The organism is Streptacidiphilus sp. MAP12-20 (assembly GCF_041262525.1).
In the GTDB taxonomy this organism is placed as follows: Bacteria; Actinomycetota; Actinomycetes; order Streptomycetales; family Streptomycetaceae; genus Streptacidiphilus.
Map to the genome: position 1 here is coordinate 1 of NZ_JBGCCK010000025.1, position 55559 is coordinate 55559.

50 protein-coding genes and 1 tRNA gene (1 of these 51 running past the window's edge) are annotated in these 55559 nt (G+C 71.3%); 23 read left to right on the plus strand and 28 right to left on the minus strand.

Annotation, left to right across the window (positions count from 1 at the left end; translation table 11 throughout):
• Positions 1-152 precede the first annotated feature (152 nt).
• Entirely contained in the window at positions 153-1217 is a 1065-nt protein-coding gene (locus tag ABIA32_RS27610; RefSeq protein WP_370101033.1) for an IS110 family transposase, read from the plus strand.
• A 72-nt stretch (positions 1218-1289) separates the two neighbouring features.
• Here the strand turns inward: ABIA32_RS27610 and ABIA32_RS27615 are convergent, their stop codons facing one another.
• Together ABIA32_RS27615 and ABIA32_RS27620 are read right to left on the minus strand one after the other, a co-directional pair.
• Positions 1290-1835: a hypothetical protein gene (locus ABIA32_RS27615; protein WP_370101036.1), complete on the minus strand. Its 546-nt coding sequence runs from the start codon at positions 1833-1835 to the stop codon at positions 1290-1292.
• Positions 1836-1914: 79 nt separating this feature from the next.
• Positions 1915-2781, minus strand: a complete 867-nt coding sequence (locus tag ABIA32_RS27620; protein ID WP_370101039.1) for a serine protease — start codon at positions 2779-2781, stop codon at positions 1915-1917.
• A 156-nt stretch (positions 2782-2937) separates the two neighbouring features.
• Between ABIA32_RS27620 and ABIA32_RS27625 the strand changes: the two genes are divergently transcribed.
• A complete protein-coding gene (locus ABIA32_RS27625) occupies positions 2938-3741 on the plus strand; it encodes a sulfite exporter TauE/SafE family protein (protein ID WP_370101041.1) in 804 nt (267 codons plus the stop codon).
• Between the two features lie 21 nt (positions 3742-3762).
• On the opposite strand, the gene ABIA32_RS27630 is transcribed toward ABIA32_RS27625, so the two are convergent.
• Positions 3763-4230, minus strand: coding sequence for a winged helix-turn-helix transcriptional regulator (locus tag ABIA32_RS27630; protein WP_370101044.1), 468 nt, complete (start codon positions 4228-4230; stop codon positions 3763-3765).
• A gap of 119 nt (positions 4231-4349) precedes the next feature.
• On the opposite strand from ABIA32_RS27630, the gene ABIA32_RS27635 reads away from it, so the two are divergent.
• Positions 4350-5543 (plus strand): acetyl-CoA C-acyltransferase, encoded by a 1194-nt coding sequence (locus ABIA32_RS27635; protein WP_370101047.1) that lies wholly within the window; start codon positions 4350-4352, stop codon positions 5541-5543.
• 100 nt (positions 5544-5643) lie between these two features.
• Here ABIA32_RS27635 and ABIA32_RS27640 read toward each other — a convergent pair whose 3' ends face one another.
• Positions 5644-7869 (minus strand): germacradienol/geosmin synthase, encoded by a 2226-nt coding sequence (locus ABIA32_RS27640; RefSeq protein WP_370101050.1) that lies wholly within the window; start codon positions 7867-7869, stop codon positions 5644-5646.
• 162 nt (positions 7870-8031) lie between these two features.
• On the opposite strand from ABIA32_RS27640, the gene ABIA32_RS27645 reads away from it, so the two are divergent.
• A complete protein-coding gene (locus tag ABIA32_RS27645) occupies positions 8032-9216 on the plus strand; it encodes an ROK family protein (protein WP_370101053.1) in 1185 nt (394 codons plus the stop codon).
• Positions 9217-9346: 130 nt separating this feature from the next.
• Here ABIA32_RS27645 and gltX read toward each other — a convergent pair whose 3' ends face one another.
• The 3 genes from gltX to ABIA32_RS27660 form a co-directional block, all read right to left on the minus strand.
• A complete protein-coding gene (gene gltX, locus ABIA32_RS27650) occupies positions 9347-10705 on the minus strand; it encodes a glutamate--tRNA ligase (protein ID WP_370101284.1) in 1359 nt (452 codons plus the stop codon).
• Between the two features lie 295 nt (positions 10706-11000).
• Positions 11001-12005, minus strand: a complete 1005-nt coding sequence (locus ABIA32_RS27655) for an alkaline phosphatase family protein (RefSeq protein WP_370101055.1) — start codon at positions 12003-12005, stop codon at positions 11001-11003.
• Positions 11900-13579: a bifunctional YncE family protein/alkaline phosphatase family protein gene (locus ABIA32_RS27660; protein ID WP_370101058.1), complete on the minus strand. Its 1680-nt coding sequence runs from the start codon at positions 13577-13579 to the stop codon at positions 11900-11902. The genes ABIA32_RS27655 and ABIA32_RS27660 overlap by 106 nt, the downstream gene beginning before the upstream one ends.
• Before the next feature lie 196 nt (positions 13580-13775).
• Between ABIA32_RS27660 and ABIA32_RS27665 the strand changes: the two genes are divergently transcribed.
• Positions 13776-14330 carry a hypothetical protein gene (locus ABIA32_RS27665; RefSeq protein WP_370101061.1) on the plus strand — a complete coding sequence of 185 codons (555 nt, stop codon included), beginning with the start codon at positions 13776-13778 and terminating at the stop codon, positions 14328-14330.
• 69 nt (positions 14331-14399) lie between these two features.
• Positions 14400-14948 carry a hypothetical protein gene (locus ABIA32_RS27670; RefSeq protein ID WP_370101064.1) on the plus strand — a complete coding sequence of 183 codons (549 nt, stop codon included), beginning with the start codon at positions 14400-14402 and terminating at the stop codon, positions 14946-14948.
• 21 nt (positions 14949-14969) lie between these two features.
• Here the strand turns inward: ABIA32_RS27670 and ABIA32_RS27675 are convergent, their stop codons facing one another.
• The gene (locus ABIA32_RS27675) at positions 14970-16169 is read right to left on the minus strand and encodes an alpha/beta hydrolase (RefSeq protein WP_370101066.1); all 1200 of its coding nucleotides are present in this window, start codon (positions 16167-16169) and stop codon (positions 14970-14972) included.
• Positions 16170-16632: 463 nt separating this feature from the next.
• On the opposite strand from ABIA32_RS27675, the gene ABIA32_RS27680 reads away from it, so the two are divergent.
• Entirely contained in the window at positions 16633-17979 is a 1347-nt protein-coding gene (locus ABIA32_RS27680) for an MFS transporter (RefSeq protein WP_370101069.1), read from the plus strand.
• A gap of 88 nt (positions 17980-18067) precedes the next feature.
• On the plus strand, positions 18068-18490 hold the full coding sequence (locus tag ABIA32_RS27685; protein ID WP_370101071.1) for a nuclear transport factor 2 family protein: 423 nt from the start codon (positions 18068-18070) through the stop codon (positions 18488-18490).
• A gap of 175 nt (positions 18491-18665) precedes the next feature.
• On the opposite strand, the gene ABIA32_RS27690 is transcribed toward ABIA32_RS27685, so the two are convergent.
• Positions 18666-19337, minus strand: a complete 672-nt coding sequence (locus ABIA32_RS27690) for an enoyl-CoA hydratase-related protein (protein WP_370101074.1) — start codon at positions 19335-19337, stop codon at positions 18666-18668.
• A gap of 64 nt (positions 19338-19401) precedes the next feature.
• Between ABIA32_RS27690 and ABIA32_RS27695 the strand changes: the two genes are divergently transcribed.
• Positions 19402-20376 carry a glutaminase gene (locus ABIA32_RS27695; protein ID WP_370101077.1) on the plus strand — a complete coding sequence of 325 codons (975 nt, stop codon included), beginning with the start codon at positions 19402-19404 and terminating at the stop codon, positions 20374-20376.
• Between the two features lie 19 nt (positions 20377-20395).
• On the opposite strand, the gene ABIA32_RS27700 is transcribed toward ABIA32_RS27695, so the two are convergent.
• Complete coding sequence (locus tag ABIA32_RS27700) at positions 20396-20872, minus strand: hypothetical protein (protein WP_370101080.1); 477 nt, start codon at positions 20870-20872, stop codon at positions 20396-20398.
• 92 nt (positions 20873-20964) lie between these two features.
• Positions 20965-22719 (minus strand): pyruvate dehydrogenase, encoded by a 1755-nt coding sequence (locus tag ABIA32_RS27705; RefSeq protein ID WP_370101082.1) that lies wholly within the window; start codon positions 22717-22719, stop codon positions 20965-20967.
• Between the two features lie 169 nt (positions 22720-22888).
• Here ABIA32_RS27705 and ABIA32_RS27710 point away from each other — a divergent pair, with 169 nt between their 5' ends.
• A complete protein-coding gene (locus tag ABIA32_RS27710; RefSeq protein ID WP_370101085.1) occupies positions 22889-23647 on the plus strand; it encodes a methyltransferase domain-containing protein in 759 nt (252 codons plus the stop codon).
• Between the two features lie 78 nt (positions 23648-23725).
• Here the strand turns inward: ABIA32_RS27710 and ABIA32_RS27715 are convergent, their stop codons facing one another.
• Positions 23726-24253: a BTAD domain-containing putative transcriptional regulator gene (locus tag ABIA32_RS27715; protein ID WP_370101088.1), complete on the minus strand. Its 528-nt coding sequence runs from the start codon at positions 24251-24253 to the stop codon at positions 23726-23728.
• 313 nt (positions 24254-24566) lie between these two features.
• Between ABIA32_RS27715 and ABIA32_RS27720 the strand changes: the two genes are divergently transcribed.
• Both ABIA32_RS27720 and ABIA32_RS27725 read left to right on the plus strand, forming a co-directional pair.
• The gene (locus tag ABIA32_RS27720; protein ID WP_370101091.1) at positions 24567-27596 is read left to right on the plus strand and encodes a BTAD domain-containing putative transcriptional regulator; all 3030 of its coding nucleotides are present in this window, start codon (positions 24567-24569) and stop codon (positions 27594-27596) included.
• Positions 27597-27645: 49 nt separating this feature from the next.
• Positions 27646-27822, plus strand: coding sequence for a hypothetical protein (locus ABIA32_RS27725; RefSeq protein WP_370101094.1), 177 nt, complete (start codon positions 27646-27648; stop codon positions 27820-27822).
• A gap of 242 nt (positions 27823-28064) precedes the next feature.
• Here the strand turns inward: ABIA32_RS27725 and ABIA32_RS27730 are convergent, their stop codons facing one another.
• Complete coding sequence (locus ABIA32_RS27730; protein WP_370101096.1) at positions 28065-29366, minus strand: RNA polymerase sigma factor; 1302 nt, start codon at positions 29364-29366, stop codon at positions 28065-28067.
• On the minus strand, positions 29363-29698 hold the full coding sequence (locus ABIA32_RS27735) for a YciI family protein (RefSeq protein ID WP_370101099.1): 336 nt from the start codon (positions 29696-29698) through the stop codon (positions 29363-29365). Before ABIA32_RS27735 ends, ABIA32_RS27730 begins: the two co-directional genes overlap by 4 nt.
• A 185-nt stretch (positions 29699-29883) precedes the next feature.
• Here ABIA32_RS27735 and ABIA32_RS27740 point away from each other — a divergent pair, with 185 nt between their 5' ends.
• Positions 29884-31305, plus strand: coding sequence for an ATP-binding protein (locus ABIA32_RS27740; protein ID WP_370101102.1), 1422 nt, complete (start codon positions 29884-29886; stop codon positions 31303-31305).
• Between the two features lie 357 nt (positions 31306-31662).
• Here the strand turns inward: ABIA32_RS27740 and ABIA32_RS27745 are convergent.
• Positions 31663-31736: transfer RNA gene (locus ABIA32_RS27745), tRNA-Pro, on the minus strand.
• A gap of 209 nt (positions 31737-31945) precedes the next feature.
• Between ABIA32_RS27745 and ABIA32_RS27750 the strand changes: the two genes are divergently transcribed.
• The gene (locus ABIA32_RS27750; RefSeq protein ID WP_370101105.1) at positions 31946-33973 is read left to right on the plus strand and encodes a transglycosylase domain-containing protein; all 2028 of its coding nucleotides are present in this window, start codon (positions 31946-31948) and stop codon (positions 33971-33973) included.
• 7 nt (positions 33974-33980) lie between these two features.
• Here the strand turns inward: ABIA32_RS27750 and ABIA32_RS27755 are convergent, their stop codons facing one another.
• The 3 genes from ABIA32_RS27755 to ABIA32_RS27765 form a co-directional block, all read right to left on the minus strand.
• Positions 33981-35414, minus strand: a complete 1434-nt coding sequence (locus ABIA32_RS27755; RefSeq protein WP_370101108.1) for a hypothetical protein — start codon at positions 35412-35414, stop codon at positions 33981-33983.
• A gap of 127 nt (positions 35415-35541) precedes the next feature.
• Positions 35542-36327 carry a TIGR03943 family protein gene (locus ABIA32_RS27760; RefSeq protein WP_370101110.1) on the minus strand — a complete coding sequence of 262 codons (786 nt, stop codon included), beginning with the start codon at positions 36325-36327 and terminating at the stop codon, positions 35542-35544.
• A complete protein-coding gene (locus ABIA32_RS27765; protein ID WP_370101286.1) occupies positions 36327-37271 on the minus strand; it encodes a permease in 945 nt (314 codons plus the stop codon). Before ABIA32_RS27765 ends, ABIA32_RS27760 begins: the two co-directional genes overlap by 1 nt.
• Before the next feature lie 673 nt (positions 37272-37944).
• Between ABIA32_RS27765 and ABIA32_RS27770 the strand changes: the two genes are divergently transcribed.
• On the plus strand, positions 37945-38985 hold the full coding sequence (locus ABIA32_RS27770) for a LysR substrate-binding domain-containing protein (RefSeq protein WP_370101113.1): 1041 nt from the start codon (positions 37945-37947) through the stop codon (positions 38983-38985).
• Here ABIA32_RS27770 and ABIA32_RS27775 read toward each other — a convergent pair.
• Positions 38963-39922, minus strand: a complete 960-nt coding sequence (locus tag ABIA32_RS27775; protein WP_370101116.1) for a metallophosphoesterase — start codon at positions 39920-39922, stop codon at positions 38963-38965. The two genes, ABIA32_RS27770 and ABIA32_RS27775, sit on opposite strands and share 23 nt — an antisense overlap.
• Before the next feature lie 154 nt (positions 39923-40076).
• On the opposite strand from ABIA32_RS27775, the gene ABIA32_RS27780 reads away from it, so the two are divergent.
• Positions 40077-40544 carry a GatB/YqeY domain-containing protein gene (locus ABIA32_RS27780; RefSeq protein ID WP_370101119.1) on the plus strand — a complete coding sequence of 156 codons (468 nt, stop codon included), beginning with the start codon at positions 40077-40079 and terminating at the stop codon, positions 40542-40544.
• A gap of 145 nt (positions 40545-40689) precedes the next feature.
• Here the strand turns inward: ABIA32_RS27780 and ABIA32_RS27785 are convergent, their stop codons facing one another.
• Positions 40690-42951 carry a transglycosylase domain-containing protein gene (locus tag ABIA32_RS27785; RefSeq protein ID WP_370101122.1) on the minus strand — a complete coding sequence of 754 codons (2262 nt, stop codon included), beginning with the start codon at positions 42949-42951 and terminating at the stop codon, positions 40690-40692.
• Positions 42952-43350: 399 nt separating this feature from the next.
• Between ABIA32_RS27785 and ABIA32_RS27790 the strand changes: the two genes are divergently transcribed.
• Positions 43351-43671: a WhiB family transcriptional regulator gene (locus ABIA32_RS27790; RefSeq protein ID WP_370101125.1), complete on the plus strand. Its 321-nt coding sequence runs from the start codon at positions 43351-43353 to the stop codon at positions 43669-43671.
• Positions 43672-43842: 171 nt separating this feature from the next.
• On the opposite strand, the gene ABIA32_RS27795 is transcribed toward ABIA32_RS27790, so the two are convergent.
• Both ABIA32_RS27795 and ABIA32_RS27800 read right to left on the minus strand, forming a co-directional pair.
• A complete protein-coding gene (locus ABIA32_RS27795) occupies positions 43843-44946 on the minus strand; it encodes an ArsA family ATPase (protein WP_370101289.1) in 1104 nt (367 codons plus the stop codon).
• Positions 44947-45008: 62 nt separating this feature from the next.
• Positions 45009-46040, minus strand: coding sequence for an ArsA-related P-loop ATPase (locus ABIA32_RS27800; protein WP_370101128.1), 1032 nt, complete (start codon positions 46038-46040; stop codon positions 45009-45011).
• Positions 46041-46138: 98 nt separating this feature from the next.
• Here ABIA32_RS27800 and ABIA32_RS27805 point away from each other — a divergent pair, with 98 nt between their 5' ends.
• Genes ABIA32_RS27805 through ABIA32_RS27820 form a run of 4 tightly spaced genes read left to right on the plus strand, consistent with a single transcriptional unit; the run spans position 46139 to position 48490 of the window.
• Positions 46139-46294: a DUF4177 domain-containing protein gene (locus ABIA32_RS27805; RefSeq protein WP_157596993.1), complete on the plus strand. Its 156-nt coding sequence runs from the start codon at positions 46139-46141 to the stop codon at positions 46292-46294.
• A gap of 5 nt (positions 46295-46299) precedes the next feature.
• Positions 46300-46764, plus strand: coding sequence for a RidA family protein (locus tag ABIA32_RS27810; RefSeq protein WP_370101131.1), 465 nt, complete (start codon positions 46300-46302; stop codon positions 46762-46764).
• Positions 46765-46820: 56 nt separating this feature from the next.
• Positions 46821-47672, plus strand: coding sequence for an NUDIX hydrolase (locus ABIA32_RS27815; RefSeq protein WP_370101134.1), 852 nt, complete (start codon positions 46821-46823; stop codon positions 47670-47672).
• A complete protein-coding gene (locus ABIA32_RS27820) occupies positions 47669-48490 on the plus strand; it encodes an MBL fold metallo-hydrolase (protein ID WP_370101137.1) in 822 nt (273 codons plus the stop codon). Before ABIA32_RS27815 ends, ABIA32_RS27820 begins: the two co-directional genes overlap by 4 nt.
• A 110-nt stretch (positions 48491-48600) precedes the next feature.
• On the opposite strand, the gene ABIA32_RS27825 is transcribed toward ABIA32_RS27820, so the two are convergent.
• From ABIA32_RS27825 to ABIA32_RS27845, 5 genes are all read right to left on the minus strand, one after another.
• On the minus strand, positions 48601-49275 hold the full coding sequence (locus ABIA32_RS27825; RefSeq protein ID WP_370101140.1) for a Crp/Fnr family transcriptional regulator: 675 nt from the start codon (positions 49273-49275) through the stop codon (positions 48601-48603).
• 150 nt (positions 49276-49425) lie between these two features.
• Positions 49426-51027 carry an LCP family protein gene (locus ABIA32_RS27830; RefSeq protein WP_370101143.1) on the minus strand — a complete coding sequence of 534 codons (1602 nt, stop codon included), beginning with the start codon at positions 51025-51027 and terminating at the stop codon, positions 49426-49428.
• Positions 51020-51586 (minus strand): DUF6542 domain-containing protein, encoded by a 567-nt coding sequence (locus tag ABIA32_RS27835; protein WP_370101146.1) that lies wholly within the window; start codon positions 51584-51586, stop codon positions 51020-51022. Before ABIA32_RS27835 ends, ABIA32_RS27830 begins: the two co-directional genes overlap by 8 nt.
• A 187-nt stretch (positions 51587-51773) precedes the next feature.
• Positions 51774-52397, minus strand: coding sequence for an NUDIX domain-containing protein (locus ABIA32_RS27840; protein WP_370101149.1), 624 nt, complete (start codon positions 52395-52397; stop codon positions 51774-51776).
• A 98-nt stretch (positions 52398-52495) separates the two neighbouring features.
• Complete coding sequence (locus ABIA32_RS27845; protein WP_370101151.1) at positions 52496-53770, minus strand: hypothetical protein; 1275 nt, start codon at positions 53768-53770, stop codon at positions 52496-52498.
• Positions 53771-53897: 127 nt separating this feature from the next.
• On the opposite strand from ABIA32_RS27845, the gene ABIA32_RS27850 reads away from it, so the two are divergent.
• Together ABIA32_RS27850 and ABIA32_RS27855 are read left to right on the plus strand one after the other, a co-directional pair.
• Positions 53898-54638, plus strand: coding sequence for a COG4280 domain-containing protein (locus ABIA32_RS27850; protein WP_370101154.1), 741 nt, complete (start codon positions 53898-53900; stop codon positions 54636-54638).
• A complete protein-coding gene (locus ABIA32_RS27855) occupies positions 54635-54835 on the plus strand; it encodes a hypothetical protein (RefSeq protein WP_370101156.1) in 201 nt (66 codons plus the stop codon). The genes ABIA32_RS27850 and ABIA32_RS27855 overlap by 4 nt, the downstream gene beginning before the upstream one ends.
• Before the next feature lie 334 nt (positions 54836-55169).
• Here ABIA32_RS27855 and ABIA32_RS27860 read toward each other — a convergent pair whose 3' ends face one another.
• Positions 55170-55559, minus strand: the final stretch of a protein-coding gene (locus ABIA32_RS27860) for a PLP-dependent aminotransferase family protein (protein WP_370101159.1). Its footprint extends 1017 nt past the window's final position; 390 of the gene's 1407 nt are visible here — the last part of the coding sequence; the start codon falls outside the window, past its right edge — the gene reads right to left on this strand; it ends in the stop codon at positions 55170-55172.

Consider the following 55559-nt stretch of genomic DNA (forward strand, 5'->3'; position numbering starts at 1 on the left):
GACACCCTGGACGCTACGGCTGCAGACCGAGCGCCTGGACTCGATTCAACAAGTCAGGAGCCCGGCCAAAGGTCCCGTCACTGTCTTGTCCTGCTACCCGACCGGCGCGTGCCATCCCTCACGCGTCGCACGGAAGGACAGCAGCAACCAGCATGGCAGACGAGATAGCGGTGGTCGGCGGCGTGGACACACACACCGACTTCCACCAGGCCGCCGTGATCGACTCCATCGGCCGGCACCTGGCCACCGAGGCATTCCCCACCACAGCCGACGGCTACCAGAGGCTGCTGGACTGGCTGGTCTCGCACGGCGACCTGATGGCCGTCGGCGTCGAGGGAACCGGCGCCTACGGTTCCGAACTCGCCCGGTTCCTACGGGCAAACCAGGTCACCGTGGTCGAGGTCGACCGCCCCGACCGCAAGGCCCGCCGCGCCAACGGCAAGTCCGACCCCGTCGACGCCTACGCCGCCGCGACCGCCGTCCTGTCCGGCCGCGCAGCTGGCACACCCAAAACCCGCGACGGCATCGTCGAAGCCATCCGCTCCCTGCGCGTGGTCCGCCGATCCGCCATCAAGTCCCGCACCCAGACCATCAACCAGATCCGCACCCTCATCGTCACCGCACCCGGCGAAGTCCGCGAGAAGCTGCGCGGCCTGCCTACCGCCGAGCTGATCAGGACCCTGGCCCGCTCCCGGCCCTCCGGCGAAGCCGCCGACCCGACCCAAGCAGTCAAAACCGCCCTGCGGCGCCTCGCCCGCCGCTACCAGTACCTCACCGAAGAGATCACGGACGCCGACGCCGAGCTCAAGCCCCTCGTCGCCCAGGCCGCCCCGGAGCTCGTCGCGCTGCCGGGCGTCGGTACCGAGACCGCAGCCCAGTTCCTCATCACCGCCGGCGACAACCCCGAGCGCCTCAAGTCCGAAGCCTCCTTCGCCCACCTGTGCGCGGCGGCCCCGATCCCCGCCAGCTCGGGCCGCACCAACCGTCACCGCCTCAACCGCGGCGGCGACCGCCAAGCCAACAACGCGCTGCACACGATCGCCCTGGTCCGCATGCGCTACGACGACCGGACCAAGGACTACGTCGCCCGACGAGTCTCCCAGGGCATGTCCAAGAAGGACATCCTCCGCTGCCTCAAACGCTTCATCGCCCGCGAGGTCTACAAGCACCTCACCCGCCCATCAACCACACCGAAACCGCTCCTCCAGACCGCTTGACGATCTATAGGAGCTTCGGTCTACTCGACCCAGGGCCTGCCCGCCTTCGGGTAGGCCCTGGCTAGGCCTGGGCTAGGCGTCCAGCTCCGCCTGGAGCGTGGCGAGGTGAGCCGTGGCGGCGTCGTCGTGGGGGAGGAACTCGACGATGCCGAGGAAGCGGAAGAGCACCTGGGAGTCCGTCACCGCGTACTCGTAGTCGGCGAAGCCGACCACCGCGCCGGTCGTGCCACGGACGGTGCCCCGGTCCAGGACCTTGCGGCGCGCCTGCGGGCGCGCGAGGTAGGGGCAGACCATCGACGCGTAGAGCATGCAGGCGCGGTGGCCGGGGCCCTCCCAGGTTGGCGCCATGTTGCGGTAGGGGCGGGAGGCCGCCAGTGCCTCCCCGATCGCCTCGGCCTCCGCTGCCCCGACGACCCGCCACACGGGTCCGGCGGGCATCACGTCCGCGCAGACCGAGCAGCGCCGATTCTTGGCGCAGTCCGCACTCTTCTCGTAGTCGGTGAGCGCGAAGCGCGGCTCGCCGTCCTCGAAGGGCGTGATCGCGGGCACCGGGTAGCCACGGGTGTCCTGGGGACGGGCGGCTATCTGCGGGGGCTTCGGCACGGCATCGAATCGCACCCTAGAACTATGCAGGCCCGCGTGCCCTGCTGACCAGCCTGGCCGGCCTCGCCGGCCTCGCCGGCCTGGCCGGACCGGTTCAGCCGGCGAGTGCCTCCGCGTAGAGGCTCGCGGCGGCTGAGCCGAAGACGATGCTGTAGGAGGTGTCGGCGCTGTCGCCGCCCTGCTGGTAGCCGCCGATCACGCCGATGATGCTGCCGGAGTCGGCGCCCGGGTCGTAGCTCGCGACCCAGGCCGTGCCGCTGGTGCCGTCGGTGAAGGCCGTGCAGTCGACGACGAGCTGGGTGCCGGAGTAGGCGGAGGCCACACCGGTGCAGGTGATCGGCTCGTCGGTCTGCCCGGGATAGCCGGTGAGCTGGACCGTCGCGGCGGTGGTGCCCGCCGTCGACAGGGTGTAGCCGCCGCCGACGGCGGACTCCAGGCTCCGGCCGCCCTGCGGGGCGACGAGCGCGAAGGCGACGTCGTTGTCCTGGTCGCCGTCGGCGGTCCAGGAGGAGTCCTCGAGCACCTGGGTGATCTGCCAGACACCGTTCGGCGCGGTCCCGTCGCGGTAGCCGGGCACGAAGACCGCGCCGCTGCCGCTGCCGGAGGAGAGGCAGTGCGCGGCGGTGACGATCACGTCCCCGGCGGGGCTGTCGACGACGCTGGCGGTGCAGTGGTGGTTGCCGGAGCTGACGGTGTCGGAGGAGAAGATCGCGCCGACCTTCGCCGTCTGCTGCGCGGCGGCGAGCACCTGCGACTGGCCGGTGGTCGTGACGGGGAGGCTGCCGGTCCCGGCCGCCACAGCGGCGGTGGTGACCGTAGCGGCTGATGCCGACGCCGACGCCGACGCCGACGCCGACGCGCTCGGGTTCCCGGTGAAGCTCAGGCTGACGCCGGCCAGCAGCAGTGCGCTCGCCAGCAGCGCGCCGCCGCGCCGCCCTGCTCCGCTGCGTGCCGCGACCATCCGGAAGGTCCCTTCTCCTGTTTCAGGTACTGAGATTTCCCCGCCCTGCTGAGACCTCCGTGGGAGCCGGATGGGAGCTTGATGAGAAGCTCGCCCCAGGGGAAGGACCGGTACCGCCTCCGGGCGGACAGGATCGCTGAACAAGGGGACGGAACGATGAGCGGAGTGGCGATGACGGCCGCTGCCGGGCTGGCCGGTGCTTCCGGCTGGACCCAGCTGTGGGTCTCGCTGGCCGGCGTGGGGGCCGGCATGATCAATGCGGTGGTCGGGTCGGGGACCCTGATCACCTTTCCGGTGCTGCTGGCCGCCGGACTGCCGCCGGTCACGGCGAACGTGTCGAACACGCTGGGCCTGGTGCCGGGCGCGGTCAGCGGCGCCATCGGCTACCGGCGCGAGCTCGCGGGCCTCGGCCCGCTGCTGCTCCGGGTCGGGACGGCCGGGCTCGCGGGCGGGCTGACCGGCGCGGTGCTGTTGCTGGCGCTGCCGGCGAAGGCCTTCGAGGCGGCCGTCCCGGTGCTGATCGCGGGCGCGCTGGCGCTGGTGCTGCTGCAGCCGGTGCTGGCCAAGCGCCTCGCAGCCCGCGCGGCGGACCGGCCGCGGCCCGCGCACGGCGGCTGGGCGCTGTTGATCGGCGTCTACCTGTGCGGGATCTACGGCGGCTACTTCGGCGCTGCGCAGGGCGTGCTGCTGCTCGGGCTGATGGGCGTGCTGCTGGAGCTGCCGCTCCAGCGGATCAACGGCGTCAAGAACGTGCTGGCCCTGCTGGTCAACGGGATCGCGGCGGTGTTTTTCGTCATCGACGGCCCGATCGACTGGCGGGCGGCGCTGTTGGTCGCGGCCGGCTCGGTGATCGGTGGGCAGCTGGGCGCGCTGGTCGGGCGCAGACTGCCGCCGCAGGCGCTGCGCGGTGTGATCGTCGCCGTCGGCCTGATCGCGATCGGACGCGTGGTGCTGGGCTGAGCGGGCGGGCCGGGCGGGGTGTCAGTCCTCGACCGGCCCGGCGAGGGACCAGCCAGGGACCTGGTAGCGCGCGGTCACCTCGCCCCGGCGCAGCCGTTCGCCGCAGGCGCGGCAGCAGACCACCGGGTCCACGTCCGCGCCGCAGTTGTGCTCCCAGACGAGCGGCGGGGTTTCCGCGAGGTGGCGGTCGCCCCACTCCTTCAGCATCATCAGGACCGGCTGGAGGTCACGTCCGGCCGGTGTCGGTCGGTACTCGTAGCGGGGCGGGCGCTCCTGGTAGAGGACCTTCTCCAGGAGCCCGGCCTCGACCAGCCGGCGCAGCCGCGCGGTCAGGATGTCGCGCGGGGCGCCGACGTTGCGGGCGATGGCGTCGAAGCGCTGCACGCCGAAGAGGGCCTCGCGGAGCACCAGCAGGGCGTACTTCTCGCCCACCACACCGAGGGTGTCGGCGATGGAGCAGGGGCGGGGCTCGAGCTTGCGCGAGGTCATGGGGGAAGCCTACGCGCCGTGGGGTTTGATTTTCCAACTCTCAGATCTATAGTGAGTTCAGATTTCCTACTCACTAGTAGGAATCGCCGGCATTGGCTTGTCTCAGGGAGGAGATCGCCATGAGGGACGCAGTGATCGTCGAGGCCGTCCGCACGCCCATCGGGAAGGGGAAGCCCGGTGGAGCGCTGTCCGGGGTACACCCCGTCGAACTGCTCGCGCACACGCTGCGCATGCTGGTCCAGCGCAGCGGGGTGGATCCGGCGCTGGTGGACGACGTGATCGGCGGCACCGTCGACCAGGTCGGCGAGCAGGCCATGAACACCACCCGGTACGCGTTGCTCTCGGCCGGTTTCCCCGAGTCCGTGCCGGCCACGACGGTCGACCGCCAGTGCGGCTCCTCCCAGCAGGCGGTGCACTTCGCCGCGCAGGGGGTCATCGCGGGCGCCTACGACCTCGTCATCGCCTGCGGCGTCGAGTCGATGAGCCGCGTGCCGATGTGGAGCAACGTCCCGCCGGGCGTCGACCCCTTCGGGCCGGGCGTCGCCGCCCGCTACCCGGAGGGCCTGGTCCCGCAGGGCATCAGTGCGGAGCTGATCGCGGCGAAGTGGAAGCTCGACCGCGAGGCGATGGACGCCTTCGCGGCCGACTCCCACCGGAAGGCCGCCCGCGCATGGGAGTCCGGCCTATTCGACGCCGAGGTCGCCCCGGTCACCACCCCGGACGGCGCGCTTGTGACGCGGGACGAGAGCGTCCGCCCGAGCACGACGGCGGAGATCCTCGCCGGCCTGCGCCCGGCCTTCGCCGACGAGGGCTTCGGTCGCCGATTCCCCGAGATCGACTGGTCGGTGACGGCGGGCAACAGCAGCCCGACGAACGACGGCGCTTCCGCGGTGCTCATCACCAGCAGTGAGACGGCGGCGAAGCTGGGCCTGCGACCGCTGGCCCGCCTGCACAGCTTCGCGGTCACCGGCTCCGACCCGCTGCTGATGCTGACCGGCGTCATTCCGGCGACGGAGCGGGTGCTGCGTCGGGCCGGGCTCGCCCTGGACGACATCGACCTCTTCGAGGTGAACGAGGCCTTCGCGAGCGTGGTGCTGGCCTGGCTGGCGGAGACCGGAGCGGACCCGGCGAAGCTCAACGTGCACGGCGGAGCGATCGCCCTGGGCCACCCGCTCGGCGCGAGCGGCACGCGGCTGATGACGACGCTCGTGCACGCGATGCGGGAACGCGGCGCGCGCTTTGCGCTGCAGACGATGTGCGAGGCGGGCGGTCTGGCCAACGCGACGATCCTGGAACGCATCGACCACGACTGACCGTGGTTGAGCTGGGCTGCTTGCCAACTGACAAGATCGCCAGATGTTTCACGTGAAACACTTGGCGATCTTGTTGGTTGGGTCCTGCCCGTCAGACCCGTCAGACCTGGACGTGCGCCGAGGATGCGCCGAGCCCGACCGGCCCGAGCGGGATCGCGCGGCTCAGCGCGCTCAACTGCCCACCCCCGAAACGGGCCAGGAGCTCCTCCTCCGGGTAGCGGCGGGTGTCCGCGTGCCAGCGGACGATGCCCGCGATCCAGTTCTCCAGATCCCGCAGATACCCGGCCACGCCGTTCCGCTCCTCGCCGTCCAACTGCAAGTCGTCGCAGACGACCGGGAGTTCCTGCGCCACCAGGTGCTGGAACTCGCGCAGTCGCGATTCCATCAGGTCGGTCGTGATGCGGACCGCAGCCGGGTAGTCGCAGTCGAAGAAGTTCTGCACCACGAGGACGGCGTTGTGCACCTCGCCCTCGAACTCGATCTCCTTCTGGTACGAGTACAGGTCGTTGAGCAGGCAGCAGTAGTCGCTCGCCGCGTTCTCGATCGCGCGGACCGTGCCGCTCTCGAAGAACGCGGGCGGCACCTCGCCGTGGCGGGCGAAGCGACTGAGCGCCATCGTCAGCGGGGAGCCGAAGGTCTCCCTGCGCATCTCGACGTAGTCGACCGGGTCAGGAATCCGGTGCAGGAGTTGGTTGTCGAGCTCCCAGAGCCAGCTCGCCAGCATCCGGTCCACCGCCTCCCGCACGCCGAGCCGCTCCGTCGGCGTCATCCGGCTGGTGGTGCGCCGCCACAGGTCGGCCAGGCCGCGTTCCACCGGAGTGGTCGGCTGCCCCGGAGTGTCGGAGCCCGCGTCGACCGGCATCAGTGCGCGCAGGCGCTCGTTGGCGAGTTTGGCGGCGAGGGGGTTGCCCGAACGTCCGAAGACGAGCGGGTAGTAGTCGTCGGCGTAGGTGCCCCAGGCCAGCCACTCGGAGGCGAGTTCGACGCCGCCCTCGGCGCCGTCGGGGAAGATGCCCGCGGCGCAGAGCGGGAAGTCGGCAGACGCCAGCTGTTGCTCGGTCCAGACGCCCTCGCTGTAGAAGCCCATCTCGCCGCACCACGTGACGGTCCGCGCGCGGGCCGCGTCGAGGTAGGGGCTGAGCCGCAGCGGGAACGGCGATGCCACCGCCGGCACCTGCGAGGGCCCCACCTTCTGGTGCGGCACGTGCGTGAAGTTCCGGATCCGCTTCAGGCCGAGGCGGTTGGTGAGGCTCTTGATGTCGGCCGCCGAGAGCCCCAGCCCGCGGGGGCCGGGCAGCCAGGGGCCCGGACCGCCGTCGAGGGCGCCCTCGTTCATGTAGCGGGAGGAGCGAAGGTGCCACTCGTGCCCGCCCGACTGCCAGTCCTGCAGGCCCTTCGCGTAGGAGAGCACGGCCGCGCACTCGGCCGGGTCCAGACCCTGCTCGACGAAGAGCGCGGGCAGTTCGGTGAGCGTGGTGTGCTCGAACTGCTGCAGCCGAGAGGTGAGCAGGTCGTTGACGGCGTCGGCGGCGTCCTGGGTCGCGCAGCCGAGGAAGGTCTCCAGCACCAGCACGCCGTTGCTGAGCTCGCCCTCGTCCTCGACCTCGCGCTGATAGGAGAAGAGGTCGTTACGCAGGTGCACGGCGTCGGAGAAGGCGTCGCGCAGCACCCGCAGCGGACGGCTGGCGGCCACCCTGTCCGGCACCTCGGCCCGCGCGGCGAACTCCACCAGCCCGGCGGACCAGGGCGCGCCGCCGACCTTGCGCCGCATCTCGATGTACTCGACGGGGTTGGCGATCCGCCCGGCGTGGATGTTGGACAACTCCCAGAGCGACTCGTTCAGCAGGTTCCTGGTGCTCTCCGCGAAGCGCGTCCGCCAGCCGGGCGAGAGCTGCGGCACGGTCCGCCGCCACAGATCGGCGAGCCCGGCCTCGACGGGGTTGACCGGCTCGGGCATGGGCGCGGCGGGGTCGAGCGGCATGAAGGCGGGGAGTCGGTCGAGGTAGGCCTTGGCGCCTGCACGGTCCTGGGTGCGCTTGAACAGTTCCAGGAAGTGGTCGTCGAAGAAGAAGACCCAGACGTACCAGTCGGTGACGGTGTCCAGGTCCTCGGCCGAGGCGTCGGGGTGGGTGTACGAGCAGAGCAGCGCGTAGTCGTGCGCGTCCAGGTCCCGCTCGTCCCAGACCCCGGAGCCTTCCAGCATGCCCATCGAGCGTGCCCACTCCTTGGTGTGGGCGCGGGCCCGCTCCAGGTGCGGACTGATGCGGGCGGGGTACGGCACGTAGAACTCGGGCAGGACGAAGGGCTGTTGCGTGGCAGCGGTCACGCGCTGGGACTACCCCTGCGCTGATCGGGCTATCCCGGGACGGAAGTAGTCATATCGTCATCCTGTGCGTTGCCGCACGGGGCTGGGCACTCGCCACCAAAGTTAAGTAGTTTTACTTTGCTGGTGGCCGGTCGTGGCGGGCGAGGAACGGAAACGGGGCGCATGGACGAGCAACCCTGGAGCAGGCAGCGCCTGCGCAGCAACAACGAGTGGCTGTTGCTGGAACGGCTGCGCGCCGCCGGCCCCGCGTCGCGCGCGCAGCTGGCGCGGGACAGTGGGCTCTCCAAGCCGACCGTCTCCTCCGCGCTCGCCGCGCTGGAGCAGGCGGGCCTGGTCCGTGAGGCCGGGCTGCTCGCGCCCGAGCGCGGCCGGGTCGCCGTGCTGTACGAGCCGGATCCGACGGCGGGCTACGTCCTGGGCGTCGACATCGGCCGGGCCCGGCTCCGGACCGCCGTCGCCGACCTGTCCGGGCGGGTCGTCGCCCGCGTCGACGTGCCGAACCGGGGACGCAGCGCGACGTCCGTCGCGGACGCGGCGATCGCGGCCGCGGAAGAGACCGTCGCGGAGGCGGGCATCGGCCGAGCCGACGTGGTTCAGGGGGTCGTCGGCGCGCCCGGCGTCTTCGACCCGGACACCGGCCGCGTCCGCTACGCCGTCAACCTGCCGGGCTGGGGCCGCCCGGGCCTCTTCGAGCGGATGCACGAGCGGTTGGACATCGCGCTCTCCCTCCACAACGACGCCAACCTCGCGGCGCTGGGTGAATACGCCTTCGGCGCGGGCACGGGCAGCCGTCTCTTCGTCTATGTGCTGATCGGCACCGGCCTGGGCATGGGCGTCGTCGCCGACGGCAAGCTCTTCGCCGGCGCGCACGGCGCGGCGGGCGAGATCGGCTTCCTCCCGCTCCTTGACGCGTCCGCGCTGGAGGGGGACGGCACGGCGCCGCGCCGCGGCATGCTGGAGGACGCGGTCTCCGCGGACGCGGTCGTCCGCGCGGCGCGCGACTTCGGCATGCGCGGTCCGCTGACCGCGAAGCGGGTCTTCGACGAGGCCCGCCGAGGCGAGGAGGCGGCGGTGGCGGCGGTCCGCCAGGAGGGCCAGCGGCTGGCCCTTGTGGTGGCCTCGGTGTCAGCGGTCCTGGACCCGGACCTGGTGGTCCTGGGCGGCGGCGTCGGGCACAGTGCGGATCTGCTGCTGGCGACGGTGACCGAGACGCTGCACCGGCTGACGCCGTTGCGGCCGCGGGTGGCGGCGAGTGCGCTGGGCGAGGACGCGGTGCTGCTGGGTGCGATCGCGACGGCGCTCCGCGGCGCGAGACCTGCGGTGTTCGAACGACGAGCTGTCATGTAGCAGCGGGGGGAGGTTGCACTATCGGGGGCGCGGGGAACTGCGCGAGAACCACCCTGTGCGGATGGCCCTGCGCGTTCGGCGACTCACGACTTGAGTGGCTTGTCGCGCAGTTCCTCGCGCCCCTGTGGTGTTACAGCTTGGCGATCGCGGCATCCAGGCGGGCCAGGACCTTGTCGCGGCCCAGCACCTCGAGGGACTCGAACAGCGGGAGGCCCACCGTGCGGCCGGTGATCGCCACGCGGACCGGCGCCTGTGCCTTGCCCAGCTTCAGGCCGTGCTGCTCGCCGACCGCAAGCAGCGTCTCCTTCAGCGGCTCCGCCGCCCACTCCGCCGTCTCGAACGCCGTCCGCGCGTCGCGGAGGATGTCCGCCGCGCCCGGCTTCATCGCCTTGGACCAGGAGGCCTCGTCCTCCACCGGCTGGTCGAGGAAGAGGAAGTCCACGTTCGCCGTGATCTCCGACAGCACCGCGAGCCGCGTCTGGGCCAGCGGCGCGACCGTGTCGAACAGCGCCTGGTCGAACCGCTCCGGGGACCAGTTCGCGTACGGGGCCGTCAGGTACGGCGCGCAGGCCGCGACGAACTGCTCCGGGCTCAGGGCGCGGATGTACTCGCCGTTGAAGGCCGTCAGCTTCTTGATGTCGAAGAAGGCCGGCGAGGTGTTGACGTCCTCGATACGGAAGCGGCGCTCCAGCTCCTCGAAGGGCAGGATCTCCTCGTCGTCGCCGGGGGCCCAGCCCAGCAGCATGAGGTAGTTGACCATGGCGTCCGGCAGGAAGCCCTCGGTCAGGTAGTCCTCCAGGGCGACCTTGTCACGGCGCTTGGAGAGCTTCTGCCGCTTCTCGTTGACGATCACCGACAGGTGCGCCCAGACCGGGGGGGTCGCGCCCAGCGCCTCCCACAGCAGCTGCTGCTTCGGGGTGTTGGACAGGTGCTCCTCGCCGCGGATGACCTCGGTGATCTTCTCGTCCAGGTCGTCCACGACGTTCGCCAGCAGGAAGACCGGGGAGCCGTCGCCGCGCGCGATGACGAAGTCCTCGATCGCCTTGTTGGGGAAGGCCGTGTCGCCGCGGACCACGTCCTTGACGACCGTCTCGCCCTCGTCCGGCGTGCGGAAGCGCAGGGCGCGGCCCTCGGCGTACGCCAGGCCACGCTCGCGGCAGAAGCCGTCGTAGCCGAGCTGCTCCGAGCCCGTGCGAGCGGCCAGCTGCTCGCGGGTGCAGTCGCAGTAGTACGCCCGGCCGGCGTCCCGCAGCTGCGCGGCCGCCTCGCGGTGGCGGTCAGCCTGCTGCGACTGGAAGTACGGACCCTCGAACGCCGGGTCGTCCTTGCTGATCCCGATCGCCGCGAGCGCGTTGATGATGCCGTCGATCCACTCGGGCTTGTTGCGCGCCGCGTCGGTGTCCTCGATGCGCAACACGAAGACGCCGCCGGACTGTCGCGCCACGGCCCAGTTGTACAGAGCGGAGCGGGCGCCGCCGACGTGGAACATGCCGGTGGGCGAAGGGGCGAAGCGGACACGGACCGGGGTAGCTGCAGACATGCGCCCAGCCTATCGGCCCGCCGAGCCGTCAGCCTTCGCCTTCTGCGTCCGGCAGGCCGCGCCGCAGGTGCTCGACGTGGCCGATTCGCTGTTGCCCAGCTGTGACACGCGGGGATCGACGGTGATTCATGATCGCCATAGGGTTCGGGCACGGAGCTCGCAGCCGAACACCGCGCGGGAGCTCATGGGAGCCCCGACACAGGCGGGCCGCTGTGGCGGCGCAGCGGGCTCAGCGGCCCGAACCTTAGCCGTCGGTGCCCGCCGGTCCGCTGCTGCCCGGCGCAACCGCCGTGCCGCCCGGGGCGGTGGGCATCGGGACGTTCAGGCCCTTGATGCTGGCCCAGATCTCCCAGTCCGCCACGCCCTCGTCCAACTGGTCCTCGCGGCCGAGGCTCTCTCCCGCCGCGCGGGAGGCGAGCGGGCCGGTGGCCGCGTTGACCTGGCCGAGGATCGCGTCCGAGGGCTTGACCGCCGTGTAGGGGGCGAGGTTCGGGCGGTCGGAGAAGGACGCGGACATCGGCGTGGCCAGCGCGTCGAACTGGGTCATCGGCTGGAGGCCGGTGATCAGCTCCATGGTGCGCAGCATCGAGACCGTGGAGTAGAAGGTCGAGTCGAGCTTGCCGGTCTGCGTGTAGGGGCTGATCACCTGGGCGATGGTGCGGTGCGCGTCGACGTGGTCCGGGCCGGCCTGGGCGTCGTCCTCGACGACGAAGATCGCCGTGGAGGCCCAGTCCTTGGAGTGCGAGACCGTGTCGACCAGGCGGCCGAGCGCGTAGTCGTTGTCGGCGACGTAGGCCCGCGGGCTCGGCATGCCGGGTGCGGTGGTCGCGGTGTGGTCGTTGGGCAGGCGCAGGAAGGTCATCGCGGGCAGGGTGCCCGCCGCTTCGTAGGCGTTGAACTCGTGCTGCCACTCGTCGATGCGCGGCGTGCAGCTCATCCGGGCCGGGAAGGTGCCGCTGGAGTCGGGGCACTTCAGGTCCCAGCCGTAGAAGTTCGGGTCGCTGTTGGCGACCAGGCGCGGGTCGGCCGCGCCGAAGCTGGAGGCGTTGAAGACGTTGTCCGACTCGTAGAAGCCGTAGTTGCGGAAGGAGACGTTGCGGTCGGCCAGCCGGTCCCAGATGTACGAGTCCAGCGGGTCCCTGTTCATCGCGGCCGCGAGGTTGCCGCCCTCGTAGTCGTACGGGTGGCTGCGGCCGGAGTAGTTGCCGACCCAGGTCTGCTCGACGTAGGGGTTGGCGTTCGCGCCCACCGACCAGTTCCAGCCTGCGCGCTGACCTCGGCGTTGGCGTAGAAGTTGTCGAGGGTGACGAACTTCGACTGCAGCGCCCGCGCGTTGGGTGCGGACTCGTCGCCGAAGAGGTTGAGCGCCGCGGCGCCGTCGCCCTTGCCCAGGCTGCCGAACTCCTGGTCGAAGGTGCGGTTCTCCTTGACGACGTAGATCACGTGCTTGATCGGTGAGCTCTCGCCGACGCGCGTCGGGATCGGGTTGTCGGCGGACCGGGCCGTGCTGCGGACCTTGTCGCGCTCGTCGAAGCCGTCGTTGGCGACGACCGTCCGCGACCAGTGGGCGAGCTGGTCCGCATCGGGGGTGGCCACGGTGGAGAGGCTGCCGATGATCATCGTGCCGACGTACTGGTCCAGCCAGCCGGGGGTGCCGTGCAGGGCGGCGTCGGTGTAGGGGTCGGGGCCGTTCGGGTTCGGGCCCGCGCCCAGGCCCTTGGCGTTGACGACGTAGAGCCGGCGGCCGTCGGGCGAGGGGGTGACCGACGTCGGGTACCAGGCGGTCGGGATCATGCCCAGGGTGCGCCCGCTGGCCGTGCTGAGCACCACGACGTCGTTGTTGCCCGAGTTGGCGACGTAGAGCCGGCGGCCGTCGGGGGAGAGCGAGACCCCGTCCGGGTTCGAGCCGATGGGCGCGCCCCGGTAGGGCGCCAGGTCGAAGCTGTGCGAGGGCGCGGCCGCGCCCGCCCGGACGACGCTGATCGAGTCGCTCTCGCTGTTCGCGACGTAGAGCGTGCCGCTGCGCGGGTCGACGGTGAGGCGGTTGGGGTGGGTGCCGACCGTCACGGTGCGAGCGACGACGGGCGCCGCGCCGGTGAGGTCGAGGACGGTGACGGTGTTCGCGCCCTGGTTGCTGACGTACGCGGTGCGGCCGTCGGGGGAGAGCGCGACGCCGTAGGGGTTGTGTCCGACGGCGACGGTCGCCGTGACGGCGCCGGTGGTCAGGTCCACGACCGAGGCGGCGTCAGCGAGTTGGTCGGCGACGACGAGCCGTCCGCCGTCCGGGGTGACGGCGAGGCCGGCCGGGTACATCGTCACCTTCTGGCCCGCCGGATTGGTGGTCGGCAGGACGATCGGCGCGCCCTCGGTCACGGTGTCCGCCGCGTCGACGGCGTAGACGTGGACGGTCCCGTGACCGCCCGCGCTCGCGTACGCGTGCCGCCCGTCGGGGCTGAACGCCACGCCCCCGTAGACGCCGTCCGGCGTCTGGTAGTCGAACTGCTGCACCACCTTGCCGGTGGCGGTGGCGACGACCTGCAGCGACTCCTTGGGCGCGTCCCCGGCGTTCAGCACCAGCAGCAGGCGCCCGTCCGGGCTGAGCGCGGACGCGGTGGGCAGGGAGCCCAGCGCGGTCTGCGCGCCGACCGGGGAGACCCGCCACCCGGCGGGCGTCACGGCGGTGCCGTCGCCCTGCGGTCCGGCCTGGCGGTGACCCGCTGTTCCGTAGGCGGTGCCTGCGCCGACAGCGAGGGCGGTGACGATGGCTGCGGCGATCCTGGTGCGTCGGGTGAGGGTGGGCATACGCGTGCGCAGGGGCTTCATGGGCTGCCGTCCCGTCTCTGATCGGTTGACCGGTTCGTGCCGTGAGGTTGGTGCCATGAGCGAGCGAAGACCTGTGGGGACGCTATGCGGGGCGGATGGCAGGCCCGGGGCAAGGGATTTGACATAGTGCCAACAACGGGTGAGCGGTACGTGGCGCGACACGGAACCGAGGGGCGGCTCGCGGCGTCGAAGGGCCATGACGATCCAGCGGTGGCGGCGTGGGTGCGGGGGTGGGCGTGGTCGTGGGCTCGCGTTGGCGGGAGCGGCGGGCGCGCTGGCGGCGCTGGTCGTGGTGGGGATGCCGACGAGCGCGGCGGCGTCGTGCGCTGCGGCGAGCCCGAGCCCCTCGCCCTTCCGGTTCGTGGGCATGGTGATGGCGATCGAGGACGGTGGCCGGGTGGCCCTCGTCTCGCACCAGGGCGTCAGCGGGCTGGTCGAGGTGGACGGCTCACCGGCGGCGCGCACGCAGTCGCACACGAGCGTGGATCGGACCTATGTCCTTTACGCCACCTACGAGTTCGATCCCTACAACGCCACCGCCCCCTACCACGACGACATCTGCACCGCGACCCGCATGATCGGGCCGCCGAAGGCGACCGGCGGCATGCCGATGCCGACGGCGACGTCGCAGTCCGGTCCGCCGTGGGGGTGGATCGGCGGTGGGATCGGGGTCGGCGCGGTGGTGCTGGTCGGCGGGACGGCCTTCACGCTCCGACGACGGCAGCACCAGCGGCAGGCCGGGCCGGCGTAGGGGGAACCGGGTCGGCGCCGACCACGTCCAAGCGACGCGGGGGAACGTGCGGGTGTCCCGGGAGGTCCGATGAGGCGGCAGCGGCGTGGAGTCGTGTGGCTGGTCGGGGCTGTCGCGCTCGCCGGGGCGATCGGCGGCTGCGGTCACGGGGGTGCGCAGCCGCCGATCGGCACCTCTGCCGGTCCGTCCGGCTCCCCGCAGTCCTCCGCGGGCACGCCAGGTCCGAGGCAGACGCAGCCGCCTGCCCGGTCGTCGACGTCGACGCCGACTTCGCTGCCCACACTCATCCCGACGCCCCCGGGCGCGTCGACCCACTGCCTGACCGGCGGCGCCCGCCTCGTCGTGCCGACCGGGGACAACCCGCTTCGCACGACCTGCGTACGCGTTGGCGCCACCGTCCGGGTGAGTCTGACCGCCCGGACCGGAAGTGCGTGGGGTCAAGTGGCCAGTTCCGCGCCGGGCGTGGTGCAGATCGAGGGCGTCCACCCGCTGCCGCCGGGCTCCGAGCTGCTGGTCGCCCGTGCGGTCGCGCCGGGCACGGCGGTGCTGCGGGCGGTGGAGACCGCTGCGGACGGGACGCAGTCGCCCTGGGAGCTGACCGTCACCGTCGTCCCGTAAGTCGTCGCGTGATCCGGCGCGCTACGGCGAGGGCGTCGGCCCGGTCAGTTGGTCGCTGATCCACTCGATCGGGCCGTTTCCCATCGCCGGGACGTACGTGTACGCGTTGTGCCGCCCGCCCGTGATCACGTTGACGGTCGTGTGGATCGGACCCTTGTTGCCGAAGGCCGTGATGAAGTTCTTGATCGCGGAGATCTCCGTGTTGCCCTCGCGGGTCCCGTACTGGAACGCGAGGTAGACGTCCGGGCCCTTCTGGGCGATGAGCTGCTTGGCCAGCAGCAGCGGGTTGTTCTCCTGCTGCTCCTTCTCGTGGCCCTTCCAGAACGGCGAGTCGGGCACGATGTCCGGACCGGAGGCGATCACGGCCTTGAACCGGTCCGGGTACTTGAGCACGGCCTTGAGCCCGGCGAAGCCGCCGCTGGAGGAGCCCATGAAGCCCCAGCCGTCGCGCGTCTTGATCGTCCGGAAGTTCTGCCGCATCAGATCCGGCACGTCGTCCGTCAGCCAGGTGCCCATCTTCGGCTGGCCGGGGATGTCGCTGCCGTCCCAGTAGTGGGCGTGGTCGTCGGGGCCGGGGTTGAGCACCGGCATGGCGAGCAGGAAGGGCTTGCTCTTGCCCTGCTGGTACCAGTTGCTGATGCTCTGCTGCAGCTTGAGCCCAGGGTCCTTCCAGTAGTTGTCGTTGTAGCCGGGACCGCCGGGCAGCGCGATCAGCACGGGGAAGCCGCTCTTCGCGAACTTCGGGTCGCTGTACGCCTTGGGGGCCCAGACCCAGACCTTGCCGGTGTAGCCGGACTTCGGCCCGGTCAGGGTGACCACGGCCACGTGGGTGCCGTCGTCGAGGGTGTGCTCGATCTTCCACGGGGCGATCGGGCCGGTCGGCAGCTGGGTCTTCGAGTCGGCCAGGACCGGCTTGCCGTCGCCGCCGTTCTTTCCGCCCGCGCCGCCGCCACCTGCGGGGGGCGTGTCGAAGGTGATCGGCTCGCCGCGCTGGCTGAACGGCGGGATCTCGTAGTGCTGCATCACCGGGATGCCGACCCCGACCAGGACGCCCACGCACGCCAGCGCCGAGGTCCACAGGACTGCCCGACGCCGCCACCACCGTCCGCGCTGCCGCACCGGACGGCTGCCGCCCGCTGCGGTTTCCACGTGCAGTTGTTCCGTCGGCTCGGGCTGCTTCTGCTGCTCGTCCTGCTCCGGCGGGGTGGACTGGTGGGTCATCGGGCTGCTCCGGCTGGTTCGGCCCCGGCGGCGGGCCGGACGGGTGCGTGCTGGCTCAGTGATCGGAGTGATCAGTGTGATCACAGTGATCGGATTCGCGCCTGTTACGACGACTCAGACAGCTACGCCACAGTAATCGGTTCCAAGATGTTCTATTTTTCCGTTCGGATATGCGATGCCCCCTTTGTCCAAGGTGCGTACGCCCTGGTCAGAGTGGGCCCCGAGCCGTCGCTCCGTCAGATCGCAACCCCGTCCGGGAGCTGGCGGACCGGTTCCGCGTCCGGATGAGTGGCCTACGTCGTTCGAGTGACTTCGGTCACGTCGGCCTACCCCTCCAGGGTCGGGTTGCGGCCGAGGTTGCTCGGCGTAAATATCTTGACATCGAGAGAGATGCTGGACAGGCTGCTCTGGATATCTTGATGTCGAGATACGGGCGGCGAGCCGTCGGGGGCGGGGAGTGGACATGCGGGCGGCGGGCGAGGCCGGGCTCTGGGGGCAGTTGCGGAATCCGCCCGGCGGACGCGATGCGCGGACGATGCTGCTGGCGCAGTTCGTGGACCGGACGGGGACTGGCGTCTGGGCCGCGACGGCGGTGCTCTACTTCACCTTCGTGGCCCGGCTGGACGCGGGGCGGATCGGGCTGCTGCTGGGCGCGGCCGGTGTCGCCGGGATCGCCGGCTCGCCGCTGGCCGGCTGGCTCGCGGGCCGCTACCCGGCGCGGACGCTGCTGATCGGGAGTCACCTGTTGCGCCTGGCCGTGCTCGGCCTGATGCTCGCGAGCCAGGCGGTCGCCGTGCTGCTGCCGGTCGTCGCCGTCACCGCGCTCGGCGAGCGCGGCGCGAAGATGCTGGAGATGCTCTTCGCCACCCGCGTCGCGGGCGAGCGGCGGTCCGGCTACCAGGCGCTCTCGCGGACGGCGGCCAACGCCGGCTACGCCCTCGGCGCGGGGATCGCCGCGCTCGGGCTGGCGGTGGGAACGACGTCCGCCTACCAGGCGCTGGTGCTGGCCAACGGCGTCTCGTTCCTGGTCGCCGCGGCGCTGGTCTGGCGGACGAAGGAGCCTGGGGTCGGCCCGGCGGTGCAGGTGCCTGCGCAAGCGGCGCAGGGCTCCGCGGACCGGGCCGCCACGCGCCCCGCCGGTCCCTGGCGGGACCGCGGCTACCTGCTCTTCGTGCTGCTCGACATCCCGATGTGCCTGGACGACTCCGTGCTCAACGTCGGCCTGCCGCTCTGGCTGGTCGGTCACACCACGGCGTCGCACGCGATGGTCCCGGCCTTTCTCGCCGTCAACACCGTGCTGGTCGTGGTCCTCCAACTGCGCGTCTCCGCCGCTGCGGAGGGTCCGCGCCGGGCGGTGCGGGCGGTGCTCTGGTACGGCGTCGCGCTGCTGCTGACCTGTGCGATCCTGGCCGCGTCCGGCGGCGGCGGGGCGGTCCTGGCCTCGGTGGCGCTGCTGGCGGCAGCCGTGCTGGTGACGGTCGCGGAACTGCTGCGCTCGGTCAGCTCCTGGGAGCTGTCCGTCTCGCTCGCCCCGGAACACGCCCGCGCCGCGTATCTCGGCGTGGCGGGGATGTCGCAGTCCGTCCAGAAGTCGGCGGGTCCGCCGCTGCTCACCGGCGTGGTGATGGCGGCCGGGCCGCTCGGCTGGCTGGCCATGGGCGCGGGGGTGGCGTCGCTCTCGATCCTGCAGAACCGCGCGTGCGCGCGGCGGTTGGCGGCGATGCCGTCCGCTGCTGTCGTGCGGTCCGTGCCTGAGCTTGCGCACACGCCGTCGCTCGACGCGGCGAGCGGCCATGCCGGTTCGGCATAAGTCCAGGGAAAACAGGTCTTTCCCTCCGGGGCAGGGGGCCGCCTACGGTCGATCCAGACCACCCGAAAGCCCTGATGGAGGAGCGGACATGAGCCTCACCCAGCAGACCGTCACCGAGGCGAGCAAGGCCGTCATCCGCGAGTACCTCGCGGCCATCTCGCTCGGCCCTGCGGGCAGGATCGAACCCTTCTTCGCCGAGGACGCGACCTGGACCCTCCACGGCGAGCTGCCCATCTCGGGAGTCTGGCGCGGTCGCCGGGCCATCCTCGAGGAGTTCATGCCGACCGCCTTCGCGCGGGTGGACGTCGCCTCGCTCAAGCTGGAGGTCGTCGACATGATCGCCGAGGGCGAGCGGGTCGTCCTGGAGTGGACCTCCCAGGCCGACGTCCAGGGCGGCCTCCGCTACGACCAGCACTGCCTCGGTGTCTTCACCGTGCGCGACGGCCGGATCGTCTCCGTCCGCGAGTACTTCGACACCGAGCACGCGCGCCACACCCTCTTCGCCGCGTGAACGGCCGGGCCCGGCCGCAGCGGTGGGCCTGTCCAGGGGGCACCGCGTGGCCGGAGGCGGGAGCCTGGCGATGCCAACGGCCTCCGGCCGGGACGTACCGCCTGCGCCGGGCGCCGCGGGCTGATCCGCAGAGATCCTCCCCCAGCTTCCGGCCAGTGGTGTCCCTGGACGGGCCTTAGCCCAGCGGGACGTCCTTCTCGTGGAGCGCTTCGAGCGCCGTCGCGTACATCCGCTCCTTGATCGTCCCGATCGTCGGGCCCGCCTTCGCCGCGTGCGGGCGGGCCAGCTCGATCGCCGCCTGGCGCAGCCCGGCCTCGTCCGCCGTCGCGTCGACCACTCCGGCGGCGAGCGCGTCGACGCCGCCGTAGCGGCGCGCGGTGACCATCGCCGCGTGCGCGGTCTGCGGTGCGAGCCGGGACTGGATCAGCGCCGACATGCCCGTGGTGAAGGGGATGTTGATCTCCGCCTCCGGCAGGCACCAGAAGCCCCGGTCGGCGCGCATCACCCGGAAGTCGTGGGCCAACGAGAGCATCGCCCCGGCGGCGAAGGTGTGGCCCTGCAGCGCCGCGACCGTCACGACCGGCAGCGTCAGCACCCGGGCCAGCAGGGACTGGACGCTCTCGACGTAGGCGGTGGCCTGGTCGCCGTGGGCGAAGAGCCAGTCGAGGTCGAGGCCGTTGGAGAAGAACTTGCCGGTGGCGGCCGTGACCAGGGCCTTCGGGCCCTCTGCCGCCTCGACCTCGTCCAGCAGGACGTTGACGGCGGCGAGCCAGTCGGGGTGGAAGCGGTTCTCGGTGTCGCCGATGTCGAGAACGAAGACCTCGGCGTCGCGGGTGAGTGTGGGCATGGGCTGCTACTCCTTTGCTACCGGATGGTAACTATGCCGCATGTCATAGCCACAGGGAAGGGGCATGCCTCCGCTGCCCCCCGCGCGGGTGCGGTCCGGTCTCCGCGAGAATGACCGCGTGGACCTGGACTACCAGCAGCTTCTCGACGCCTCCCTGGCCGCCGCCCGCCGCACCGCGGGGGTGGGCAGGGTCGCCGACTACATCCCCGCGCTCGCCCGCGAGGACCCGGACGCGTTCGGGATGGCGCTGGCCACCGTCGAGGGGGAGGTCTTCGGCGTCGGCGACTGGCAGCGGCCGTTCTCGATCCAGAGCATCTCCAAACTGCTGACGCTGACCCTGGTGCTGGCTGCGGGCGGCTACGAGGTCTGGCAGCGGGTCGGCCGCGAGCCCTCGGGCAACCCGTTCAACTCGCTGGTGCAGCTGGAGACCGAACACGGCATCCCGCGCAACCCGTTCATCAACGCGGGCGCCATCGTGATGACCGACCACCTGCACAGCCTCACCGACGGTCACGCGGCCGACGCGGTCCGCGCGTTCCTGCGGGCGGAGGCGGGCAACCCGTCGCTGCGGACCGACCCCGAGGTCGCCGCGTCGGAGGCCGAGCACGGCCACCGCAACGCCGCGCTGGCCCACTTCATCGCCAGCCACGGCAATCTCGTCAACCCGGTGGAGACGGTCCTCGCCGAGTACTACGCCCACTGTGCGATCGAGGCCTCCTGCGCGGACCTCGCCCGGGTCGGCCTCGTCCTGGCTCGCCACGGCCTGCGCGCCGACGGCTCCCGCCTGCTCTCGCGCAGCGAGGCGAAGCGCATCAACGCCATCCTGCTGACCTGCGGGACCTACGACGCGGCCGGCGAGTTCGCCTACCGCGTCGGACTTCCCGGCAAGAGCGGCGTCGGCGGCGGCATCCTCGCCGTCCTCCCCGGCCGCGCGGCCATCTGCGCCTGGAGCCCCGGCCTCGACCCGGCGGGCAACTCCGTCGCCGCGGTCGCGGCGCTGGACGCCTTCACGACGCTGTCCGGCCTGTCGGTCTTCTGACGGCTCCTCGGCCGCCGCGTCAACGGTCGCCGGTGGTGCCGTCCGGCAACGAGTCGGCGAGGTAGGCGGCGAGATCGGGACGCTCGGGCGCGAAGACGTGGCGGACCCACGCGTTGCGCTCGTGCACGATCGGAGGCAGCTCGTAGACGCAGCCGACCAGCGGCAGGTCCAACTTCATGAAGTGGGTCGGATCCAGATCCGGACATCCGAGCGCCGGCTGCCCCGCACTCGCGCAGCCCAACCAGAGTGCGTTGCCCCAGTACCAGCTGTAGACGTTCAGATAGGCCGCGCCGTCCCCTCCCCGGTGGAGGACGGCGAAGCCACCCGGCGGGGTGTCGTCGGGCGGTGCCAGCAGGCTGGGCAGGATGGCGTGGGCGGCCCGTTCGATCTCCGGCTCGATCGGCTCCGGATAGGGCGTGACGTGGTACCGCTTGATGAAGCGGCCGCCGAGCTCGATCGGCTCGAGGGCCGTCAGTCGCTTCTCTGCGAAGGTCATGGCCGCACCGTAGAACGGGTCCACTGACGTCTTGTGTCAGTGGACCTGACGCCGTCCGAGGCTGAACCTGGCAGCGCCGCCTTCGAGGGCCGCTACGGCCTCGGGATGTTGCGCAGGTTGCTGCGGGCCAGGTCGATCATCTTGCCGACGCCGCCGTTCAACACCGTGCGTCCGGCCGCGAGGGCGAAGCCCTTCAGCTGGGCGGCGGTGATCGTCGGCGGCAGGGAGAGCGCGTTGGCGTCCGTGACGACGTCGACGAGGGCCGGGCCGGGGGCCGCCAGGGCCTCCGTCAGCGCGGCGCGCAGCTGCGTCGGATCGGTGACCCGGATGCACCGGATGCCGCAGGCGTTGGCGATCGCCGCGTAATTGATGTCGCCGTTGTCGATCTCGTACTCCGGGTAGCCGCTGACCATCATCTCCAGCTTGATCATGCCGAGCGCGCCGTTGTTGAAGACCACTGTCTTCACCGGCATCCGTGACCCGTACTTCGCCACCGTCAGCAGCTCGCCCATCAGCATGCCGAGCCCGCCGTCCCCAGCCATCGCCACCACCTGCCGTCCGGGCAGCGCCAGTTGCGCGCCCATCGCGTGCGGAAGCGCGTTGGCCATCGAGCCGTGCAGGAAGGAGCCGATCACGCGGCGGCGTCCGTTGGGGGTGAGGTAGCGGGCGGCCCAGACGTTGTTCATCCCGGTGTCGACGGTGAAGACCGCGTCGTCCGCCGCCACCTCGTCCAGGATCGAGGCGACGTACTCGGGGTGGATGGGGGTGTGGTGCTCGATGTTCTTCGTGTACGCGCCGACGACCTGGTCCAGCGCGGCGCAGTGCTTGCGCAGCATGTCGTCCAGGAAAGCCCGGTCCTGACGCGGCTTCAGCAGCGGCTGCACCGCGCGCAGCGTCGCCCCCACGTCACCGTGGACGGCCAGGTCGAGGGGGGTCCGCCGGCCCAGCCGGGTGGCGTCGTGGTCGACCTGGATCGTGTTGCGGCCCGGCAGGAAGCTGTCGTAGGGGAAGTCGGTCCCCAGTAGCAGGACCAGGTCCGCCTCGTGCAGCGCCTCGTGGCAGGCGCCGTAGCCGAGCAGCCCGCTCATGCCCACGTCGTAGGGGTTGTCGAACTGGATCCACTCCTTGCCGCGCAGCGAGTGCCCGACCGGGGCCTGGACCGTCGCCGCCAGCCGCATCACGTCCTCGTGCGCGCCGCGCACCCCCGCGCCCGCGAAGATCGCTGTCCGCGTCGAGCCGTTGATCGCCTCGGCCAGCGCCTCCACCTGCCGCTGCGGCGGGACGGGGGTCGCCCACTCGCGCAGGAACGCGCTCTCACCGGTCGGGTGGGCGACCGGCAGCGCTGCCACGTCCCCGGGGAAGGAGACGACGGAGACCCCGCCGCCGCCGAGCGCGTGCTGGATCGCGGTGCGCAGCACGCGCGGCAGCTGTGCCGGGGTGCTGATCATCTCGCAGTAGCCGGAGCAGTCGACGAAGACCCGCTCGGGGTGGGTTTCTTGAAAGAAGCCCGTGCCGATCTGCGCCGAGGGGATGTGCGAGGCCAGGCCCAGCACCGGCAGCCCGGAGCGGTGCGCGTCGTAGAGGCCCTGGATCAGGTGCGTGTTCCCCGGGCCGCAGGAGCCCGCGCAGACGGCGAGCCGCCCGGTCATCTCCGCCTCGGCGGCGGCCGCGAACGCCCCGGCCTCCTCGTTGCGGACGTGGATCCACTCAATAGCGCCGTTGCTGCGCCGGATCGCGTCCACGACGGGGTTGAGGCTGTCGCCGACCACCCCGTAGATCCGCATGACGCCGGCCTGGCGCAGCACGGTGATCATCTGCTCCGCGACGCTTCGATCTGCTGCCGCCATCGGCCCGCTCTCCTTCGGTTCGGTTCTGTTCCCCGTCGACCCTCTGGAAGATCCTCTCCCGGCGCCGCCCCGCCCGCATCGATTCCTGCGCGCTGAGGACACCCGTGCCGATTCTCGTTCGCGCAGAAATCCATCGCGCCGCGCGTCGCGCTCCGGAGATACTCCGAACATGACGCGATCGTTCGAAGAGCTGGTGGCCGAGGCCGACAGCGTGTCCGTGGCAGGCTGGGACTTCTCGTGGCTCGACGGCCGGGCCACGGAGGAGCGCCCGTCCTGGGGCTACCAGCGTTTGCTCGGCGCTCGGCTCGCCTCGGCGGGCGCCGCCCTGGACATCCAGACCGGCGGCGGCGAGGTGCTGGCCGGGGCGACGACCGCGTTCCCCGCGACGATGGTCGCGACGGAGTCCTGGCCGCCGAACGTCGCCAAGGCGACCGCGCTGCTTCACCCGCGCGGCGTAGTGCTCGTCGCAGACCCGGACGAACCGCCGCTGCCCTTCGGCGACGAGGCCTTCGACCTGGTCAGTTCCCGCCACCCGGCCTCGATCTGGTGGGGCGAGATCGCGCGCGTCCTGCGCGGCGGCGGCACGTACTTCGCCCAGCACGTCGGCCCGGCGACGTCCTGGGAGCTCGTCGAGTACTTCCTCGGCCCGCAACCGGACGCCCGCAACGGCCGCCACCCGGACCGGGAGACGGCGGAGGCCCGCGCCGCCGGTCTGGAGGTGGCGGATGTGCGGATGGAACGGCTGCGGATGGAGTTCTACGACATCGGCGCGGTCGTCTACTTCCTGCGCAAGGTGCTGTGGACGGTCCCCGGCTTCACCGTCGACCAGTACCGTGACCGGCTGCGCGAGTTGCACACGCAGATCGAGTCGGACGGCGCCTTCGTCGCCCACTCCACGCGCACGCTGATCGAGGCCCGCAAGCTGTGACCGGTTCCGCTGTTCCCGGGCGGCTCCCCTGAGCGCCCCCCCGAGCGCCCCGGGGAGCCTGTCCCGGATTCCGTCCGATCAGCGCCGGAGCAGGCGCAGTCGACGGAGCATGACGGTCGCGTCCTGGTGCAGATCCCAGAGCCGGGCTCGTTCCCACTCCGCGAACGGGCCGGGCACGCCCTGCAGCGGGACGCCACGCCAGCGCGCCAGGGCGTTGTCCAGCAGCAGCTCGGCGGCGGCGGGATCGAGCCCGGCAAGGACCTGCGCGTCGCCGACAGCGTGCTCGAAGGCGATGGCGTCCACCTGGGTCGGCGTGATCAGCAGCCGGTAGCCGACGCCGGTGGCGTGCAGCGGAGCGCCGTCGCGGTCGCCCTCACGGAGGAAGAGGCGACGCGCCCGGGAGGCATGGAGATGGAGCTCCTCCTCGGCGAGCTCGACCTCCTCCTCGACCACCGCACCGGCGATCCCCTCGATGAGCTCCGTGACGGAGACCTCCTGACCGGCCCGGAGCGCGAGCATCGCCAGCAGCGCCTGCTGAACCGGCGTCCCGGGAAGCAGCGGGCAGCCATCGGCCCACGCCCGGACCGGGCCCAGCAGTGAGATCACCGGGCCGCGCCGGACGGCTCCCTCGGCCCGCCGCGGGGCCGCCGGTCGCAGCCCTGACTCGGTCCTGGGGCGCGGGATTGCAAGGATCCTGCTCGTCATGGTCCTGTTCGCTCTGGCTCGTCGGTGATCGGCGGGACGGTTCGCCGTCCCTGGGGCCTGCCGCGAAGCAGCCTCGCAGGGCCCGATGCACAACGGATCAACGCCGACGAGCCGGTACGAATCGGCCGTGACGACAGACCCTGGTGCTACCCTCCGTTCCGCAGTACGGGGAGCAAGCGTCACCGGGAGACGCGCGGATGACCGGGGGACTCGCATGTCCGAGTCGAGAGGTTCGGCGGGCCAGGAGCTGCAATTCGCCCTGCTCGGCGAGGTCGTGGTCCGACGCGGCGGAGCGCCGCTGAATCCTGGGTCGCCGCAGCAACGGGCCGTACTGGTCCGGCTGCTGCTCGCCGGGGGGAGGGCGGTTCCGGCGCAGGAACTGGTCGACGCGATCTGGGGCGAGGAGTCACCCGCACGCGCGGTCGGCACCGTCCGCACCTACGTCTCCCGCCTGCGGACCCTGCTGACGCCCGACGCGGCAGGACGGGAGCGCGCGGACCGCGCGGATCGTGTGGATCGTGTGGACCGGGCGGGACTCCTGGTCTCCGTGGGCGACGGCTACGCGCTGAGGATCCCGCAGCACATCACGGACGTCGGCGAGTTCGAGCGCCTGGCGGAGGCGGGCGCGTCCGCGCGCGCGGACGGGGACGCGCGGCGCGGTGCGGCGTTGCTGACCGAGGCGCTGTCCCTCTGGGGCGGCGAGCCGCTGGCCGGTGTGCCGGGACCGTACGCGGAGCGGGAGCGCGACCGTCTCGCCCAGGCGCGGCTGACCGCGCTGGAGGCCTTGGCCGGCGCGGAGTCGGACGCCGGGAACGACGCTCAGGTGCTGGCGCTGCTCGTCCCGTTCGTCGCCGAGTACCCGCTGCGGGAGCGGGCACGTGCCGCGCTGATGCTGGCCCTCTACCGCAGCGGTCGCCAGGCGGAGGCGCTCGCGCTTTTCGACGCGGGCCGGCGGCTGCTGATCCAGGAGCTCGGCATCGAGCCCGGCCCCGAACTCGCGGACCTGCACCGGCGCATCCTCGCGGGCGACCCCGGCCTCCTCGCGGTCACTGCGCCGGCGACCGAGCCGGAACCTGAGCCGATACCGGCCCAACTGCCTGGCGACACCCTAGACTTCACCGGCCGCGACAGCCTGGTGGACACCATCGGCCACTCACTGTCCACGGCGGGTGATCGCGCCGCCGTCACCGTGCACGGGCTCTCCGGCATCGGCGGCGTCGGCAAGACCACGCTGGCGGTCCATATCGCCCACCGGGCCCGCGCCGCGTTCCCGGACGGCCAGCTCTACGCCGACCTCAGCGGCACGTCCCCGACACCCGCCGACCCGGCGGCCCTGCTCGGCGACTTCCTGCTCGCCCTCGGCGTCCCGGCGGCCCAGCTCCCGGACGCGACGGCGCAGCGCGCCGCACTCCTCCGCTCCCGGCTGGCCGACCGTCGGGTGCTGATCGTGCTCGACAACGCGCGGGACGCGGCGCAGGTCCTCCCGCTGATCCCCGGTACGGCGGGCAGCGCGGTCCTGGTCACCAGCCGGGCCCGGCTGGTGGGCATCCCCGGCGCGCTGCTGACGGAGCTGAGCGCACTCGACGAGCTGGAGGCGCTGGAACTCCTCGCCGCCGTCGCCGGATTCGCCCGCGTGGCGGCGGAGGGTCAGGCCGCGACGGAACTCGTCGCCGCCTGCGCGCGACTCCCGCTCGCCGTACGGATCGTGGCCTCCCGCCTCGCCACCCGGCCGCGCTGGACGGTGGCCTCGCTACTGGACCGTCTCCGCGACGAGCAGCGCCGCCTCACCGAACTCCGGGTCGGGGATCTCGCGGTGGAATCCACCTTCGAGCTGGGCTACCGCCTGCTCAGCGAACGCCAGGCCTGGGCGTTCCGGCTGCTGTCCGTCCCGGACGTGTCGTGGTTCTCCCTGTCCGCTGCCGCCGCCGTCCTGGACCTCCCGTCGGACGAGGCCGAACCGCTGGCGGAATCCCTGGTCGACGCCGGCCTCCTGGAGGCGGAGGCCGCGGGTCGCTACCGCTACCACGACCTGGTCCGCGTCTTCGCCCGCGTCCGCGCCCGCGAGACGGAACCCGAGCGCACCCGCTCCGGCGCGGTGCTGCGGCTGCTGGAGCAGCAGTTGGAGTACGTCTGCGCGGCCTGGCGCGCGGCCAACGAACAGGCCCCGTTGAGCTGGCGCCTCCACCCGGTCGGGCCGGGGGCGCGCGAGGAGACCGGCTTCGGCAACGGGGCACTGGAGTGGGTCGCCCTGCGGAACGAGAGAACGGTCCTCCACGAACTCGCCCAACAGACACTCCGCGTGGAGCCGAACCAGGGCATGCGCCCGCTGGTGGACCTGCTGCTCGCCTGGGTCTGGCTCTTCGAGGACGAGTCCGCGGGCCCGGGGTTGCGTGAGATCCTGCCCGCGGCGATGGCGGCGGCCTCCCACGCGGACGACCCGCGCGCCCTGTCGCGACTCCGCTACCTGACCGGACTGCGCCACTCGCTCGCGGGTCGGGTCGCGGAGGCGGAGGCGGAGTTCCGCGCCGCGCTCCTCCTGCTGCCGACGGACGAGAGCCTGGCCATCCGCTACACGCTCGTGGCCGAGCTGGCCGTGAACCTGAACGCGGCCGGGCGGGCCGAGGAGGCGTTGGAGCACCTCCGACTGGCCCGGTACCTGGCAGCCGAGCTCGGCAACCGGGCCGACGAGGCCCGCCTCCTCGGCAACATCGCGCGCGGTGAGCTCACCGCAGGGCGGCCGGAGCGCGCTCGACAGGCTGCCGAGGAGGGGCTCGAGACTGCGCTGAACTCCGGCAGCCGCCGATCGGAGGCGGACGCCCGGTACCAACTGGGCATCGTGCTCGGCAGTTCGGGTGAGGTCGCGACGGCCGTCGCGCACTTCGCCGAGGCCCTGGCGCTCTACCGTGCCCAACAGCGGGTCAGCCTCGAGGCGTTGGTGCTCGCCCGGTTGGCGCACTGCCGGATCGACATGGGAGAGGCGCTGCCGGCGCGGCGGCTCGCCGCGATGGCACTCGAACTGCTCGACGCCTCCGAGCTGCACTACCACCTGTCCCTCGCGCGTTGGGCGATGGGACGGTCCCTGCTCGCGCTGGGAGAGCCGCGTGAGGCGGGTGAATTCCTGGCCTCCGCCCGGGAAGGGTTCCAGAGGCTGGGCGCGCCGGAAGCGGCCGAGGTACGGGCGGCGCAGCGCGCTGCCGACGGTGTTGATTGGATGTTGATCCGGAGTCGTGAAGATATGACCTGACCGAGCGTGTCTCGGCAGGCAGCGCTTCAAGTACAGCGAGAGGAACGTTATGAGCACGCCCGAGCAGGCCGAGCCGTCCGAGCAGTTCGAGATCACCCGTGCAGCCGAGGTGACGGATGTCGCCCAGGAAACCGAAGCCGTGGTCGCCGACCCGTCCACGGACCCGATCGCGCCCCCGCGTAAGCCGGGCACGGTCAGCCCCAACGAGGTCCGCACCCAGCCCTGAGCCGATCCGACTGGTGGACGCCCGCCTCCTTGTGAGCGGGCGTCAAGCAACCGGCACAGCGTCAGAGCAGAGTGTCAGGGCACAGCCTCAGAGCACAGCCTCAGGGCACAGCCTCAGAGCCGCACGACGACCGCGCGATCGCCGCAGAGCCGGCGCATCTCGTCCTCGTCCGAGGTGAAGATCGTGCCCCGGCCGTGTCGGCGCAGGACCACAGCAGCGAGCACCGCGTCGACCGGGGGGCTCTACCTCTCTTCGGCCGCCGTCACCGCCTCGGCCCGAGCCAGCAGCGTGCGGCGCTCGGACTCGCTGTGGGTGCGGTCCGCCGCTTCGCGGAAGAGCGCGGCGGCGCGGCGGTGGTCGCCGGTGCGGGCGGTGAGGTCGGCCTCGACCGCGACGGTGAGCGGGTAGTCGTCCAGCGTGCCGCCGCTGCCCCCGGAGCGGGCGAGGGCCAGCAGCGCGAGACCGGATTCCGGCCCGTGGGCGAAGCCGTGGGCCACGGCGCGGTTCAGTTCCACCACCGGGCTCGGCTGGACGCGGGCGAGCTGGTCGTAGAGGTCCGCGATCCGGCGCCAGTCCGTGTCGGCCATGGCCGGCGCGACGGCATGGCAGGCGGCGATCCGGGCCTGCAACAGGTACGGGCCGAGGTGGTGCCGCAGGGCGGAGAGGAGGCTGGTGGCCTCGTCGATGGCCGCATCGTCCCAGCGGGAACGGTCCTGGTCCTCGAGGCTGACCAGATGACCGTCCTCGTCGCGGCGGGTGTCGCGCCGCGAGTGCTGAAGCAGGAAGAGGGCGAGCAGCGCCGAGGTCTCCGGCTGGTCGGGCATCAGCCCGGTCAGCAGTCGGGCGAGGCGGATCGCCTCCTCGGCGAACGCGGGTTCGCCGTCGGCGTTGTAGCCGTTGGTGAAGAGCAGGTAGAGCACGGCGAGCACGCCCGGCAGTCGCTCGGTGAGGGCCGCGCCACTGGGCACCCGGTAGGGGATGCGGGCCTGGGCGATCTTCGTCTTGGCCCGGGTCAGCCGCCGGGTCATGGTGGACTCGCTGACCAGGAACGCCCGCGCGATGTCTGTCGTCGGCACCGCGCAGATCGTCCGCAGCGTGAGCGCGACCTGGGCGTCGAGCGCCAACGCCGGGTGGCAGCAGGTGAAGAGGAGCCGTAGCCGGTCGTCGGCCACCTCACCGGATTCCCGCGCCGACTCCCACGCCGACTCCTCGGTGGCGGCGGTCAGCGCGAGCACGGCCAGTTCGCGCAGCTTGCGGCGCTCGACCGTCGCCCGCCGCAGGGCGTCCAGCGCCCGGTTGCGCGCCACCGTCATGAGCCAGCCGCCCGGGTTCGCGGGCACGCCGTCGAGCGGCCAGCGCCCGAGCGCCTGCGCGAGGGCCTCCTGCGCGCAGTCCTCGGCCAGCGTCCAGTCTCCGGTGATCCGGATCAGCGCCGCGACGATCCGCGGATAGCCCTCCGCGGCGGCCGCAGCCGCCGCGGCCGTGGCGGAGGGGTCCCCCGTCACGGCCGCGGCGGTGCCGGTCAGGTGAGCCGGGTCGCTCACTGCTCGAAGTCAGCCAGCGGACGGATCTCGATGCGCCCGCCCCGAGCCATCGGGTGGGTCCGGGCGACCTCGATCGCCTCGTCCAGATCGGCGCACTCGATCAGGTCGAAGCCCACGATGACCTCCTTGGTCTCCGCGAAAGGACCATCGGAGATCAGCAGCTCCCCGCTGCGCACCCGCACCGTCGTCGCCGCTGCCTTGGGCGCCAGCGCCATCCCTTGCAGCCGCTGCCCGGTGGCATCGGTCTTGGACACCCACTCGTCGATGTCGGGCACGTTCTCGGTGTCGGTGTCCCGCTCGGGGTCGGTGCAGACGAACATCAGGTACTTCATGGCTATTGCCTCCTCGTCTCTGTGTGCACCCTAGTGACGAACGGGCGAGGCGCATCCGGACAGCGCGGGGAAATTGATTACCCCATGCGGCCGACCTGCGTTCGAGATACTCTCTCCAGAGATAGTTTCTTTAGAGCTACTATCATGCCAGGGGTCATGCTCAGTCAGTGATGGGATCTCGCGCCATGCCACGCTTCATCGGTCGGGACAGGGAGCTGCGCACCCTGCAAAACGCACTCAGTGAGGTCAAGCGATCCGTCGGCGCCGCGCAGGCGGGCCGATGTCTGCTGATGCGCGGCCGTCGCCGAGTCGGGAAGTCCACCCTCGTTGAGGAGTTTCTTCGCCGGGCAGCGGTTCCCCATCTGTTCTTCACCGCCGGCGGCGGGACCGCCGAGGACGAGTTGGCTGAGTTGCTCGACAACGTTGCCACTTCCACGCTGCCGGGTCGTTCTCTCTTCGGCGAGGAGGCGCCGAGCCAATGGAACGCTGCTTTCCGGCTGCTGGCGGAGATCCTGCCCAACGATGCACCGAGCGTGGTGGTGATCGACGAGGTGCCCTATCTCATGGAGCGCATCGATGCCTTCGAGGGCATGCTCCAGCGGGCCTGGGATCGGCTGCTCAGCCGAAAGCCCGTGCTGCTTCTGCTGGTCGGCTCGGATCTGTCGATGATGGAGGCGCTCAACAGTTATGAGCGACCGTTCCACCAGCGTGGGCAGGAGATGGTTGTCGGCCCGCTGAACCCGGCCGACATCAGCGAAATGCTCAACCTGGAGCCCGCTGCCGCCTTCGACGCTGCGCTGATCACAGGTGGGCTGCCGTTGATCTGCCGGGAGTGGGAAGCCGGGGCCTCCATGTGGGACTTCCTCGGCACGGCGCTGGAAAACCCGATTTCCGCCCTGCTGGTCTCCGCCGAGCGGTCACTTGCCGCGGAGTTTCCTCCTCAGGCCATGGGCAGGGAGGTGCTGCGGGCAATCGGTGCCGGGGAACGGACATTCACCAACATCGCCCGAGCCGCTGGAGGTATCGCTCACAGTACCCTCAGCAGGGCGGCGGACCTGCTCATCGACAAGCGCGTCGTGGCAGCCGAACTCCCACTCTCGCTGCACCCCTCGAGGGAGCGCCGGTACCGGGTGGCGGACCCGTACCTGCGCTTTTGGCTGGCGTTCCTCGATCCACATATGGCGGAGATCGAACGGATGCGTGGAGACCTGACCCTGGCACGGATAAGGGATCAGTGGACCAGTTGGCGCGGACGCGCCGTCGAGCCGCTGATCCGTGAGTCCCTCGCCCGGGTCCTGTCTGACGGCGAATTGCCTGCGTCCCCCGCGCTTGGGGCCTACTGGACCCGCGGCAACGATATCGAGATTGATCTCGTTGGCGCCGACCGTGAGCCGGTGGCCAAGGAGTTGCGGTTCCTGGGGTCGATCAAATGGCTGGAGACATCCGCATTCGACGCCCACGATCTGGCAGCGCTACAGAAGCACCGAGCCGCACTCACAGATGACCCGATTCCGCTCGTCGCGGTGTCCCGAAGCGGCGTCAACTGCCCTGGACTGCAGGCAACCTATGGACCCGAGGAGTTGCTCAACGCTTGGCGGCACCGCTGAGTCGCCTGGAACACGCACGGGCCCCACCCGTCCGTCCGCCCCGACGACCAGCGCGCAGGACGCCGTCCGCCTCGCCGCCACCCACCCCGCCACGGAGGTCTTCGCCCGGATCTCCTCGACCTGCGGCCGCACCCCCAGCGAACTCGCCGCCGCATGGGTCCGCCATGGGTGTCCTAGGACGACCGTCCCTGGACGGATGAACTCGCCCCGCTGTCATACACGCTTGCGAGTCACCCATGACCGGGAGCGAATGAGACCAGAACTGAGACCATCCAGGCCGGCCGAGCCCGGCAGGGCAACGGCAGAGGGCCCGTCCGCGATCAAGCGGACGGGCCCTCTGGCCTTGTGTTACTACCGTCGGGGTGGCGGGATTTGAACCCACGGCCTCTTCGTCCCGAACGAAGCGCGCTACCAAGCTGCGCTACACCCCGGTGCAACGAGCATTACTCTAGCGGACCTCACCCCGATCGACGAAATCCGATTCCGCAGGCAGGTGCGGGTGCGGCCCGCGGGTCGTGTTGGGCGGGAGTGCCGGGCGCGGCCGGGGGAGGTGGGCGGAGGTGAGGGGGAGGGCTGCGGGGCACAGGTGGGAGAGCTAGGGTGCCCATCGGGGTTTGGGCGAGGCGCGGGGTGAGTGGGCATGGACGTGCGCGTGGGTGCGGGGCGGGTCCGGGAGGGGTTGCGGACCGTGGCCCGGTTGCTGCGGAGGGCTGGCGCGCGGCTGGCCTGGCAGTACCCGAGGCGAGGCCGGACCGGGTGGCGCCGGTGGGTGCTGTCGTGGCGGCAGTGGCTCGGGCTGCTGGCGTATGCCCTGATCGGGCTGGTGGGGGTCACCGGTATCGCGTACGCGATGACGGACGTGCCGACGAACCTCAACACCTTCGCCACCCAGCAGGACAACGTCTTCTACTGGTCCGACGGCACCGAGATGGCCCGGACCGGGCCCGTCGACCGGCAGGCCGTGCCGCTCTCGCAGGTTCCGGTCCCCGTCCAGTGGGACGTGCTCGCCGCCGAGAACGAGACCTTCTACACCGACGACGGGGTCTCGCCGCGCGGCATTCTCCGGGCCGGGTACGAAATGATCAAGGGCCAGGACACGCAGGGCGGCTCGACGATCACCCAGCAGTACGTGAAGAACGTCTACCTCAATCAGGCGCAGACGCTCAGTCGCAAGATCACTGAGATGTTCATCGCGACCAAACTGGACTCCAAGCTCAGCAAGCAGCAGATCCTCGACGGCTACCTCAACACCAGCTGGTTCGGTCGCGGCACCTACGGGATCGAGCGCGCTGCCCGCGCCTACTACGGCGTCGACGTGTCGCAGCTCAACGTGAGCCAGGGGGCGTTCCTGGCGACCCTGCTCAAGGGCGCCGGACTCTACGACCCGGCGATCAGCGCCGACAACCGGCAGCGTGCCGTCACGCGGTGGAACTGGATCCTCGACCGGATGGTCGTGATCCATCAGCTCACGCCCGCGCAGCGCGCGCGGTACAAGGTGTTCCCGGACCCGATCCAGCCGCGCCTTCAGGGTGGGCTGACCGGCCAGACCGGCTATCTCGTGGATCTCGCCACCCAGTACGTCTCGGCGCACTCCGCCGCGGACGCGCGCCGCTTCGACCTGGGCGGCTTCCAGATCTACACGACCTTCGAGAAGCCGCGCGTCAAAGCCCTCGCCGCAGCGGTGAAGGGCGCGTCCAAGGGGCTCGACCCGGCCAAGCGCGCCGCCGACGCCCACGTCGCCTTCGGGGCGGCGACCGTCGCCGCCGACGGGCGGATCCTGGCGGTCTACGGTGGCCCGGACTACCTGCAGCAGGGCTTCGACAACGCGAATACGTCCACCGTGCCGGTGGGGACGGCCTTCACGCCGCTCGTCTACGCAGCGGGGCTCAGCCAAGGCGTGCAGCTGCAGCACGGCGGGCCGCGCACGCCCGTCACGGCACAGACGCAATACAGCGGTGACAACAAGGTGATGGTGCACACCCCCGAGGGCCCATACTGGAACCGGGACGGCCGGATCGTCCGCGTGGCCAACGAGGGCGGCCGTTCCTACGGACCGGTGACCCTGCACGAGGCGGTGGTCGACTCGATCAACGGTCCGATGGCCCAGTTGGGCATGGACGTCGGTCTGGCGCAGGTGCGGACCACAGCGGAGAATTTCGGGCTGCTGCCCGAGAGCATGGGCGATCCGGTGCCGACCTTCTCGCTCGGCAACTCCACCCCCAGTGCGATCCGGATGGCGGATGCGTACGGCGCCTTCGCCGCCGACGGCCTGCACGTGGCCCCGTACTCGGTGTCACGCCTGCTGCTCGGCGGGCACGAGGTGGCCCTGGACAGTCCGCAGCGGACGCAGGCGATCAGCGCGGACGTGGCGCATGAGATCGACTCGGCCCTCGCCGACGCCGTCAGCAGCGGTTCCGGCCAGGGCGCGCAGATCCCGGGCCTGCGCGTGGCCGGCAAGACCGGGACGATGCTGGACGCGACCTCCGGCTGGTTCGTGGGGTACACCGGTCAGGACGTCACGGCGGTGACCATGTTCCGGTCCGATCTGAAGACGGGGGCGATGCTGCCCCTGACCGGGGTCCTCGGCGCTCCGGCGACGCAGTCGACGAGTACGGTGCCGACGCGGATCTGGGTGCGGTACACGAAGGTGACGGCAGCGAAGGGGTAACCCGGCCTCAGTTGCCGTTGCCGCCCTGGCCGCCGCCGTTGCCGCCACTGCCCTTGCCCTGGCCCTTGCCGTTCCTCTGGCTGTCGCCAGAACCGGAGCCGGAGCCCGTCCCCGAGCTGTCCTTTGGGTTGCCTGAACTGCCGTCGGACCCCGACCCGGATCCGCTGTCCGAGCCGCGGATGAAGGTGCTCCAGTCAGGGGACTCGCTCGGGTCGAGGCCGCGCAGTTTCGCCAGGACGGCGGGGCTCTGCACGTCCAGCCAGTCGGCCATCTCCTTGAACGAGACGCAGCGCACATCCGGCTTGGAACAGGTGTTCTTGATCACCTGGTCCATGGCCTGCATGTAGATGCCGCCGTTCCAGTTCTCGAAGTGGTTGCCGATGAACAGCGGAGCCCGGCTGCCGTAGTAGGCGCGGTTGAAGCCGTTCATGTAGCCGTCGACCGTGGACTGCTCCCACTGCGCGTACTTGGCCGGGTCGCCCGACGGATTGCCGCCGGACTGGTTGGCCAGGAAGTTGAAGTCCATGGAGAGCACCTGGAAGTCGTGCCCCGGGTAGGGCATCTCCTGCAGCGGGAAGTTCCAGATGCCGTCGACCTTCCTCGGCCAGGCCTGGAAATCACCCGGCGAGCTGGCGTCGTAGCGCCAGCCGAGCTGCTTCTCCGCGGGTACCAGCGTCTTCTGGCCCTCCAGGCAGGGGGCGCGGCCGCCGACCAGCTCCTTGCTGTAGTCGAAGGGCAGGGCGGGAATGTCGGTGAAACCGGTGTTGGTCTTCCAGTTCTCCACGAAGGAGTAAGCCTGCTGCGTCTCGCTCAGCCACTCCTTCGTGCTCCAGTCGCCGCCGCCGCCCGCACCGCAGAAGTGGCCGTTGAAGTGGGTGCCGATCTCGTCGCCGTTCTGCCAGGCCTGGCTGAGCTGCTGCAGCGTCCACCGGATGTGCTGGTCCGTCGCGAACGAGATCGCCGCGGTGCCGACCCCGTGCTTCGGCGGGTGGTAGAGATACCGCTTCGAGCTCGGCAGGAGGTACATGCCGGTCAGGAAGAACGTCATCTGGGCGTGGTACTGCTCGCTGAGTTGGAGATAGTGCGAGAAGAGCTTCTGGTCGTTCTCCAGCGCACCGTCCCAGGAGAAGACCACGAACTGCGGAGGCCGCTCTCCCGGCTTCAGCTTCGTCGGCGTCGGCTGCTCCGGCTGCGGACCGGTGTAGGAGGTCGAGCCGTCGCCGATCAGGTGGGTCTGGCCGTCCCATGGTTGGCCGTTCTCGCCGGGTATCCCGCCCTGGGCCGTGACCGGCTGCGCGCCGACCGCCTCAGCCGCGGACGCACCTGAGCCGCTGCCCCGGCCGGCGAAGACGGGCAGGGTGGTGAGCGCGAGCGCGACGCCGCCGGCCAGCAGCCCAGCGCGCAGCCGGGCGCGCTGTCGCGCAGTCCGCTGAGTGGTCACTACGGCCCCCACCGATGTTTCGTCCGGGAAAATGGTTTATCACAGTCAGATGTGAGGATGAACTGACTGGTTGCACTCGATCGCATCAAACCGGACGAGTGGGGCGGACAAATCGCTCAGGCGTGGCTCATTCGTACGGGTCGGCCGGGGCCGGAATGCCGACGACTGCGGTGACGGCGACGATCGGCACGTCGTCCGCCCGTCCGGCGCGGCCGTCCGGCTGCCAACTGCCGGTGACCCGGACCCACGCGCCACGGCGCGGAACGGCGGTGGTCCCGCGAACCTCCACCTTGTAGGTGACGGCGTCGGCCGCGCAGCAGGTGATGGTGAGTCGGGTCAGGTACCAGCCACCGCCCGCCTTGGGCAGGACGAAGCCGGTGAGCTCGACGTGACGGCCGCGGAGAGAGTCCTGCTGGTCCCAGACCGCGCGCACGACGAAGTCGGCGAGCGGCAGCGTCAGCGGGTCGCCGGCCGGCAGGGCGGGGAAGCCGGTGGCGACCGGCTTGGCGACGGTGTTGCCGGACTGCCGTGCGGTGAAGTCCCCGAGTGCGGGCGGCGCTGCGACGAAGACGGCGACGAGCGGCAGGAGCAGCAGCCAGGCGGCCCGGAGGTGGCTCGGTGCGTGGGGATCGGAGGCGGACCCCGGCTGCCTCTGGTCGTCGCTCGTCAGGTCGCTGCTCGCCTGGTCGCTGCTCGCCTGGTCGCCGTTCGCCTGGTCGCCGCTCGCGAGCAGCGCGCGGAAGAGCAGGAACGCGCGGGTCAGCCCGAGCCCGAGAAGGACGACGCCCGCGGCGATCAGATAGGGGTGCATCCCGGGTCGGACGTACCGCAGGTAACCGTCGCCGAACACGGAGAGGTGCAGCAGCGCCGCCCCGGCCAGAACCAGCAGGATCGCCCTCGCTTCGCGTGGCATCAGAGCAGCCACCCCCCGACCAGTCCGGCGCAGGCGAGCGCCACCACGAACGTCGCGGCCGAGAAGCGCCAGGCGAAGGCACGCCCGAAGGTGCCCGCCTGAAGGCTGATCAGCTTGACGTCCACCATGGGTCCGACGACGAGGAACGCCAGCCGGGCGACCGGTGAGACCGCGGTGAGGCTGGCCGCGACGAACGCGTCCGCCTCCGAGCAGATCGCGAGCACCACCGCGAGCAGGCCGAGGACCAGCAGGTTCAGCACCGGAACGGAGCCGACGCCGGCCAGCAGCGACCGCGGCACCAGCACGTTGAGCGTGGCCGCCATGAGCGCGCCCACCACCAGGAATCCGGCCGACTGCAGGAAGTCGTGTTCCAGCGCTGCGAGGAAGGAGCGCAGCCGCCCGCCCTCGTGGTGCTCGTGCTCGCGCAGTTGTGGGCGCAGCCACTCCGGGCGGCCGAGGCCGGCCCAGAGCCAGCCCATCGCCACCGAGGCGAGGAGCGAGGCGATCAGTCGGGCCCAGACCATCTGCGGCTGGCCGGGGAACGCGACGGCCGTCGCGGTCAGCACGACCGGGTTGATCGCCGGGGCCGACAGCAGGAACGCGAGCGACGCGGCCGGCGCCACGCCACCGGCCATCAGCCGGCTCGCGACGGGTATCGAGGCGCATTCGCAGCCCGGCAGCAGGGCTCCCGCAGCGCCGGCGATCGGCACGGCCAGGGACGGACGCTTCGGCAGCAGCCGCTCCAGAAAGGACGGCGGCACGAGCGCGGCGACGGCGGCGGAGACGACGGTCCCGAGGACGACGAAGGGAATCGCCTGGACGCAGATCGCGATGAACACCGTCTCCCAGGCCTGCAGACCGCCGGAGCCGATCTGTCCGGAGACCAGGAAGCGCGTGACGAGCAGCACGCACAGTCCGCCGAGGAGCAGCTCCAGCGCCCCGATCCTGGCAGTGACCGGAGCGAGGGGTTCGGCGTACCGCGCGAGGCGCGCGCGCAGGGGACCGAGCCGACCGGCCAGGTCCGTGAGGAGCGGAACCAGGCGAGAGAGGTTCGGATTCGGACGCAGGTGAGGCCCGTACGCCCCCGCGTCAGAGTCCGCGGCCGAGTCCGCGTGAGCACCCCTGTCCGCGCCAACGGACTCGGGCCGGGTCGCGACGGCAGCCCGCGACGACGAGTCGGACGCGGCGCCGAACCAGGGAAAGACGGTGGCCGCGTCGGCGGTGTGCGTCGCCTGCACGATGAGCGGATGCGGTGGGACCGTCTGATCATCGGACTCGCCCGGAACCGCTGCCGTCTCGGCGTGGGGCGGGACATGCTGCTCGTGAGGCCGGTGCTGCCTCGGGATCGCCGTTCCGGATGAGCGCAGTCGAAGCGGACCGCGCCCTTGTCGCCCATGTGTTCCCACCCGCGTGATGATGCCACGGGGGTCACGGAACGTGGCACCCCTCTCAGAAGGTGGATGCCGCCGTGAGGCGCGAAGGGGCGCCACGCGCCCAGCGCGCAGGTAGCCCGCGCACGCTCAGCGGAACGCCGTAGTCGGGCGTTCAGTTGCTGTTCGCGCAGCTTCTGCTGCACATCATGCCGAGTCGGCATGACCGAGCTCCTAAGATGGACGCATGTCCGAGCTGCGCCGCCTGCGTTACTTCCTGGCCGTCGCCGAGGAGCGGAACTTCACCCGCGCCGCCGAGCGCCTGCACATCGCGCAGCCTGCGCTGAGTCGGCAGGTGCGGGAGCTGGAACGGGAGCTCGGGGTGGAGCTGCTGGCGCGCACCACGCACAAGGTCGAGCCGACCGAGGCCGGTCGGATGCTGCTGGAGCGCGGGCCCGCGCTGCTGGAGGCGGCGGACAGTCTGTGGCGGGGGGTGCGCGAGTTCGCCGACGGGCGGCTGGGCAGCGTGAGCCTCGGATACGGGATGAGCGCCGGGTACGAGACCGCGCCGCAGCTGCTGCAGGCGATGAGCGAGGAGGCGCCCGGGATCGAGGTCTCCGCGCGGGTGATGGCCTTCGCGGACATCGTCGACTCCGTCGCCGCCGGGACGCTCGACGTCGGGTTGGTGCGCTCCGCACAGCCGGAGACGCTGCCGGACGTGCAGCTGACGCTGTTGCGCAGGGAGCGGCAGGGCGTGATCATCAGTCGCGACCACCCGCTCGTCCAGGGCGGCGTCGAGACCATCGACCCGGCCCAGCTGGACGGCCTCAAGCTGCTGCTGCACCCGCGCGACCACAACCCCGGCCACTACGACGAGATCATGGAGATCTGCGCCCGCGCCGGGGCCAAGCCCGAGGTGCTCTACCGCGGCCTGGACTTCGACGCCTCCTACACCCCCGTGGCCTCCGGGGCGGCGGTGACCATGGTGGGGCTCTCCGGTCGGATCGGGCTCCCCAGCGGGCTGATCTGGCTGCCGCTGACGCCGCCCGCCTACATCGAGGTGCACCTGGTGACGCGCGGGACCAGCCACTCGCCGGCGGTCGGCCGGCTGCTGCGGGTCGCCGAGCGAACGTCGCAGCAGCACCGTTGGCTGGACGGCTCGATCGAGGATCCGAGCGGTGGCCGCCGTGGCGGCGGCGCGGACGTGGGGGCGATCGACGGCGCCTACGAGGTGACGTCGAGCCGGATGACGTCGGGCCGGACGGTCAGCCCCGAGGGCGGGGCGTGAGAGTCAGCAGCGTCGCCTCCGGCGGGCAGGCGAAGCGGACCGGGGTGTAGCGGTTGGTGCCGCAGCCGGCCGAGACATGCAGGTAGGACTGTCGGCCGCCGGCCGTGTGGCGGGAGAGACCCTTGACCCGGCGCCGGTCGATGTCGCAGTTGGTGACGAGAGCCCCGTAGAAGGGGACACAGAGCTGACCGCCGTGCGTGTGCCCGGCCAGCACCAGCGGGTAGCCGTCGGCGGTGAAGGCGTCCAGGACGCGCAGGTAGGGCGCGTGCACGATGCCGAAGGAGACGTCCGCGTCGGGGGAAGGGCCGCCCGCGACGGCGTTGTAGCGGTCGCGGCGGATGTGCGGGTCGTCCAGGCCGGTCAGCTCCAGCTCCAGGTCGTTGACCTTGAGCTGCCCGCGCCGGTTGGTCAGGTCCACCCAGCCGGCGGCGTCGAAGCCGTCGCGCAGCTCCGTCCACGGGTTGTGGATCGCGCCGACGACCCCACGCCGGGCGGTGCCGTCGGCGTTGTTCAGGCCGTGGTCGCCGGAGATCATCGCGGAGAGGTAGCGGGTCGGGCTCTTCGGGCGCGGGCCGTAGTAGTCGTTCGAGCCGAAGACGTACGCGCCCGGGAAGTCCAGCAGCGGGCCGAGCGCGTCCAGCGTCTGCGGGACGGCCTCCGGGTCCGAGAGGTTGTCGCCGGTGTTGATCACCAGGTCAGGCCGGAGCGCGGCCAGGCCGCCGAGCCAGATCTGCTTCTTCCGCTGGCCGTTGACCATGTGGATGTCGGAGACCTGGAGCACCCGCATCGGCTTGGCGCCCGGCGGCAGCACCGGAATCTCGACCCGCCGCAGCCGGAACGACCGCACCTCGTACCCGGCGGCGTAGCCGACGCAGGCTGCGCCGACGGCGGCGGTGACCCCCAGGGCCTTGAGCGGAACGGCGTAACGGGTGCGCATCCGTACATGGTGGCAGAAGCGGGGACGGGCGCGTAGCGCGAGGTCGCGGGAGAATCAGGGGGAGGGCAGCGGGAAGAGGAGGGGAGGGAGGGCCAGGGGCGGTCCGCTGGGTTAATCGGGGCGGGGAACCGCGCGGAGGTGACAGACTGGCGGCATGACCAGCACGCTCAAGCAGCAGCTCCAGGAGGACCTCACCGCCGCGATCCGCGCCCGTGACGAGCTCCGTTCCGGCACGATTCGGCTGACCCTCACCGCCATCACCAAGGAGGAGGTGGCCGGTACGACCGCGCGCGAGCTCAGCGACGCGGAGGTGCTCCAGGTGATCACCCGTGAGGCGAAGAAGCGCAGGGAGGCGGCCGAGGCCTTCGAGCTGGGCGGCCGCCCCGAGTCGGCGCAGCGCGAGCGCGAGGAGGGTGTGCTGCTGGCGGAGTACCTGCCGAAGCAGCTCACGGACGAGGAGCTCTCCACGATCGTCACGGCTGCCGTCGCCGAGGCCAAGGCCTCCGGCGCGGAGGGCCCGCGCGCGATGGGCGCGGTCATGAAGATCGTCAACCCGAAGGTCTCCGGCCTGGCGGAGGGTGGCCGGGTGGCCGCCCTCGTCAAGCAGGCCCTGGCCGGCTGACGCCGACAAGCCCCGGCGAGACAGCCCCGGACACACAGCTCCGGACACGCAGCTTCGGAGAGAGCGGAAGGCCCCGGCCGATTGGCCGGGGCCTTCCGTGCGCAGCGTCGCCGCCCGGAGGCGGGCGAGGGATCCCGCAGCGGGATCAGTGGTGGCCGCCGTTGCCCTTTCCGGGATTGCCGCCCGCGATGCCCACGAAGCCGGTGGCGCCGAGGATCGTGCCGGGGTTGCCCGTGGTGCCGGTGGTGGTGCCCGTGGTGGTTCCCGCGGTCGTGCCGCCGTTCTGGCCCGGCTTACCCTTCTTGGTCCCGTCGTTGGACGGCGGCTTGGGCAGCTGCACCAGGTTGAACTGGCCCTGGGGGACGCCGGTCAGGAAGGCATCCAGCGCATCGTGCCAGATCGGGCCTGCGACGGTGGCGCCGAACGCGGTCTGGGTGATGCCGCCGATCGACTGGTCGGAGAGGTTCTCGTACTTCGCGGTGTCGCTGACCACGGTGGCCGCGGCGACCTCCGGGGTGTAGCCGACGAACCAGACCTGGTAGTGCGAGTCCGTCGTACCGGTCTTGCCTGCGCTCGGACGGCCGTCGGAGAAGCCGTCGGCCTTGCCTGTACCGTCCTGGACCACGCCGTAGAGCATGGTGGTGATGGCGTCGGCCGTGGTCTGCTGCATCACCTGCTGGCAGTTGGCCTGCGGGACGGCGATGGTCTTGTGGCCGGACGTGGTCACCGAGGTGAGCGCGGTGGGGGTGCAGTACAGGCCGCGGGCCGCGAAGGTCGCGTAGACGTTGGCCATCTCCAGCGGGGTCAGGTTGTTGGTGCCGAGGGTGAGCGACTGCACCTGCTGGATCGGCGCGAGCGTGGTGGTGTGCGGGGAGTACGTCGCCTGGCTGGTGATGCCCAGCTTGTTCGCCATGCGGACGACATTGCAGAGCCCGGCGTCGCGCTCCAGCGGGACGAAGTAGGTGTTGACCGACTTCGCCATGGCCCCCGGCATGTCGAACGGGCCCACCAGGGTCGGGGAGTCGTTCTGGTCCGGCGGGTTGTCGACCTGCCCCACCGTGTTGCCGGAGCAGTCCTGCATCGCCGGGTACGGCTCCTGGTAGGGCGACGGGTAGGTCTTGTCCATGCCGATGCCCTGTTCGAGCGCCGCCGCGGCGGTGATCGGCTTGAAGGTCGAACCCGTCGCGAAGCCGCCGCCGCCGCCCATGGTGCGGTCGACGTTGTAGTTCAGAGTGGTGACGGCCGAGCTGCTGCCCAGACCGTACGGACGGCTCTGGCCCATGGCGAGGATCTTGCCGGTGCCCGGCTGGATCATCGTCATCGCGGTGGCGGCCTTGTCGCTCGCATATACGTGCTTGGTCACCGACGCGTAGAGCGACGCCTGCGCCTTCGGGTCCAGGGTGGTGTGGATCTGCAGGCCGCCCGCGTCCCACAGAGCCTGGCGGTCCGCTGTCGTCTTACCGAAGGCGGGGTCCTTGAGGAGGATGTGTTCGACGTAGTCGCAGAAGAAGGCCTCGCCGTACTTCTTGGCGGTGATGCAGCCCTCCTGCGCCTTGTGCGGGTTCAGCCCGAGCGGCGTCGCCTTCGCGGCGGTGGCCTGGGCGGCGCTGATGCTGCCGTACTCGGCCATCTTCTCCAGGACGACGTTGCGGCGCTTGAGCGCGATGTCCGGGTAGAGGATCGGGTCGTAGTACGTCGGCGACTGGACCATGCCGGCCAGCACGGCCGCCTGCTGCACCTTCAGCTGGCTGGCGTGGACGCCGAAGTAGCGCTCGCTGGCGGCCTCGATGCCGTAGGCCTGCTCGCCGAAGAAGGTGATGTTGAGGTACTTGGTCAGGATCTGGTCCTTGGTCAGGGTCTCCTCGACCCTGATCGCGTACTTCAGCTCCTGGATCTTGCGGCCGATGGTCTGCCGCTGCGCCTCCAGCACCTTGGCCTGGTCGTTGCCCGCCTCTTCGACGAAGACGTTCTTGACGTACTGCTGGGTCAGCGTCGAACCGCCCTGGACCGAGCCGCCGCCGCTGTTCTTGGTCAGCGCGCGCAGGGTGCCCTTCAGGTCGATGGCGCCGTGCTGGAAGAAGCGGTTGTCCTCGATGTCAACCAGCGCCTGGCGCATCACCGGGGCGATCTGGCTCTCCGGGACCTCCGTGCGGTCGCGCGAGTAGACCTTGGCGATGATGTTGTTCTGATTGTCGTAGATGTACGACGCCTGGGACAGCGACGGGGCGGTGAACGCGTCCGGAATGCTGTTGAAGCTGTCGACCGCGGACTTGGCTCCCAGGCCGAGTGCACCCACGGCGGGCAGAGCCAGGCCGGCGACGAGACCGCCGGCCAGCACGCTCGCGCCCAGCAGGCGGGCTCCGAGCGAGATCTGCTGCAGGGGGGACACCTTGCGCTTCGCTGCCATGGCAGAACCTTACGCGGCGTTCCTCGGACAGGTGGCCAGGTGTTCGCCTACTCTTGTCACAAGCGTGCGACAACTTGCTGTGCGCTCGCTTGACTCACTCTTGTGGGTGATGAGAGATGACCGAATCGTCGGCATATGAGTGGCATATGCCAGCCGTATGACCGCGAGTGACCGTCCGGGATGGACGAAGCGGGTCCCCGAAGCCCGCTCCGTGCCTGTTCACCTGCGCTCACTCCAACGGGTGATCTCCTGAGCACGCATAGTCCAAATGGGCCATAAGGATTGGGCCCCGGGGGGCTGTTGCAACGACCGGTTCTTCCGTAACGTCCTCAACTGGCAACGGCATATTCGCCGTTGCCGCCGTGGGGGAGCCTCGATTCGGGAGAGGACGGCGCCAGCATGAGCTGGGTTGAGGACTGGAGTGCGCAGGCCGCCTGCCGCACCAGCGATCCGGACGAACTGTTCGTCCAGGGGGCGGCGCAGAACCGCGCGAAGGCGGTGTGCACGGGGTGCCCGGTGCGCACGGAGTGCCTGGCCGATGCCTTGGACAATCGCGTCGAGTTCGGCGTGTGGGGGGGTATGACCGAGCGGGAGCGCAGAGCGCTGCTGCGTCGGCGGCCCACTGTTGTCTCGTGGCGGCGCCTGCTTGAGACGGCGCGCACGGAGTACGAACAGTCGTACGCGGTCTGCGACGTGGTGGACTTCGCCGAAGCGGGCTGATCTTTCGGCGGGACGTTGCGTTGCACTATCAGGGGCGCGAGGAACTGCGCGAGAAACCACCGTGTGCGGATGGCCCTGCGCGTTCGGTGCCCTACCTGCGTGGGAGGGGGCAGCTCCCGGCCGAAGGCTGGGGGATTGTCGCGCAGTTCCTCGCGCCCCTGACAGTGCAGGTCACGCGCCGCTGAGAAGTGATCCGATTTCGCGGAGACCCTCGAGGTCGTGGACGTCTCCGGGGAGCGCGGAGACCTCTGCCACCCGGACGTCCGGGAAGACGGAGACGAAGCGGTCGCGCATGCGGCGCTCGCGGGCGATCACCTGCATGCGTTCCGCGTGCAGCCGGAGCAGGCCCGCGGCCAGCTGTTCGCCGTTGCCGGGAGGGCCGTCGTCGAGGGACTCGGCCGCGGCCCGGGCGCGCTCCGCGCTGAGCTGGGGCGCACCGGTGTGGTGGACGCGGTTGAGGACGAGGCCGGCCAGCGGCATCCGGTCGGCCTCCAGGCGGTCGACGAAGTAGGCCGCCTCCCGCAGTGCGTCCCGCTCCGGCGCGGCGACGACGAGGAAGGCCGTCCCCTTCGCCTGCAGCAGCGCGTAGGTACGGTCCGCTCGCTCGCGGAAGCCGCCGAACATGGAGTCCATCGCGGCGACGAAGGTCGACACGTCCTGCAGCACGCTCGCGCCCAACACCTTGCTGAGCACGCCGGTGAACATCGTCATGCCGACGTTCAGCATCTTCATCGCGCTGCGGCCGCCCACCTTCGCGGGCGCCGTCAGCACCTTGATCAGTCGGCCGTCCAGGAACGAGCCGAGCCGGTTCGGCGCGTCCAGGAAGTCCAGCGCGGAGCGGCTCGGCGGTGTGTCGACGATGATCAGGTCCCAGTCGCCGCTGGCGTGCAGCTGACCCAGCTTCTCCATCGCCATGTACTCCTGCGTGCCGGCGAAGCCGGAGGAGAGCGACTGGTAGAAGGGGTTGTCCATGATCTGCCGGGCCCGCTCGGGGTCGGCATGGGCGAGCACGACCTCGTCGAAGGTCCGCTTCATGTCGAGCATCATCGCCTGGAGCTCGCCCGAGCCGGTGACGCCCTTGACCACGCGCGGGGTGTTGTCCAGCTCGGTCAGGCCCATCGACTGCGCAAGGCGTCGCGCCGGGTCGATCGTCAGCACGACCACCTTGCGGCCGCGCTCGGCCGCGCGCAGGCCGAGGGCCGCCGCGGTGGTCGTCTTGCCGACGCCGCCGGAGCCGCAGCAGACGACGATGCGGGTGCCGCGGTCGTCGAGCATGGCGTCGATGTCGAGTTGACGCGAGGTCAGCGCCGCCTCGGTCCTACCGCCGTTGCCGTTGGTCACGCCGCCCCCTGGTGTCGCAGTTCCGCCGCCAGTCGGTAGAGGCCGCCGAGGTCCACGCCGCCGGCCAGCTGCGGCAGTTCGTAGGTAGGCAGCTTCAGGCCCTGGATGTCCACCCGCTGCTCCCGTTCCAGCTCCACCCGGGCCGCGTGCTCGCGTCCCTGCTCCAGCAGCGGGCCGACCAGCTTGCGCACCGCCGCGCCGGGGCCGTTGGCGCCGGACGAGCGGCGGCCGCCGAGCCCCGCCTCGGTCAGCGCGATCGCCAGCTCCTCCTCGTGCTCGCCCTCGGCGGCCAGCACCGCCGCCTGGTCCAGCACCGGCGGGCGAACCATGTTCACGAACACCCCGCCCACCGGCAGCCTCGCCGCGTGCAGGTCCGCTATCCCGTCCACGGTCTCCTGGACCGGCATCTCCTCCAGCAGGGTGACCATGTGCACGGCCGTCTCCGGGGACTGGATCACCCGCATGACCGCCTGCGACTGGGTGTAGATCGGCCCCATCCGGGCCAGCCCGGCGACCTCGGTGTTGATGTTGAGGAAGCGGGTCACCCGTCCGGTCGGCGGCGCGTCCATCACCACCGCGTCGTAGACGCGTCGCCCGTCCGGGCGACGGCGCCGGACCGCCTCGCAGGCCTTGCCGGTCAGCAGCACGTCGCGCAGGCCGGGCGCGATCGTCGTCGCGAAGTCGATGAAGCCGAGCTTGCGCAGCGCCTTCCCGGCGCGCCCGAGCTTGTAGAACATCTCCAGGTACTCCAGCAGCGCCTGCTCGATGTCGATCGCGAGCGCGTACACCTCGCCGTGGCCGCGCCCGCCGGCGACCTTGCGTTCCTCGTACGGCAGCGCCGCGATGCCGAAGAGCTCGGCGATGCCCTGGCGCTCCTCGACCTCGATCAGCAGGGTCCGGCGCCCCTCCTTGGCGAGCGCCAGCGCGAGCGCGGCGGCGACCGTCGTCTTGCCGGTGCCGCCCTTTCCGCTGACGACGTGGAGGCGCACGCCCTCCCAGTCCGGGCCTGCGGGTGGGGCTGCGGGCATACGGCGTGCCTCCCTGCTTGCTCGGTGACTGCTGTCGGTCTCCCGTCCTGCCGAGCGTAACCGCTAGCTGTGGAGCAGACGGGCTAGAGTCCAGTGTCATGACCAAGTGGGAATACGTGACGGTGCCGCTGCTGGTGCACGCGACCAAGCAGATCCTCGACACCTGGGGCGAGGACGGCTGGGAGCTGGTCCAGGTCGTTCCGGGTCCGAACAACCCGGAGCAACTGGTGGCGTACCTGAAGCGGGAGAAGTAAGAGCGATGAGCAAGGTTGAGAGTCGCCTGGCCGAACTGGGCCTGACGCTGCCCGAGGTCGTTCCGCCGCTGGCGGCGTACGTCCCGGCCGTGCAGACAGGCGAGTACGTCTACACCTCCGGCCAGCTGCCGATGGTGGCCGGCAAGCTGGGCCTGACCGGCAAGGTCGGCGCCGAGGTCACCGCCGAGGAGGCCAAGGAGCAGGCGAAGATCTGCGCGATCAACGCCCTGGCCGCCGTGAAGTCGGTGATCGGCGACCTCGACCGCATCGAGCGGGTCGTCAAGGTCGTCGGCTTCGTCGCGTCCGCTCCCGACTTCACTGGTCAGCCCGGTGTCGTCAACGGCGCGAGCGAGCTGCTGGGCGAGGTCCTGGGCGAGGCGGGCGTGCACGCCCGCAGCGCGGTCGGCGTCGCGGTGCTGCCGCTGGACGCGCCGGTCGAGGTGGAGATCCAGGTCAAGGTCCGCGCCTGACCCGTCCAGTTCTGGGCACTGTGTGAATTTCGCGCCCTGCGCCGTACGATCCGGCCATGAGTGATCGACTCCCGTCCAACTGGGCGGACCGGATCGCGGCGCAGGCGCGGGGTGAGCTGCCGCCCGTGACGCCGCGCCGCGCCGCCACGGTGGTGCTGCTGCGTTCCCGGGCCGAGGCCGTGCAGGCCTATCTGCTGCGCCGCCGCACCTCGATGGCCTTCGCGGGCGGCGCCTACGCGTACCCCGGAGGGGCGGTCGACCCGCACGACAGCGGGCCGGAGCTCGGCTGGGCCGGCCCGGACGCGGCAGCCTGGGGCGAGCGGCTCGGCGTCGCGCCCGACGAGGCGCGTGCCGTCGTCTGCGCGGCCGTCCGGGAGACCTTCGAGGAGTCCGGCGTGCTGCTGGCCGGGCCCGACGCGTCCTCGGTGGTCGCGGACGTCTCCGGCGAGGAGTGGCGCGCGGCGCGGGCCGCGCTGGAGGCGCACGAGCTGCCCTTCGCCGAGTTCCTCGCCAAGCGCGGTCTGGTGCTGCGCAGCGACCTGCTGGGCGCGTGGTCCCGCTGGATCACCCCGGCGTTCGAGGAGCGCCGCTACGACACCTGGTTCTTCGTCGCGACCGTCCCCGACGGCCAGCGCACGGCGGAGATCCCCGGCGAGGCGGACCGGGTGGTCTGGCTGACGCCGACGGAGGCCGTGGCCCATCATGCGGCGGGCGAGTTCCTGATGTTGCCGCCGACGATCACGACCCTGCGGGAGCTGGAGCGGTTCGCCTCCCCGGCGGAGGCGCTGGACGCGGCGGCGGAGCGGCGGATCGAGCCGATCATGGCGGAGGCACGGATCGAGGCGGACGGCGGCTACGTCGTCACCTGGCCGGGCTATCCGGCGCTCTCACTGCGGGGCCGGGCGTGAGCGGCCCGACCGTGGTCACCGAGCGGGCGACGCTGGTGCTGGCGCCGAACCCGTCGCCGATGACGCTGGAGGGCACGAACACCTGGATCCTCGCCGAGCCGGGTTCGACGCAGGCCGTGGTCGTCGACCCGGGCCCGCTGGACGAGGGCCATCTGGCGGCGGTGCTGGCCGCGGTCGAGGCGCGGGGCTGCAGGGTGTCCGCGACGCTGCTGACGCACGGTCACCCGGACCACGCGGAGGGCGCGGCGCGGTTCGCCGCGCTGAGCGGTAGCGGGGTCCGCGCGTTGGACGCCGCGCTGCGGCTGGGCGAGGAGGGCCTCGCCGACGGCGACGTGCTGGACTACGGCGGCCTGGAGATCCGCGTCGTCGGCACGCCGGGGCACACCTCGGACTCGCTCTGCTTCGCACTTCCCGCGGAGGGCGCGGTGCTGACCGGTGACACGGTGCTGGGTCGCGGGACGACGGTGGTGGCGCACCCGGACGGACGGCTGGGCGACTACCTCGCCTCCCTGCGGCGGCTGCGCGCGCTCGCGGAGGATCGGGAGGCCCGCGTGATCCTTCCGGGGCACGGACCGGTCCTGGAGGACGCGCTGGGCGCGGTGGAGTACTACCTCGCCCACAGGGAAACCCGCCTGGCGCAGGTCGCCGCGGCGGTGAAGGCGGGGCACACGACCCCTGCCGAGGTCGTGGCCGAGGTCTACGCGGACGTGGACCGTGCGCTCTGGCCTGCGGCGGAATGGTCCGTCCGCGCGCAACTCGAGTACCTGCGGGAAGCACAGCAGGGGCGCGAGGAACTGCGCGACAAGCCACCCGCGTAGGTAGAGCCCCGAACGCGCAGGGCCATCCGCACAGGGTGGTTTTCGCGCACGCAGTTGATCAAGCAGAGCCCCGCGCCCCTTGGTAGTGCAACTGAGCCGCTTGCCGAGCGCTAGCGGGAGCGGCGGGCCAGGCGCTCCACGTCCAGCAGGATCACGGCGCGAGCCTCCAAGCGGAGCCACCCGCGCTGCGCGAAGTCCGCGAGCGCCTTGTTGACCGTCTCGCGGGACGCGCCGACCAGCTGGGCCAGCTCCTCCTGCGTCAGGTCGTGCACCACGTGGATGCCCTCGTCCGAAGGGACGCCGAAGCGGCGCGACAGGTCGAGCAGCGCCTTCGCCACGCGGCCAGGAACGTCCGAGAAGACCAGGTCCGACATCACGTCGTTGGTCCGGCGCAGGCGGCGCGCGATCGCGCGGAGCAGGGCGATGGCGACCTCGGGGCGGGTCGTCAGCCACGGCTGAAGGTCGCCGTGGCCGAGGCCGAGCAGCTTGACCTCGGTCAGCGCCGACGCAGTCGCCGTGCGCGGGCCGGGGTCGAAGAGCGAGAGCTCGCCGATCATCTCGCTGGGGCCCACCACCGCGAGCATGTTCTCGCGGCCGTCGGCAGAAGCGCGGTGCAGCTTCACCTTGCCTTCGACGATGACGTACAGCCGGTCGCCCGGGTCGCCCTCGTGGAACAGCGACTCGCCACGGGCGAGCGTCGTCTCCGTCATGGAGGCGCGCAGCTCGGCGGCCTGCTCGTCGTCCAGCGCGGTGAAGAGCGGTGCCCGCCGCAGAACGTCGTCCACTCGGTCCTCCTAGTCGGCCGTGCAGGCTTGAGGTGCGATCCCCATCATGCCCGACCGGGAAACAGTGCGATCAATCACAACAAGTGTGTCTTACGCGTTTCCCGATCTCCTAGCGGGGTGGCATCTGAGTTCTGGACCGGGTCGCGGGGGTCAGTCCACACAGGGGATCCCCTTGCCCATGTCGACGGCCGATCCCTGGAACGGAATGCTCGACGCCGGCTCGGCCGAACCCGCGCCGGAACCGCCCGAGCCGCCAGGAGCCCCCGGAGCCCCAGGAGCCGCCGCACCGGCGGAACCCGCCCCTGCCGCCGCGTCCTTGCCCAGGATCACCTCGACGTGGCCCGCCGCCAGCGCGCTCGACGCGGTCGGCGCCGCCGTGCCGCCGCCGAGCTTGCCCGCGACCTCCTTGGCGGCCTTCTGCGCGCCCGCGCCGTAGCGGACCACGGTGTGGGCGCGGGCGGTGGCGTTGCCCGTGCGGCCCGGGGACCAGCCCGCGTCGACCAGGGTCTTCTGCTTCTCGGCCGCCAGGCCGGTGACGCCGGAGCCGTTCAGCACGTCGACCGTCGCCGGGGTGACCGGCGCGCCCGCAGGCGCCGGCGCCGCGGACGAGGAGGAGGGCGTCGGCTCGGGGCTCGGGTCGTGGGCCGTGAGCCGCTGGATGATCCGCTGGATCTGGGTCGCGTCGACCAGGTTCACCGACTCTCCGTTGCGGGTGGCGAAGCCCTGGATCGGCAGGGTGTTGAAGACGACCTTGCCGCCGGTCAGGTTCGGCACCTGCTGGGCGAAGTCGAGGATGTTCCACTGCGCGTCCAGGACGACGTCCTTCTTCACGACGTCGAGCAGGCCCTGCATCTTGCCCAGGTCGCCGAAGAGACCCTCCTGCTTGAGCTTGTACATCACCGAGGAGATGAAGGCCTGCTGCCGGTGGGTGCGGTCCAGGTCGCCGTTGGTGAGGTTGTGGCGCTGGCGGACGAAGGCGAGCGCCTGGGCGGCGTCCAGGGTGTTGTAGCCGGCGTGGAAGTCCGCGCCGGAGCCCTGGCCGGTCATGGCCGGGTCCTTGGTGGCGTGCTTGAGGCAGACCGTGATCGGCTGGACGACCTTGGCGATGTCGTAAAAGCCGAGCAGGTTGACCTCGGCGAAGTGGTCGATCCTGATGCCGAGGAACTGCTGGACCGTGGCGAGGGTGGCCTCGCGGCCGGCCTCCCGGCTCTGCTGTTCGAGGTCGGCGCCGCTGACGCCGGAGGCCTTGAGCCTCGGCTCGGCGGCGGCCTTGGCCAGGCCGTAGGCCTCCTTGATCTTGTGGTGGCCCTGCGAGCTGCCGTCGCCGTTCAGCGTCTCGACGTAGTCGTCGCGCGGGATGGAGAAGGCCTGCACCTTTCCGCCGTTGGCGGGGATGTGCAGCATGATCAGCGTGTTGGTGTTGTAGCCGCCGATGTCGCTGGAACCGGCGTGCAGGTCCTGCTCGACGAACTGCTTGGGCAGGTCGTTGCCGTTCATGTCCTTGCGGCTGTCCAGGCCGATCAGCAGCAGATTGATCGAGTTGTCCAGCTTCGGCGGGGCGTGCCGCTGCGCGACGGAGAGCGCGTCGGAGGTGTTGAGGCCGTCCACCAGCGAGTTGTAGGTGAACCAGGAGACGCCGCTGACCAGCAGCACGCCCGCCGACGCGGTGGCCATGGCGATCCGGCCTGCCTTGAGCAGCGGCGGCGTCGCGGGCGGGCGTCCCCCCAGATGGTTGCGAGGGCGTTCAGCCATGGTGGTTCCTTCGCGGGACGGGGACCTGTCGAGCCTCGACCGCGCGCGCGGCCCGACCGGAGCGGACGGCGACGCGGCGGACGAGCACCTGCCGCAGGCCGAGCGCGGAGACGGCGGCGAGCAGCGAGAACGCCATCACGGGAAAACCGGTGACGGCCCATTTCAGCGCGGTCGTGGCCAGCTTCGTGCCGGAGAGGTCGACGTCGTGGAGCAACAGCTGAGAGAGGACCGTGACGGCCGCGACCACCAGCGGCGGCGCCGGCAGCACCCACCACAGCCCGCGACGCGTCGTCAGCAGTGCGGCCCACGCGGAGGCGAGCACCGTGCAGAGGGCGAAGAGCAGGCCGAGCGGGGAGCCGATCACCTCGTCGAGCGCCGCGCCGAAGACGGGCAGCGCCAGCAGCACCCACCCCGTGCGCGGACGCACCGGCGAGCGGCCGGGCGGGCGGCCCGGCTGACGCTCGGGCTGACGGCGCGGCGGAGGTGACTCCGACCGAGGCGGCGCGGTCCGGTGCTGACGGGCCGACTCGGGCTGCGGCTGAGCCAGCTGCTCGGGCATTCGTCTCCTCTCACGGCTTACAGCGGTCTCCTGGAGGTCTCCCGCAGTCCTCACTTGTACCGAATTGGGTGGGTGATCTCCGGGCACTCTCCGGCAAATTCCCCCATGCACAGGCTTACCAGGTGTAACAGACGCACAGGGGACATACGCGGTTCCTCGCGCGAGCCGCAAGCCGCGCGCCGCACCGTCAGGTGTGCCCGGCGCGTGCCCGCGCGCGGGACTCCACGGCGAGCGCGACCAGTTCGGCCCACCAGTCGTCCCTGGCGCGGGCCAGCAGCCGCTGCGCCTCGGCCGGGGGCACGACGCGGACCTCGACGACCGGTTCGCCGTCGGAGGGATTGGTCGGGTCCGAATCGACGACCACCTCGGCCCAGCCCCACAGCCAGGCCTTCTCCGGGTGCGGCTGCCACGGGCGGTAGGGCGTGGGCCGGTCGGTCACGCAGTGGTGCGCGCCGATCCAGACCGGCGCGTCCAGCATCCGCGCGCCCGCCTCCTCGCGCAGTTCGCGGGCCAGGCAGACCTCGACGCTCTCGCCGTCCTCACGGGTGCCGCCCGGCAGGAACCAGTGGCCGCGGTCGTCCCGGCACAGCACGATGCCCTCGTCGCCGGACGGGTCGGACGCGCTGGACGGGTCGGCGGCGAAGCCGACCAGATGGATGTTGGTGACCAGCCGGTCCTCCGGCATCCGCGCGGAGAACTGGGCGTCGAGGCCGCCCCAGCTCCATCGTTGCGGGGCGTGCAGGCGCGGGAAACGGCGGGCCAGCGCCATCAGCGATGCTGGATCGTCAGGCCGTTCGGACGTCGTGGTCATTCGCCGAGCGTAGCCGTGTGACTCCACTTTCGGGTGGAGGGACCCGTGGCCGACAGGCTTGACGGAACGTCATGGTGACGGCGTCCGGCCTGCCGTGGTCACCAGGCGGCGTCGACCCTGGGCCCCACCAGGTCCGGCGTCCGGGCCGCGGCCGAGTTGGTCGAGCCGGAGCCGACCGAGCCGGTCGTGCGGGCCGAGCGGGTCCGGGCCCGGCGACGGTTCCGCACCCGCTTGCCCGGAGTCGGCCAGAACAGCACGTACAAGGCCGAGACGACCACGAACGCCAGCCGGACCAGCCCACGCGTCGCGTCGGAGGGGATGACCAGCGTCCCGCCGTAGAGGCTGAGCAACGCGATCCAGCTCCACCACGGGACCAACCGCCGCGCGCCGACCGCGTCCCAGAGCAGCGTGCCGAGCAGCACGGAGGCGCTGTAGTAGGTGTAGACGCTCGGGTCCAGCAGGATGCGAGCGTCCACGCACAGCAGCACGACGGCCGGCCAGCGGCCGCGCAGCACGGCGAGCGCGCCGAGCGCCGCGCCGAGTGCGAACTGGACCGGCCGGTCCCAGAACGGGGTGTCCGGCGCGTTGACGCCGAGCCAGCGCAGCGAGGAGGCCGGCTGGTTCGGTATCGCGAACTTCGCGGCGGCCATCGTGTCGAGGTTGCCCAGGTAGAACGGCAGCCAGGCCACCGCGACCAGCGCGCAGAAGAGCAGGAAGGGACCGCGTCGGCGCCCGACCGGCAGCGCGAGCAGCAGCACCGCGAAGGGCACCGCCCACGGCTTCGCGTCCACGGCGAGGGCGAGGAACACCGCGACGGCCCAGGTGCGGCCACGGGCGAGCGCGTGGACGGCGAGGGTGGTGCAGAAGAGGGTGAGCGCGTCGTCGAGGTGGGCGAAGCGGACGGTCACCTCGATCCACATCGGGATGAAGGCCAGCCCGGCGACCAGGATCCGCTGCTGGAGCCGCCGGTGGTTGGTGCCGGTGCCGAGGTAGTGGACCGCGGCCGTGCGGCCGACCAGGATCAGCATCACCAGGCCGAGCGCGGCCATCGTCGCCTCGGCGAGCAACTGCCCGGTCGCGGGCGGGAACGGCGCGAAGATCCGCGCCACGGCCAGACTGAACGGACCGATCTGCAGCTCGGGATGGTCCGCGTAGAGGGACAGCCCGCCGCCCTTTCCGCTGCCGAACAGCAGCTGCTCGCCCTGGCGCAGGTAGTGCCAGGACACGCCGCCACTCCGTGCGACCAGCACGAACCAGAGCACCGTCCAGCCCGCCAGCAGCGCATGATGTCTGCGTACTGGCAGCCAACGAGCGATGCGTCCGGTGTCGGCGCTGTAGTCGGGGAGGGTGGTCTCCTCGCCGGCTCGGCTCACGTTGCTCACTCTCACCCGAATCAGCTGTCTTTCCCCCCGGGCGCCGGTCATCTTAGACGTGGAATGAAAGAAAGATGAGTGGGAGATTCCATTCGGAGTCTTACCGTTCTTCCGGAGGTGGTGTCGTGTGAGTTCGTGGGTCCTCTTCTTCACGGTCCTGCTCGCCTGTGCGGTGGAGGCTGTGGAGGCGCTGACCGTCGTGCTCGCGGCCGGCACCAGCAGGGACTGGCGCTCGGCGGGCCAGGGCACGGTCGCGGCGCTGCTCGCCCTGGCGGTGACGGTGGCCGCGCTGGGTCCGGCGGTGGGCCTGATCCCGCTGGACGCCCTGCGTCTGGTGGTGGGCGCGCTGCTGCTGGTCTTCGGCCTCCAGTGGCTGCGCAAGGCGGTGCTGCGCGCCTCCGGGCACAAGTCGCTGCACGACGAGACGGCCGCGTACGCCCGCGAGGTCGCGGCGGCGGAGTCCGCGGAGCGGGGCGGCCGGGGCCGGGTGCGGGACTGGTACGCGTTCACGCTGTCCTTCAAGGGGGTTTTCCTCGAAGGGCTGGAAGTAGCGTTCATTGTCGTCACGTTCGGCAGTAATGAACGGAATGTTCCGATTGCGGTCCTGGGTGCGCTGGTCGCCGTGCTGATCGTGACCGGGGTGGGATTCGCGGTCAGGGCACCGCTGGCGCGGGTGCCGGAGAACACGATGAAGTTCGTGGTGGGCACGATGCTGACGTCGTTCGGCATCTTCTGGTCGACGGAGGGCGCGGGCGCGCACTGGCCCGGCTCGGACGCGGCGCTGGTCGCGATCGTGCCGGCGGTGGCGCTGCTGGCCCTGGGCTACATCACCCTGCTGCGGGCGGACGGGAAGGCGGAGCTGCGATGAGGACGATCAAGGCATTCGGCCGCTTCTGGTACGACTTCGTCGTGGGGGACGACTGGCGGGTCGCCGCGGGCGTCGCGGTGGCGCTGGGCGCGACGGCGCTGCTTGTGCATGGCGGCGGGGTGAACGCGTGGTGGGTGGTACCGGCGGCGGTGGTCCTACTGCTGGGGCTTTCCCTCCGACGGGCGGCGAAGCGGTGAAGTTGCGCCTCCGGCGCGTGGTGCGACTGGTCGCGACAAGGGGAAGTTGCACTTACCTCAGGGGCGCGGGGCTCTGCTGACTTACGCCTCCGGCGCGTGGGCGCGACAGGCCACGACGGACGGCCCGTTGCAGCACCCAGGGGCGCGGGGCTCTGCTGACTCGCGCCTCCGGCGCGTGGGCGCGACTGGTCGCGACGGACGGCCCGTTGCAGCACCCAAGGGCGCGGGGAACTGCGCGACAAGCCACCGACGTGCGGATGGTCCTCAACGCGCAGGGCCATCCGCACAGGGTGGTTGTTCGCGCAGTTCCCCGCGCCCCTGAGGTGAGTGCAACTCATGGTCCGAGTTCGACCTGCAGCAGTCGCGTCAGTGCCGTCACCGCAAGCGGGAACGCCGCCTCGCGCGGAGTGCCGTAGCCGAGGATGAGGCCCTGGCGGTGTGCCGCAGACGGCGCGTGCCAGTGGTCGGCGAGGGTGTCGAAGGACAGGCCGTGCGCGCTGGCCCTCCGAAGGAGAAGCTGTTCCGGTGGGGCGCCGGCAGGCAGGCCGAGGAGGACGTGCTGGCCCGCCGCGACGCCTTCCAAAGAGCAGCCGGGCAGCTCCGCGCCCGCGGCGAGCAGCAGGTCCCGGCGTCGGCGATAGCGGCCGCGGCTCGCGCGGACGTGGCGGTCGTAGGCGTGCGAGGTGAGGAACTCCGCGAGGGTCAGCTGGCCCAGTGACTCGGT

Coding starts and splice junctions, on each gene's coding strand:
- ABIA32_RS27610 (WP_370101033.1), top strand. CDS start 153: ATGGCAGACGAGATAGCGGTGGTCGGCGGCGTGGACACACACACCGAC.
- ABIA32_RS27620 (WP_370101039.1), bottom strand. CDS start 2,781: ATGGTCGCGGCACGCAGCGGAGCAGGGCGGCGCGGCGGCGCGCTGCTG.
- ABIA32_RS27625 (WP_370101041.1), top strand. CDS start 2,938: ATGAGCGGAGTGGCGATGACGGCCGCTGCCGGGCTGGCCGGTGCTTCC.
- ABIA32_RS27630 (WP_370101044.1), bottom strand. CDS start 4,230: ATGACCTCGCGCAAGCTCGAGCCCCGCCCCTGCTCCATCGCCGACACC.
- ABIA32_RS27635 (WP_370101047.1), top strand. CDS start 4,350: ATGAGGGACGCAGTGATCGTCGAGGCCGTCCGCACGCCCATCGGGAAG.
- ABIA32_RS27645 (WP_370101053.1), top strand. CDS start 8,032: ATGGACGAGCAACCCTGGAGCAGGCAGCGCCTGCGCAGCAACAACGAG.
- gltX (WP_370101284.1), bottom strand. CDS start 10,705: ATGTTCCACGTCGGCGGCGCCCGCTCCGCTCTGTACAACTGGGCCGTG.
- ABIA32_RS27660 (WP_370101058.1), bottom strand. CDS start 13,579: ATGAAGCCCCTGCGCACGCGTATGCCCACCCTCACCCGACGCACCAGG.
- ABIA32_RS27665 (WP_370101061.1), top strand. CDS start 13,776: ATGACGATCCAGCGGTGGCGGCGTGGGTGCGGGGGTGGGCGTGGTCGT.
- ABIA32_RS27670 (WP_370101064.1), top strand. CDS start 14,400: ATGAGGCGGCAGCGGCGTGGAGTCGTGTGGCTGGTCGGGGCTGTCGCG.
- ABIA32_RS27675 (WP_370101066.1), bottom strand. CDS start 16,169: ATGACCCACCAGTCCACCCCGCCGGAGCAGGACGAGCAGCAGAAGCAG.
- ABIA32_RS27680 (WP_370101069.1), top strand. CDS start 16,633: ATGCGGGCGGCGGGCGAGGCCGGGCTCTGGGGGCAGTTGCGGAATCCG.
- ABIA32_RS27685 (WP_370101071.1), top strand. CDS start 18,068: ATGAGCCTCACCCAGCAGACCGTCACCGAGGCGAGCAAGGCCGTCATC.
- ABIA32_RS27690 (WP_370101074.1), bottom strand. CDS start 19,337: ATGCCCACACTCACCCGCGACGCCGAGGTCTTCGTTCTCGACATCGGC.
- ABIA32_RS27695 (WP_370101077.1), top strand. CDS start 19,402: ATGCCTCCGCTGCCCCCCGCGCGGGTGCGGTCCGGTCTCCGCGAGAAT.
- ABIA32_RS27700 (WP_370101080.1), bottom strand. CDS start 20,872: ATGACCTTCGCAGAGAAGCGACTGACGGCCCTCGAGCCGATCGAGCTC.
- ABIA32_RS27705 (WP_370101082.1), bottom strand. CDS start 22,719: ATGGCGGCAGCAGATCGAAGCGTCGCGGAGCAGATGATCACCGTGCTG.
- ABIA32_RS27710 (WP_370101085.1), top strand. CDS start 22,889: ATGACGCGATCGTTCGAAGAGCTGGTGGCCGAGGCCGACAGCGTGTCC.
- ABIA32_RS27720 (WP_370101091.1), top strand. CDS start 24,567: ATGTCCGAGTCGAGAGGTTCGGCGGGCCAGGAGCTGCAATTCGCCCTG.
- ABIA32_RS27725 (WP_370101094.1), top strand. CDS start 27,646: ATGAGCACGCCCGAGCAGGCCGAGCCGTCCGAGCAGTTCGAGATCACC.
- ABIA32_RS27735 (WP_370101099.1), bottom strand. CDS start 29,698: ATGAAGTACCTGATGTTCGTCTGCACCGACCCCGAGCGGGACACCGAC.
- ABIA32_RS27740 (WP_370101102.1), top strand. CDS start 29,884: ATGCCACGCTTCATCGGTCGGGACAGGGAGCTGCGCACCCTGCAAAAC.
- ABIA32_RS27750 (WP_370101105.1), top strand. CDS start 31,946: ATGGACGTGCGCGTGGGTGCGGGGCGGGTCCGGGAGGGGTTGCGGACC.
- ABIA32_RS27760 (WP_370101110.1), bottom strand. CDS start 36,327: ATGCCACGCGAAGCGAGGGCGATCCTGCTGGTTCTGGCCGGGGCGGCG.
- ABIA32_RS27770 (WP_370101113.1), top strand. CDS start 37,945: ATGTCCGAGCTGCGCCGCCTGCGTTACTTCCTGGCCGTCGCCGAGGAG.
- ABIA32_RS27775 (WP_370101116.1), bottom strand. CDS start 39,922: ATGCGCACCCGTTACGCCGTTCCGCTCAAGGCCCTGGGGGTCACCGCC.
- ABIA32_RS27780 (WP_370101119.1), top strand. CDS start 40,077: ATGACCAGCACGCTCAAGCAGCAGCTCCAGGAGGACCTCACCGCCGCG.
- ABIA32_RS27785 (WP_370101122.1), bottom strand. CDS start 42,951: ATGGCAGCGAAGCGCAAGGTGTCCCCCCTGCAGCAGATCTCGCTCGGA.
- ABIA32_RS27790 (WP_370101125.1), top strand. CDS start 43,351: ATGAGCTGGGTTGAGGACTGGAGTGCGCAGGCCGCCTGCCGCACCAGC.
- ABIA32_RS27795 (WP_370101289.1), bottom strand. CDS start 44,946: ATGCTCGACGACCGCGGCACCCGCATCGTCGTCTGCTGCGGCTCCGGC.
- ABIA32_RS27800 (WP_370101128.1), bottom strand. CDS start 46,040: ATGCCCGCAGCCCCACCCGCAGGCCCGGACTGGGAGGGCGTGCGCCTC.
- ABIA32_RS27805 (WP_157596993.1), top strand. CDS start 46,139: ATGACCAAGTGGGAATACGTGACGGTGCCGCTGCTGGTGCACGCGACC.
- ABIA32_RS27810 (WP_370101131.1), top strand. CDS start 46,300: ATGAGCAAGGTTGAGAGTCGCCTGGCCGAACTGGGCCTGACGCTGCCC.
- ABIA32_RS27815 (WP_370101134.1), top strand. CDS start 46,821: ATGAGTGATCGACTCCCGTCCAACTGGGCGGACCGGATCGCGGCGCAG.
- ABIA32_RS27830 (WP_370101143.1), bottom strand. CDS start 51,027: ATGGCTGAACGCCCTCGCAACCATCTGGGGGGACGCCCGCCCGCGACG.
- ABIA32_RS27835 (WP_370101146.1), bottom strand. CDS start 51,586: ATGCCCGAGCAGCTGGCTCAGCCGCAGCCCGAGTCGGCCCGTCAGCAC.
- ABIA32_RS27840 (WP_370101149.1), bottom strand. CDS start 52,397: ATGACCACGACGTCCGAACGGCCTGACGATCCAGCATCGCTGATGGCG.
- ABIA32_RS27855 (WP_370101156.1), top strand. CDS start 54,635: ATGAGGACGATCAAGGCATTCGGCCGCTTCTGGTACGACTTCGTCGTG.